Origin of the sequence: Microbacterium terrae, from assembly GCF_017831975.1 — a bacterium.
In the GTDB taxonomy this organism is placed as follows: Bacteria; Actinomycetota; Actinomycetes; order Actinomycetales; family Microbacteriaceae; genus Microbacterium; species Microbacterium terrae.
Window position 1 is genome coordinate 964,230 of record NZ_JAFDSS010000001.1, and the last position, 56,257, is coordinate 1,020,486.

The following is a 56,257-nucleotide window of genomic DNA, read 5'->3' on the forward strand; positions in this document are numbered from 1 at the left end:
CGGCAACGGCCTGCACCAGATGGCGTGCTCGGTCGCCAAGGCGGTGCCCGCGACGATCCCGCCGATCAACCGGCTGTCGGTGAAGCTGTGGGGCGATCGCGAGTTCACCGACGCGTCCGACCGCGTGTTCGCGACCGCACGCGGGGTGCGCTTCCGCGAGATGGAGTACGCAGTGCCGGCCGAATCCGTGCGTCCTGCCTTCGACGCGATGCGCGCGCTCATCGCCGACCGCGGCTGGCGGATCTCGTTCCCGGTGGAGGTGCGCTTCGCCGCCGCCGACGACCGGTGGCTGTCGACCGCGTACGGCCGCGAGACCGCGTACATCGCCGTGCACCGCTACTGGCGCGACGACCCGGCGGAGTACTTCGAGGCGGTCGAAGACATCATGAGCTCGTACGGCGGACGCCCGCACTGGGGCAAGATGCACACGCAGGATGCTGCGACCCTGCGCACGCGGTACCCCCGGTTCGACGACTTCACGGCGCTCCGCGACCGTCTCGACCCCGACCGGGTGTTCTCGAACGCGTACCTCGAGCGCGTGCTCGGTGAGTAGCGGCTGAGAGTACCGAGCGGGTGTGGCTGCGCTCGCTAGGATGAGGAAACACCTCGAACGAAAGTCACGCAATGGAATGGCTCATCCCGGTTCTGATCGTGCTCGCGCTCGTGATCATCGCGGGCGTGTATCTCTGGGCGACGTACAACTCCCTGGTGCAGCTGAACGTGCGGGTCGATGAGGCCTGGAGCGACATCACGGTGCAGCTGAAGCGCCGGGCAGACCTCCTTCCGAACCTCATCGAATCGGTGAAGGGCTATGCCGCCCACGAGAAGGCCGTCTTCGAGAACGTGACCCGCGCCCGCGCGGAGACGCTGCAGGCGACGACGCCCGGCGACGCAGGAGTCGCCGAGGGCCACATGCAGCAGGCGCTGCGGTCGCTGTTCGCGGTGGCGGAGGCGTATCCCCAACTGCAGGCGAGCCAGAACTTCCTCCAGCTCCAGCAGTCGATCGTCGACACGGAAGACAAGATCCAGGCTTCGCGCCGCTTCTACAACGGCGGTGTGCGCGAGCTCAACACGAAGATCAAGGTCTTCCCGAACAACATGTTCGCCCGCAACCTCGGCTTCCACGAGCGCGAGTTCTTCGAGGTCGTCGACGGCGCCGCGATCTCGGAGCCCCCGCGCGTCCAGTTCTGAGCTCGGCGGCCATCGCCGCGGGCGGTGCGGCGCTGCGGCGAGTGTCGGACGCGCCCGTTAGCCTCACGGCATGGTGATCACCCTTTCGCCGGAGCTCGCCCGCCGCGTCGCGCTGACCGCGCAGCTGCTGTCGGCCGAACGTCCGGCGGGGATCGTCGAGGCTGTCGATGCGCTCACCGTGGTGAACATCGAGCCGACGGCCGCCATCGCGCCGAGCGCCGATCTCATCCTGTGGACGCGGCTCGGGTGGCCCTATCAACCGGCCGACCTCACGCGGCTGGTCGAAGACGACCGCGCGCTGTTCGAGTGGGGCGGCTTCTATCGCACGATGGCCGACCTTCCGCTGCTGCGTCACGAGATGGCGGTCCGCCCGCAGTCGCGCGAGGCGCGGGAGTGGCTCGCGGCGAACGATCGGTTCCGAGGCGAGGTGATGGCGCGCCTGCGCGCCGACGGACCGCTCCGGCCCACCGACATCGACGACACCGCGGCGGTGTCGTGGCGGTCGTCGGGGTGGACGAACAATCGCAACGTGCTCCAGATGCTCGAGATGCTCGTGCTCCGAGGCGACGTGGCGATCTCGGCGAGGGACGCCGCCGGCCGCAGCTTCGACCTCGCCGAGCGGGTGTACCCGGCGGGTCTGGCCGAGATCGCTCCCGAGGATGCTGCGAGGGAGCGTGCCGTTCGTCGATTGGGGTCGCTCGGCATCGCCCGCCCGCGCAGTGTCGCCCAGCCGATCGAGCCGATCGACGTCGGGTCGGTGGGGGAGGAGGCCCGGGTCGAGGGTGTGCCCGGAGTGTGGCGTGTCGACCCCGAGACCGTCGAGCGCGCCGCGTCGTTCGCACCGCGGACGGCGCTCCTCTCGCCGTTCGACCGGATCGTGTTCGATCGCAAGCGCCTGGAGGAGCTGTTCGGGTACGAGTACCTGCTCGAGATGTACAAGCCGGCGGCGAAGCGACGGTGGGGCTACTTCGCGCTGCCGATCCTGCACGGCGACCGCTTCGTCGGCAAGCTCGATGCGAAGGCCGACCGCAAGAGCGGCGTGCTGAAGGTGTTCGCCGTGCACCAGGACCAGCCGTTCGCCGACGCGGTGGTCGAAGCCGTCGACGACGAGATCAGCGAGCTCGCGCGATGGCTGGGACTCGAGGTGCAGCTGCAGCCCGGCGGGTGACACCCGGCGCGTGACATCCGGCCGATGGCGGATGAGCGGACCGACAGCACCATCGACTGCCCGGTGAAGTCGACGTCGCCGCGCAGCGTCCAGTCGTCGGTCCGGTAGTGGAACGTGCCGCGTGCACCGTCTCGGGTCGTCCCCGTCGCCGTGGCGACGACGACGCCGCCGCTCGCGACGAAGCCGGCACCGTCGTCGTCGATGGTCACGACGGGCAGCGTGTCGACGGCGAACGCGACGGTGTCGAGCTCGGCGAGGTCGGCGGCCCACGGGATGCGGATGCCGCAGTTCTCCGGCACCGCGGTCGCGTCCGCGGTGCACTCCTCCGCGTAGGCGTCGAGCTGCTCCTGTGCGGCGGGGACCGCGTCGCCCGAGACGGATGCGTCGAGCTCCACCTCGACGGGCTCCGCTGCTGCCGCCACCCGTGCGCTTCCGTCGAGGAACGCCGCGGGTTCGGTTGTAACCGCGTAGACAGCCGGAAGGAGGGGGATGTCGGTGCCGACAGCCACGAGCTCGCCGCCGATGCCGACGCTGTCACCGAGCGGCGTGACGACGGAGACCATGACGGCGAAGTCCTCGGTGACCTGCCAGCCGGTGGGCGTCCGCGTGAGCGTGAAGGTGAGCTCCACCAGGGCGCCGTCGAGCTCTGCACGGGCCGACGCGTGCGCGGTGTCGTCGTCGATCGCCACGTCGACCGGGTCGGCGGCGCTCAGGTATGAGTCCGCCCCGCCGAAGGCTGCGAGCAGCTGCTCTTCGTCGTCACCCGCCGCGAGGAGGCCTCCCACGGCTGCGGCGTCGCCGGCCGCGAGTGCGCTCACGTACTGTGACGCCACAGCCTCGGGGCCGGGCCTCTGCTGCAGCGACACCGCGACGCCGACGCCGACACCGACACCGACCAGCGCGACCGCCGCGACGGCGATCCCGATGACGGCTGCGCGGTTCACCCCTCCACGGTAGCGGGCGCCCCGGCAGCGGTGACGGCGACCGGTGCCTGGGCCGCCGCGCGCGCGTCGTGGCGCGCGGCCCCGGGGAGGGCAGCCGCGAGGTCGTCGACGGCGTCTCCCCAGCGAGACACCGAGATGCTCTCGAGCCCTTGCCACCGCGCGGCTGCCCGCAGCTCGTCGGCGACGCGCCCCGCGGCATCCCCGGTCTTCCCCTGCTCCCACCACGCCGACTGCACGAGCAGTGTGCCGGCGGCACGGTCGGCCTTGAGGTCGACACGGCCGACCAGCTCGTCGTCGACGAGCACCGGGAGCGAGTAGTACCCGAACCGGCGCTTCGGCGGCGGCGTGTAGATCTCGATGCGGTACGAGAAGTCGAACAGGCGCTCTGCGCGATCGCGGAACCACACCACGGGGTCGAACGGCGTGAGCAGCGCAGCCGCGTCGATGCGCCGGGGGAGCGCCGCATCGCGATGCACCCAGGCGGCTGCCGGTCGCCCCGCCTGCATCCATCCCTCGACCCGGACCGGCTGGAGCTCGCCCGCGTCGGTCAGCTCGGCCACAGCGGTCATCACCGCCGGTCGGTCGCGCAGCCGCCAGTAGTCGGCGAGATCCGAGGCGGTGGCGACCCCGTAGGCGACGGATGCCCGTCGGACGAGCTCGCGCACGGCATCGCCACGGTCGATCCGGGTCTGCAGCACCTCGGGGGCGATCACGTGCTCGGCGAGTCCGTACCGCCGCTCGAAGCCGCGCCGGCCGGCGATCGCGACGTCGCCGAACATCCAGAGGTGCTCGAGCGCCTGCTTCACGACGTCCCAGTCCCACCACGGACCGCGCGCCGCCTTCTTGGCGTCGTGCTCGATCTGCGCGGGACGCAGCGGCCCGCGGTCGGCGAGCTCGGAGCGCACCCAGTCGACGATCGACCGGTTGCGCGCGTACCACCCGTCACCGGCGGCACCGTACTTCGCCCGCATGTCATCCATGCGGAAGGCGAACAGCGACCAGTCGGCCGCGGGGATGAACGCGGCGACGTGCGCGAGGTACTCGACGTACGCCGGCCGCCGCGCGAACAGGAGTCGGTCGAGCGCTGTCGTGTCGTACGGCCCCAGCCGCGAGAACAGGGGCATGTAGTGCGAGCGCGCGAACACGTTGACCGAGTCGATCTGCAGGGTCGCCATGCGTGCGAGCGCGAGGTTGAGCTGTCGGGTGCCCGGCGCGACCGGGCGCGGTCTGCCGAACCCCTGGGCGGCCAGCGCGATGCGTCGGGCCTCGGCGGCGCTGAGCGATGACTTCACGCGCGTCAGCGTAGCCGCGACCGCCGACAGCGGCCCCGGGAGCGGCCGGTGCGCGCGCGGACGCATGAACCTCGCGGCATGCGACGCGCCTAGACTGACGGGATGAGCGGCTCCGACGACAAGCCTCGCGGCTCGCTGTTCGACGCGATCCGTGACCGTCGGCGGGTCGTGTCCAGCGATGTGTCCGACGTCGTCCCGCGGGGGCTCAGCATCGCCGCCGCGTACTCGTGGCGCATCCTGTTCGTCGCGGCAGCGATCGGACTCGCGGTCTGGCTCGTCATCGAGCTGAAGCTGCTCGTCATCCCCCTCCTCGTCGCGATCCTCGTCACCGCCCTGCTCTGGCCGGCGTTCACCTGGATGCTCCGCAGCCGGGTGCCCCGCTGGCTCGCGATCGTCATCTCGGTGGTCGGCACCCTCGCGATCGTCACGGGGCTGATGTGGCTCGCCGTCTGGCAGATCACCCTGCAGTGGGACTCCGTGCAGGCGAGCACGGTCGCCGCGCTCGACCAGTTCCGCCAGTACCTCATCGACGGGCCGCTGCACCTCACCGAGGAGCAGATCGACGGCATGCTCGACCAGGGCGTCAGCTTCCTGCAACAGCAGGCGGACCTCCTGTGGAACGGCGCCCTCGCCCTCGGCAGCACCGTGGGCCACATCGCCACCGGCATCGTGCTGTCGCTGTTCATCCTGCTGTGCCTCCTGGCCGACGGCGCCGGTGTGTGGCGCTGGGCGCTGCGGCTCTTCCCCCGCCGGGCGCGCCCCGCCGCCGACGGCGCCGGTCACGCGGGCTTCATCACCGTCGTCAACTACGCCCGCACGCAGCTGCTGGTGGCCACGATCGACGCGATCGGCATCGGCATCGGAGCCTTCTTCCTCGGCGTGCCCCTGGCCATCCCGATCGCGGTGCTGGTCTTCCTCGGCGCGTTCGTGCCCATCGTCGGAGCCGTCGTCACCGGCGCGGTCGCCGTGTTCCTCGCCCTCGTGTACAACGGGCCGTGGATCGCGCTGTGGATGCTGGTGGTGGTGCTCGCCGTGCAGCAGATCGAGGGGCACATCCTGCAGCCGCTGCTGATGGGCTCGGCGGTGAAGGTGCACCCGCTCGCCATCGTGCTCGTCGTCGCCGGGGGAACGCTCATCGCCGGCATCCCGGGTGCCCTCTTCGCCGTTCCGCTCGCCGCGTTCGTCAACGTCGTCGCGATCTACGTCGGTCAGCGCGCGTGGGAGACCGGCGAAAGCCCCCGCGGCGACATGATCTGGAGCACCGTACCCCGCCCGAGGAGGCGCACAACGTGACCACCCCTTCCACCGTGCATCAGACGCCGCCGGATCTCGCGGCCATCGAAGACGCACGAGCGGCGCTCGACGGCCTCATCGCCCGGACGCCGGTCGACCTGTCGCTGCATCTGACCGACGTCCTCGGCGCGCCGGTGCACCTGAAGCTCGAGAACCTGCAGCGCACCGGATCCTTCAAGATCCGCGGGGCGGCGTACCGGCTGTCGCGCCTCAGCGCCGAAGAGCGGGCGCGCGGGGTCGTGGCGGCATCGGCGGGCAACCACGCGCAGGGCGTGGCGCTCGCGGCGCAGACGCTCGGCATCCCCGCGACGATCTTCATGCCCCTCGGCGTGCCGGTCCCGAAGCTCCTGGCGACCCGCGGCTACGGCGCGGAGGTGATCCTCGAGGGCGCCACTGTCGAGACTCCGCTGCGCCTCGCGGCGGAGTTCGCCGAGCGCACCGGCGCAGTCTTCATCCACCCGTTCGACCACCCCGACGTGATCGCGGGGCAGGGCACGCTCGGGCTCGAGCTGATGGACGACATCCCCGACCTCGACACCGTGGTGCTCGGCATCGGCGGCGGCGGACTGATCGCCGGCGTCGCGGCGGCGGTCAAGGCCCGGGCGGCCCAGCAGGGTCGCACGGTGCGCATCATCGGCGTGCAGGCCGAGAACTCAGCCGCGTACCCGTCGTCACTCGCCGCGGGCCGTCCGCTCGAGGTGGCAACGACGCCGACGATCGCCGACGGCATCGCCGTGGCGCGACCCGGAGACCTCCCCTTCGAGATGATCAGCGACCTGGTCGACGACGTCGTCACGGTGACCGAGGACGACATCGCCCGGGCGCTGCTGGTGCTCCTCGAGCGGGCGAAGCAGGTCGTCGAGCCGGCCGGCGCCGTGGGCGTCGCCGCGATCCTCGCCGGCAAGGTGCCCGCCTCCGGCACCACGGTCACCGTGCTCTCGGGCGGCAACATCGACCCACTGCTGCTGCAGCGCGTGGTGGCCCACGGGCTCGCGGCATCCGGTCGCTACATGACGCTGCGGATCCCGCTGCCCGATCGTCCCGGCCAGCTCGCGCGTGTCTCGGAGCTGCTCGCCGTCGCCGGTGCCAACGTGATCGAGGTCATGCACACCCGTCACGGACAGGGGCTGCAGATCAGCGAGGTGATCCTGCAGCTGAGCGTGGAGACGCGCGGCGAGGACCATCGCGCGCACGTGATCTCCGTGCTCGAGCAGGCGGGCTTCACCCCGACCGTCGTCCTCGACTAGAGGTGGGTGCGCAGGCCCGCGCCGCGGGCCCGCACGGGGTCACTGACCGTTGTAGGTCTCGACCTTGACGACCTCGACCGCGATCTCGCGCCCGTTGGGGGCGGTGTAGGTCGCGCTGTCGCCTTCGCTCAGGCCGAGGATGGCGGCGCCGAGCGGCGACGCCTCGCTGTAGACGTCGAGCTCGGAGCCGACCGCGATCTCGCGGTTGCCGAGGAGGAACACCTCTTCGCCGCCGGCGACGATCGCCGTGACGACGGTGCCCGGCTCGACGACGCCCGTGCTCTCGGGAGCTTCGCTGACGGTCGCGGTCTTGAGCAGGTGCTGGAGGGTGCGGATGCGGGCCTCCTGCTTGCCCTGCTCGTCCTTGGCGGCGTGGTAGCCGCCGTTCTCCTTGAGGTCGCCCTCTTCGCGTGCGGCCTCGATGCGCTTGGCGATCTCTTCGCGACCCGTCGTCGACAGGGCCTCGAGCTCTGCGGCGAGGCGGTCGTAGGCATCCTGGGTGAGGAAGGTCACCGGGGCATCGCTGGACACGTCAGACTCCTTCGGTCGGCGGGGCGGTCATATGTCAAACGCCCCGGCGACGGCCGGGGCGCGGATGACTGCGTGCGGCCAGACTACGTCACCCAGCAGGCGTTGACAAAACCTGTGGTGGCCTCGGCGGTGGTCGGGATCGTCTCGCGGAATGCGCGGGCGTGGTCCTCGGATGCCGCGAACTCGACGACCTTCCAGCCGACCACACCGTGCTCGACGTCCTGCGCCTCGATGGCACAGGCGACGCTGCGGCCGGTCGGTGCGGTGAACTGGAAGTTGACTGTGACGGAGTGCTGGTCGACCACGGCGAAGCCCGTGGTGTCGGCATCCACAGCCTCGACGGAGTCGGCCACGACGCCCCACGCCACGAACCCCAGGAGAGCGACTCCCACGACGGCTCCGCCGATGATCGCCCACGTCCTGCCGGGGGAGCGACGGCGTCCGTAGCGGTCGTCGAGCATGTCCTGGGTCGTCATGGTGGTTCCGTCGGAAGATTAGGCTGGAACCACCAGGTTACGCGCTCGGCGACCCGCGCCCGCACGTGCCGACATCGCCGAGACGGCAGAAGAGGTCCGCATGCTCGCCCTGCTCGCAGCAGTCACGCCCACGCCCACCCCGACGCCCGTCGACCCGACCACCGTGACGCCGGGACCGTGGGGGTTCGCGGTGATCGCGCTGCTGGCGATCGTGGTGATCCTGCTCGTGGGCGACATGGTGCGCCGCATCCGCCGCGTGAGCGTGCGCGACGACATCCGCGCCGAGCTCGACGCCGAGGAGGCGGCTCTGGCCGCAGGCGGGTCGGCCGACGTCGATCGCCCCGACGACGCAGCCCCCCGCGACGACGACGCGGCCGACGGGCGCCGCTGAGCACGATCGACCCGGCTCAGGCCCCGTGGAACGCGGGGTTCATCGCGATGATGAGGCACGCGGTCCAGTGGCACAGGAACGCGAGGACCGTGCACACGTGGAAGATCTCGTGGAATCCGAAGTGCCCGGGCCACGGGTTCGGTCGCTTCAGTGCATAGACGACCGCGCCCACGGTGTAAAGGATGCCGCCGATCGCGACGAGCAGCATCATCACCGCACTCGCCTGGGTGAGTGGGACGACGTACATCACAGCGGCCCAGCCGAGCGCGAGATACAGCGCGACGTACAGCCAGCGTGGTGCGTTGATCCAGAACACGCGGAACAGGATCCCGAGGATCGCGCCGCCCCAGACGATCGACAGCAGGATGATCGACTGCTGCGTGGGAAGGGCGAGGACTGCCAGCGGCGTGTAGGTGCCGGCGATCAGCAGCACGATGTTCGCGTGGTCGATGCGCTTGAGCACCGCCTTCGTGCGGGGCTTCCAGTTGAACCGGTGATACAGCGCGGAGTTGCCGAAGAGGAGCAGCGACGTCGCCATGAAGACCGCGCACGACCACTTCGCTGCGGGGCCCTGTGCGAGGACGATGAGCACGATGCCCGCGGCGATGGCGACCGGGAAGGTCGCGGCGTGGATCCAGCCGCGCCAGCTGGGCTTGATCTCGGGGGTCGCGGCGTCGACGTCTGCAGCGTCCATGAGCGGCAGCACGGGGACCTCGGGAACGCGGGGGGTGGGAGTGCGGCGGCTCATCGTCCCAGGGTAGGGGGTGGTGCACACCGGGGGGAGCACATACTCGGTCCCGCACATGGTGGAACTCGGTATCGCCTTGGTGCTGTCGGTGCGGGGGCGGGATGCCGCTCGGCACTCGCCCAGCGTGGGCGGCGTCGGCGCGATAGCGTAGGCGTGTGGTGCGAGAAGCGACGAACGAGGGGCGTGGGCCGCTCTACCGCCTCTACATCAACCGCATCCGGCGCAGTCTCGTCGCCGAGCGCGTGCCGCACCACGTCGCGATGATGATCGACGGCAACAGGCGCTGGGCGCGGCAGCTCGGATTCGACTCGGCCGCCCATGGCCACCGGGCCGGCGCCGCGAAGATGCAGGAGTTCCTCGGCTGGTGCGACGACGTCGGCGTCCGCGTCGTATCGCTCTACCTGCTGTCGAACGACAATCTGCGCAAGCGCGACTCGCAGGAGCTCGCCGACCTGCTCGAGATCATCGCCGAGCTCGCCGACGGCCTCTCGCGCGAACGCGATTGGCGCGTCAAGCACGTAGGCCGCGCCGACCAGCTGCCGGCGGAGCTCGCGCGCGTGCTCGCCGACGCGCAGGAGCGCACCCGCGATCACACCGGGCTCCATGTGAATCTGGCGGTCGGGTACGGCGGCCGGGGCGAGATCGTCGACGCGGTGCGGAGCATCATCGCGCAGCACGAGCGCGAGGGCGGCTCGCTCGAGGAGCTGGCTGCCAGCCTGACCCCCGAGCAGATCGGCGAGCACCTCTACACCGGAGGACAGCCTGACCCGGATCTCGTCATCCGCACCTCGGGCGAGCAGCGGCTGAGCGACTTCCTGCTCTGGCAGTCGGCCCACTCCGAGTTCTATTTCGTCGAAGCGCTCGGCCCCGACCTCCGCGAGGTCGACTTCCTTCGCGCGATCCGCGATTACACGCGCCGCGACCGTCGATTCGGCGGCTGAGAACGGTCACACACGCGCCGCGGCCGCGTGCCAGAATGTGACCGTGATGGATCTGGATGCGTACCTGGAGACCTTCGACGGGGAACCCGGATACCTCGACTGGGCCGCGTTCGGCCCGCTGTCGCCGTCGGTGCGGGCCGAGGCCCAGGCAGACACCGAGCTGCTCGGCACCGGGCGGCGCTCGAGCGTGAATCTCGTCGCCGACCACGTGCGCGACGCGAAAGAGCTCATCGCGGGTCTGATCGGCGGCGACGAGTCGCAGGTCGTGCTCCAGCCGTCGACCACGTACGGGCTGATGCAGGCGATCTACGGTCTCGCCGGCGGCATGATGCTCGCGCGGGGCGAGTTCCCGAGCCTCACCGTCGCGGCCACCCGGGCTGCCGATGCGCTCGGATCGATCGATCTGCAGTGGATCGAACCAGCCGGCGGGTTCGTCACCCCTGACGCGGTGCGCGACGCGCTGACCGACGACACCCGCGCGGTGGCGGTCAGCCTCGTCGACTTCCGCACCGGCTTCCGCGCGGACCTCTCCGCCATCCGCGACGTGATCGGCGATCGCCTCCTCATCGTCGATGCGATCCAGGGCTTCGGCACAGTTCAGGCCGACTACACCGCCGCCGATGTGGTGTGCGGCAACGGCTACAAGTGGCTGCGCGCCGGCCGCGGGACGGGATTCGCCTGGTTCAGCGAGCACGCGCTCGAGCGCATCGCCCCGGTGCTGTCCGGATTCGCGGGGGTCGGTGGCGATCTGCCGCTCGACGCCGTTCCCGCACCCGCCCCCGGCGCCGACGCGTTCACCGTCTCCGGTCCCGACATCCTCGCCGTCGCGCGTCTGGCGATCGCCCTCCGCGAGGTCAGCGACGTGGGCGTCGACGTCATCGAACGCGAACTCTCCGACCGCGCGCGCGACGTGATGTTCTTCGCCGATCGATACGAGGTGCCGGTGATCACGCCCCGCGAGCCCGAGCAGCGGGCCGGCATCGTCACCCTCGCACCGGCGCCGCAGGACGCCGGTCCTCTGGCGGCCGCGCTCGACAACAACGGCCTCGCCGTCACGGTGCGCGCCGGCCAGGTGCGCATCTCGCCGCATGTCGGAACCGGCGCCGACACCCTGCGCCTGTTCGGCGACGCGCTCGCGGCGTTCTCGTCGTCGCGGGTGTGGTGACGGTCGACGCGTTCATTCCGTGAGGCGCCGTCGACCGGCGTGTCGGTGGAGTTAACCCGACCGTAACCGCACATCCGCGTGTCGGCGTCGCGTTCGACCGGGCGGCAGTCGTACGGTCATGTCAACGGGCAAGGCGCCCGTTCGAGTCGGCCTCACGGATCGCGACTCGTGACCCCCTGGTCGACTCGAGACTGCCGGGAATTGCACCCGGGGCGGGAGTGGGTTGTGACCACACGAGCACCACAGAAGCAGCGCAGTCAGCAGGGGGAGCAGGGGGAGGCACTCGCGCAGGATCTGCGCACCTACGTGCTCGACACCTCCGTGCTGCTGAGTGATCCGCGGGCGTTCTTCCGCTTCGCCGAGCACAATGTCGTGATCCCCGTCGTGGTGATCACGGAGCTCGAGGGAAAGCGCCACGACCCCGAGATCGGCTATTTCGCGAGGCAGGCACTGCGCCACCTCGACGAACTGCGCGTCGAACACGGGCGACTCGACTTCCCGGTTCCGGTCGGCGACGACGGCACCCTTCGGGTCGAGTTGAACAACACCGACCCGTCCGCGCTCCCGTCGGGCATGCGCCTGGGTGACAACGACAGCCGCATCCTGGCCGTGGCGATGAACCTCGCGAACGACGGCCAGGAGGTCACGGTCGTCTCGAAGGATCTGCCGATGCGTGTGAAGGCGGCATCCCTCGGCATCGTCGCCGAGGAGTACCTGGCCGAGCAGGCGGTGGATTCCGGCTGGACGGGGATCGCCGCCATCAGCGTCGGCGGCGACGAGATGAGCGACCTCTACGAGAGCGAGGTCGCCTCGAGCGACGACGTGGTGGGGATGCCGGTCAACACCGGACTGATCATCCACTCCGAGCGCGGCTCGGCCCTCGGCCGGGTGACCGGCGACGGCGAGTATCGGCTGGTGCGCGGCGACCGCGAGGTCTTCGGTCTGCACGGCCGGTCGGCCGAGCAGCGCATCGCGATCGACCTGCTCCTCGACCCCGACGTCGGGATCGTCTCGCTCGGCGGTCGGGCGGGCACCGGCAAGTCGGCGCTCGCGCTGTGCGCGGGCCTCGAGGCGGTGCTCGAGCGTCAGCAGCAGAAGAAGATCATCGTGTTCCGCCCGCTGTTCGCGGTGGGCGGCCAGGAACTCGGATACCTGCCGGGCGACCAGCAGGAGAAGATGAACCCCTGGGGTCAGGCGGTGTTCGACACGCTCGGCTCGGTCGTGTCGTCGAACGTGCTCGAGGAGGTCGTGGAACGGGGGATGCTCGAGGTGATGCCCCTCACGCACATCCGCGGCCGCTCCCTTCACGATTCGTTCGTGATCGTCGACGAGGCGCAGAGCCTCGAGCGCAATGTCCTGCTGACGGTGCTGAGCCGCATGGGGCAGAACTCCCGCGTGGTGCTCACCCACGACGTCGGGCAGCGTGACAACCTGCGCGTCGGTCGTCATGACGGCGTGGCCTCGGTCATCGAAACGCTCAAGGGGCACGGGCTCTTCGGCCACGTCACGCTGGTCCGCTCCGAGCGTTCGGCCATCGCCGCGCTCGTGACGGATCTGCTCGAGGCGGGTGAGCTCGCCTGAGCCGGGTCTGATCGCATGATCGGCGAACCGGGTGATGAGAGGAGTCTCATCACCCGGTTCCGCGTGTGCGGCCTGGCCGTGACACGATGGGGAGACGTTTTCCGACGGGGTGTGGAAGAGGTACGGGGTGGATGAACGCGCGGGGCTGATCGTCGGCGGTCTGGCGGCGATCGCGGCGAGCGCCCTCGTCGTGGGCGCCGTGGCGATGACCAACAGCGCCGCGCTCGCGGATTCTCCCGGTACCGCGACCACCGCCGGGATCGTCGTCGCTTCGGCGGCGCCGCATCCCACCTCACCGGACCTCATGGCAGAGCCCGAGCCCGAGTCCGACGCCGCGGAGGCGGACGCCGAGGGGGAATCGACTCCCGACGTCGCCCCCGGGTCCGAGGCCACCACGACGCCCGCTCCCGACGAGACGGCGCCGGCCGCTCCGGTCGATGTCGCCCCCGCCGAAGATCGCGCGTCGCACGCGGGCGAGGTGGGCGAGCTCGAGACCGTGCCCGCACCCCCGGCCGAGACGATCGGCGAGGGGACCGCTCCTGCGGGGAAGAGCATCGAGGAGAAGCTGGGCGAATCCCTGGTCGCCGGAAGATGGGATGCCGTGCGGGACTGGGCCGAGAGGCACGGCTGGTCGAGCGATCGCATCGACGAGTGGATCGCCCGGCACCACGCGAAGCAGGACGACCGAGGCGACGACGCGGGCGCGCAGAAGCCCTCGTCCGAGGCGGACCTGTCGTCGGAGGAGGACCTGTCGTCGGAGGAGGACTCCTCTTCGGAGAAGAAGTCCTCGTCGGAGAAGAAGTCCTCGTCGGAGAAGAAGTCCTCAGACCGATCGCGCGATTCCCCAGACCGTCGCGATTGAAGGGCCGGCGTTCAACGCCGGCCGTGCGGCCCCCGGTGTCCCCCAGCACGCCGGGGGCCGCACACCGCAGGAGGCGGCGTGCGCTGCCGAGGCCCGCAGGCTCACTCCCAGCGGTAGCCCGCGCCGCGCACGGTCACGATGTGCTCGGTGCCGAGCTTGCCGCGCAGGTATCGCACGTACACGTCGACGACGTTCGAGCCCGGATCGAACTCGAGGCCCCAGACGCTGCTGAGCAGCTGCTCGCGGGTGAGCACCCTGCCGGGATTGCGGAGGAACTGCTCGGCGAGGGCGAACTCCCGGGCGGACAGCTCGACCTCGCGCCCGGCGACGCTCGCGCGGCGCGCGAGGATGTCGAGGACGACGTCGTCGTGGGCGACCGAGACTCCCGCCGAGGGGACGCTCTCGCGCAGGCGCGACCGCACCCGGGCGAGCAGCTCCTCGAACGTGAAGGGCTTGGGGACGTAGTCGTTCGCCCCGGCATCGAGCCCGTCGACGGTGTCGCGCGTGCTCGAGCGCGCCGTGAGCATGATGACCGGCATCGCGGATCCCCGTGACCGCAGGGCGCGCAGCACCTCGAAGCCGTCCATGGTGGGGAGACCCACGTCGAGCAGCATGAGGTCGGCGTCGCCGCGCAGCGCGAGCTCGAGCGCGTCGGCGCCGTCCTCGATGAGGAGGGTGGCGTAGCCGGCGGACTCCAGTCCACGGCTGACGAACGACGCGATGCGCGGTTCGTCTTCGACGATCAGAATCGTGGTCATCCGGATGCCTCACGCTGTAGGACCACATCGCCCGCGCGCACCGGAGCCGGAAGCTCCGCCCTGCTCGGGGGCAGATGGATGGTGAAGGTGGCTCCGCCACCGCGGGTGTCGGTGACGGTGCAGGTGCCGCCGTGCGAGGTGGTGATCGCCTCGACGATCGCCAGCCCCAGCCCCGAGCCGCCCACGACGCGCTTGCCGCCGGCGCGGTCGAACCGGCGGAAGATGCGCCGGCGCGCGGCGGGCGGGATGCCGGGGCCGTGGTCGCGCACCCAGAGGCGGGTCCCGGCGGCATCGTGCGAGCTGCCGACCTCGATGGGCGTTCCCTCGGGCGTGTACTTCGCGGCGTTGTCCGCGAGCTGGAGCCATGCCTGCAGCAGCCGGTCCTGATCGCCGTGGACGATGCCGCCGGCGTGCGACTCGATGCTCCAGGTGTGCCCCGGAATCACTGCCACGAGTTCGGCGACCCGGCTGGTGAGGGCGGCGAGGTCGACGTCGCGCATCACGTACGAGTCGCCCTCGGCCGCGGCGAGGAGGTCGATGTCTTCGACGAGCCGGGCGAGGCGATCGAGCTCGGAGATGCCGATCTCACGCGTCGTCGCGACGTCGACGGCATCCTTCGGGTCCATGAGCTCGAGGTGACCGCGCACGATCGTGATGGGCGTCTTGAGCTCGTGGCGCACATCGTCGAGCAGCTGGCGCTGCACGTCGACGGTCCCCTCGATGCGGTCGAGCATCGAGTTGACCGTGCGGGACAAGTCGGCGATGTCGTCGGTGCCCCCGGCGGGCAGTCTCATCGACAGGTCGGTGATCGCGATCGCGTCGGCGGTCTCGCGCATGTGGCGGATGGGGGAGAGGAGCCGACCGGTGACGAACCATCCGACCACGCCGATGGCGACGATGACTGCGATCGCGGCGATGCTGAAGGTGGCCATCGCCGTGGTGACCGAGTCGAGCTCGGCCCCGAGGTCGACGGCGCGGATGTACAGGCCGCTGCGATCGTCGCCCTCCACCGTCACCGGGATGGCGACGTACCGGAGCGCCCCGGTGTCGGTGACGACGGTGCCTCTGACCGTGTCACCGCCGGTCGTCTCGGCGACGGCGCGGTCGATGAGCGTGCGGTTGGCCGAGATGTCGAATCCCGACAGCGTCGAGGGCCGGTACCGGGCGACACCGTCGATCACCGCCACGGCACCCTCGTTGCGGGCAGGCACCAGACGTGCCACCGCTGCGGTGAGGTACTCCTCGAGGTCGTCGTAGTCGCCCACGGCGAGCGGATCCACAGCGATCTCCGGCTCTTCGCCCTCGGTCGTCGGCGCCGGACTGGGCGTCGGCGTCGCAACAGTGACGAGGCGGGCGACCTGGGCGCCGAGCCGCTGATCGATCTCGGTGAGCACCTGCTCGCGCTGCACGATGAACGTCACACTGCCGACGATCGAGAGTCCGACGCACGCCACGGCGAGGATCGCTGCAAGGATCCTGACGCGTGCCGTGACCGGCCGAGAGCGGCTCACGGGTCGATTATCCCGCGACGCGGGCGAAGTGAGCAGTGCCCGGGATCATCCGGGGTGCGTCATCGAGAGCAGATCGAGCTTCTCGTCGAGCTGCTCGAGCGTGAGGTCACCCCGCTCGACGTAGCCGAGGTCGATCACCGCCTCGCGCACGGTGATGCCCTTGGCGACGGAGTGCTTCGCGATCTTCGCTGCTGCCTCGTAGCCGATCAGCTTGTTCAGCGGCGTCACGATCGACGGCGACATGCCGGCGAAGGCTGCAGCACGCTCCACGTTGGCCTCGAGACCGTCGACCGTCTTGTCGGCGAGCACGCGCATGGCGTTCGACAGGAGGCGGATCGACTCGAGCAGTGCGGTGCCCATGACGGGGATGGCCACGTTCAGCTCGAACGAGCCGGAGGCCCCCGCCCAGGCGACGGTCGCGTCGTTGCCGATGACGCGGGCGCACACCATGAGGGTCGCCTCGGGCACGACGGGATTGACCTTGCCGGGCATGATCGAGGAGCCCGGCTGCAGGTCGGGGATGTGGAGCTCGCCGAGACCCGTGTTGGGGCCCGACCCCATCCAGCGCAGGTCGTTGTTGATCTTGGTGAGCGACACCGCGATCGTGCGCAGCGCGCCCGAGGTCTCGACCAGACCATCGCGGTTGGCCTGCGCCTCGAAGTGGTCCTTCGCCTCCGTGATGGGCAGCTCGGTCTCGGCGGCGAGGATCTCGATGACCTTCTGCGGGAATCCCAGCGGTGTGTTGATGCCGGTGCCGACGGCGGTTCCGCCGAGCGGCACCTCGCCGACGCGCGGGATGACGGCCTGCACGCGCTCGATGCCGAGACGCATCTGGCGGGCGTACCCGCCGAACTCCTGGCCGAGCGTGACCGGGGTCGCATCCATGAGGTGCGTGCGCCCCGACTTCACGACGGTCTTCCACAGGTCGGCCTTCGTCTCGAGCGCGACCGCGAGGTGGTCGAGCGCGGGGATGAGGTCGTCGATCAGCGCCTGGGTGACAGCGATGTGCACCGAGGTCGGGAAGACGTCGTTCGAGGACTGCGAGGCGTTGACATGGTCGTTGGGGTGGACCGTCGCACCGAGCGATCGCGTGGCGAGGGTGGCCAGCACCTCGTTCATGTTCATGTTGGACGACGTGCCCGAGCCCGTCTGGTACGTGTCGACGGGGAAGTGATCGTCGTAGCAACCGGTGATGACCTCGTCGGCCGCGCCGGCGATCGCGTCGGCGATCGCCGCGTCGAGGGTGCCGAGCTGGGCGTTGGCGAGCGCCGCCGCCTTCTTGATGCGGGCGAGCGCCGCGATCTGGGTGGACTCCAGCCCCGACCCCGAGATGGGGAAGTTCTCAACGGCGCGCTGGGTCTGCGCGGCGTACAGGGCGTCCTTCGGGACGCGCACCTCGCCCATGGTGTCGTGCTCGATGCGGTACTCGATGTCGGTCACGTCTTCGTTCCTTCGTCTTTCCGGTCTGGGGTGGGTCAGCTGGGGTCGGGCAGGCCGACGATCACATCGGGCACGGCGGTGCCCTCGGCGAGGCGGTAGTTGGCGCCGACGATCGCGAGGCGTCCGTCGGCGACGGCTGCGCTGATCAGCTCGGATTCGTGCAGCAGCTCGGCCACGGTGTCGCGAAGGTGCTCGCGGCCGACTTCCTCGGCGTCCAGCTGCTCGGGCACGACCCCGTCGACAGTCGCTGCACGCTGCACGCGGCGCACGGCCGGCACGATCGGCGAGATGAGGCGCCAGATGTGAGGCGGGAGGGGCGGAGCCTCCGGCTGCGTGATGTCGATGGCAGCGCGCACGGCGCCGCAGGCGTCGTGTCCGAGCACGATGATGAGGGGGACCTCGAGTACGGCCACCGCGTACTCGAGGCTGCCGACGACGGAGTCAGACACGACCTGTCCGGCGTTGCGCACGACGAACAGGTCGCCGAGGCCCTTGTCGAAGATGATCTCGGCGGCCAGGCGCGAGTCCGAGCATCCGAACAGCGCAGCGCGCGGACGCTGACCGCCGGCGAGCTCGTTGCGACGGTCGACGTCCTGCCGCGGGTGCCGCGGGGCGCCGGAGACGAAGCGGGCGTTGCCGCGCACCATCTCGGCCCAGACCTTCGCGGGCAGCGCATTCTGGGCGGTCGGGTCGTCGCTCATTCGTTCTCCTCGATCAGGGTGCGGATGTCGTCGGAGACCGACTGTGCAGCGCCTTCGAGGGTGGCGTCCGACGCCTGCCCGTAGATCAGCACGGTGTCGGTCCCTGCCCGAGTGGCCAGTGCGACGGAGATGTTGTCGGCGCGCGACGGGTCGTCGATGTCGTAGCGGTCCCACGTGATGCCGTCGATCGTGACGCTGCCGTCGATGTCGGCACCGGCGAGGACGCGCGCCGGCCATGCCTCGTCGGCGTCGAGGCCCTGCGCGACGCGAAGGAATTCGACGTCGTCCTCGGATGCGGTCACGATCGTCCAGGCGCGCGGTCCTGCTCCGTCGACGGTCGCCGCGTTCACGACCCAGCCGTCGGGGGTCTCCGGCGCGATGAAGGTGCGGGATTCGGCCGTTGTGTAGCGCTCGGCGATGCCCGCGACGTCGATGGGCTCCCGTTCGGGGGGTGTGCCGCGCGGAACCGCGAAGATGATGACGACGACGATCGCGAGGGTGGCGATGAGTGCCGCGATGAGGTTGCGGGTGGTCTGGCTCGACCGGTAGACGCGCGACGACTCGGCCTTGCGGGCGGCGGTCTCCGCGGGGGTCTCGGCTCGGCCGAGTTCGGCGACGATGCGCTCTCCGCGCGCCATCAGCTCGCGCTCCCGCCGGCGCCCTGCGTGCGGGCGGCGTCGAGGCGGCGCTTGGCGCCGAGCAGCCACTCCTCGCAGCGCTGGGCGAGGGCCTCGCCCCGCTCCCACAGGGCGAGGGACTGCTCGAGCGTCGGCGCACCCTGCTCGAGTTCGCCCACGACGCGCACGAGCTCGTCGCGCGCTTGTTCGAACGAGAGCGAGGAGACGTCGGCGGGGGCGGCGCTCGACTCGGTCATGGGTTCCATCCTAGTTCGCCGTCCCGGGTGCCTCTGCGGCGCCGCCTCCGGTCTCGGCAGGATCGCGTCCGGGCGCGGTGCGCTCGTCGACCTCGCCCTCCGACCTCGCGGCGAAGGTGCCCTGTGCGACGGTCACGACGACGGCCGTGCCCGTCGGCGCCTGGCGGGCGTCGCGCACGATCACGCCGTCGCCGAGGTGCGCGATCGCGTAGCCGCGGGCGAGCGTCGAGGCCGGGGAGAGGGCGCGCAGCGATGCACGGAGCTCGTCGGTGCGGCGGGCGTGCACGTCGATCGCCCTGTCGGCGCGAGCCCGCCCTCGGTCGACGAGCAGGGCGATCTCGTGGGCGCGCGTCTGCACGAGCGCCTCGGGGGTGCGCAGCGCCGGGCGGCTGCGGAGCTGCTCGAGCTGCGAGATGTCGTTCGTCACCCGGTGAGTGAGCCGGGTGGTCAGCCGCGATCGCAGCTGCGCGACGAGGGCGCGCTGCTCGGCGACATCGGGGACCACGCGCTTGGCGGCATCCGTCGGCGTCGACGCGCGAAGGTCGGCGACCTCGTCGAGGAGCGGCCGGTCGTTCTCGTGGCCGATCGCGCTGACGACGGGAGTGGATGCCGCGGCCACGGCTCGGAGCAGTCGCTCGTCGCTGAAGCCGAGCAGCGTCTGCGGGTCGCCGCCGCCGCGCGCGATGATGATGACGTCGACTTCGGGATCGGCGTCGAGTGCCTTCAGCGCGGCGATCGTCTCGGGGACGCAGCGGTCTCCTTGCACAGCGGCGTGGCGGGTGTGGAAGAGCACCTGGGGCCAGCGCAGCTCGGCGTTGCGATGCACGTCCTTCTCGGCGTCGGAGTTCTCGCCCGTGATGAGCCCGATGGTGTGAGGGAGGAAGGGGAGGGACTTCTTGCGGGCCGGGTCGAACAGGCCCTCCGATCGCAGCTGCGCCCGGAGCCGCTCGAGGCGTTCGAGCTGATCGCCGAGACCGACGTGCCGCATCGCCGACACCGTGAAGCTGAAGTCACCCGACTTCGCGAAGAAGTCGGCTTTGAGGCAGACGATCACGTGATCGCCGACCTTCAGATCCTGCGGGAGCCGTTCGCGCGTCGACGACCAGAGCCGGAACGACAGCGTCGCGTCGGCACCGGCATCCTTCAGTCGTCCGAAGACGTTGCCGCCCCGAAGATTCCACGCAGTGATCTCGCCCTCGACCCAGACCGACCCCCAGGTCTGGATGAAGCCCCGGATCGTCTCGTTCAGCCGCGCCACCGACGTGGGCGCTTCGGCGGTCGAGTCGCGCGGGCGCACCGAGTCGGGGGGCGGGGGCTGGCCGGGGACGGCCTCGGGCTGGAACGAGGTCATGTGGTCCTTTCGTCGCCCCGGGGGCTGCGCTCTCGTCGCGCGGAGCTCGCACACAGCTCTGCGCCCGGCGGTCGAACGTAGAATCGTGGGGTGAGTACCAGCACCGTGGGCCCGAAGCTCGTGAGCATGCCCGTCCCGCGTGTACCGCGGCGGCGCGAACGCCTCCAGGATATCCCCGTCACGGGGCGCAAACGGGTGCTCCTCGCCTCGCCGCGCGGCTACTGCGCCGGTGTCGACCGGGCGGTCATCGCCGTCGAGAAGGCGCTCGAGCGATTCGGCGCGCCGGTGTACGTGCGCAAGCAGATCGTGCACAACATCCACGTCGTGACCGAGCTCGAGGCCGCCGGCGCGATCTTCGTCGACGAGGTGGACGAGGTGCCCCCGGGATCGCACGTCGTCTTCAGCGCGCACGGCGTGTCGCCCGCGGTCGTGGACGCGGCATCCGATCGCGATCTGCAGGCCATCGATGCGACCTGCCCCCTCGTCACGAAGGTGCACCGCGAAGCCGTGCGCTTCGCCCGCGACGACTTCGAGATCCTGCTCATCGGCCACGAGGGGCACGAAGAGGTCGAGGGCACGGCGGGCGAGGCCCCCGAGCACGTGACCATCGTGAACTCGCCCGACGACGCCGACCGAATCGAGGTCAAGGATCCTTCGAAGGTCGTGTGGCTCTCGCAGACCACGCTGTCGGTCGACGAGACGATGGAGACCGTCCGCCGGTTGCGGGTGCGGTTCCCGCAGCTCCAGGATCCGCCGTCGGACGACATCTGCTACGCGACGCAGAACCGCCAGGTGGCGATCAAGAAGGTCGCGAAAGACGCCGATCTGGTGATCGTCGTGGGCTCGGCGAACTCCTCGAACAGCGTCCGCCTGGTCGAGGTCGCCCTCGAGTACGGCGCCAAGGCCGCCTACCGCGTCGACTATGCCGACGAGATCGAGCAGTCCTGGCTCGACGGCGTCGAGACGGTCGGCGTCACCAGCGGCGCATCGGTGCCCGAGGTGCTCGTGCAGGAGGTGCTCGCCGACCTCGCCGCAGCAGGTTACGGCTCGGTCGAAGAGGTGCGCACCGCCGAGGAGGACCTCATGTTCTCGCTGCCGAAGGAACTGCGACAGGATGCCGCGGGCAAGCGCGACGGGCGCGCACTGGGCGGGCGGACGCGCGCGTGAGCGCCGACGCCGACGAACCGACGGGCTCGGGACCGGTGGCCGCGGGGCGGACCGGGGGGAGCGCCGCGGAGGCACAGCCTGTGCACGCGGCGCAGGCGGCCCGGCCCGCTGACGCGCTACCCACCGCGCCGCGTCCGCGACCGCAGTACGGCGAGTACGCGACGCCCGAGGAGCAGCGCGCGCGCATCCGTCAGCCCGATCCGGTTCTCCAGCCTGAGCCTGCCCCGGCGCCCGAGCCCGCCGCGCCCGTGGTGGCGCCGGCCGTCGCTCCGTCGGCGCCGGCAGGGTCTGCGAAGGCGGCGCCCCGGGTGCGCCCCGTCGACCGCATCGCCACCGTCGCGCTCCTCGCGTACGGCCTCGTCAACGTGATCTCGACGTTCTCGATCGTGCGGGACTTTCCGACCTACGCCGAGACCGTCTTCGACACGATGGGCGTCGACGCGACGCTGACCGATCCGGGTGCGGCGTCGTCGTGGGCTCTCGTCGCGGTGATCGTGCTCATCGTCGGGTGGGTGGTGACCGCGTCGCTGTCGTGGCTGAGTCTTCGCCGCGGCCGACTCACCTGGTGGATCCCCGTGGTGGGAGGCATCGTCTTCTCGGCGATCGGCGGCGTGCTGCTCGCCGTGCCGATCATGACCGATCCCGGGGTGTGGCAGGCCGTCGTCGCGACCTGAGCCTCCCGCCCGTCGATATCGACAGGCGCTTTCGGGCATCGGTCGCCGCGCCGATCAGGAGATCCGAGCGCCGGATGCCCGCATCCGCTCGATGCCGCGGATGAGTCGGGGTTCTGCGAACAGCGTGCCGACCGCCAGCGCGGCCGCGAGGACGGGCACGACGACGAACGCGAGCGCCGCGGCTCGGAAGTCGCCGGGTGCCACGAGGGATCCGAGCATCCCGCCGACCGCGGACGCGATCGACGCGCCGATCAGCGTGCCCGACCCGAGCGGGAGGAGCGGCAGCAGCCAGACCGGAGCGACGACCGCGACGGCGACGAGCAGTGCCAGGAAAGCCGCCTGTCCGACATGCACGGCGGGGGTGAAGACCAGATCCCACGCCGTCATCGGGGCGTCCGCATCGTGCACCGACGCGCCGCGCATCGCGATGACGGCTTCAGTGGCGGCCGCCGCGGCGTAGACCGCGAGTGATGCTGCGGCGAACCGTCGCCAGCCGACGCGCCCCTGCGCCGTCGTCGAGGTGAGCGCCGCGAGGCCGACGAGCACGACAGCGGCCAGCGTGCACGCGGAGGCGATCAGCGTGTGCACGGCCGGCACCAGGGGATCGGTCTGCGTCTCCCACCATCCGAGGACGAGGAGGCGGGAGACGGCGGCTGCGATGAGCAGTGCCGCGGCGACGCAGACCATCGCGACCCGGAAGAGTCGCGGGCGCGGGGCGAGCGCATCGCCGCCGGTGGGGTCTGGGTCGACGGCGGGCGCCGGCGCGCGGGTGGCCGCCGCGTGCCGGGTCCCGGTGATGTCGGGCAGCAGCGCCACCACGACCAGCACGGCCGCCAGCCCGGCGGCGTAGGCCGGGATCGCCTCGGTCCAGGGCGTCGAGTCGTGAGACCAGTACCCGCCGACGAACAGCGGGGCGATCGCGTAGAGGGGGATCAGCGCGATGGGGGTGAACGCGCCGAGCAGGAGCACCGGCGGCGACCACCGCGGCGTCCGCAGCGCGGTGGCGACGAGCCAGACGATCCACGCGAGCTGCGAGACCCACATCGCGATCCCGGCGGTCGTCAGCCATGACGACGGTGAGCCTGCCGCCCCCGACAGGATCGCGTGGACGCCGGTCACCGTGATGCCTGCGGCGAAGACGGCGGCACCCGCGACCGTCACCGTGCCGCTGCGCACAGCCCGCGATCGCTCCATCGATCCGTGCATCACGGGGGCGACGGCGATCAGCACGATCGCGACGGCGAGGAAGAGCATCGCCCAGCCGTAGAGCTGCGCCGCGGTGCCGATCGCCACCCACGGATCGGCCGGCAGCGAGTAATCGAAGAGGTGGTCCTCGTGCATGAAGCACTCGGTCGATCCGGTGAAGTCGAACCCGGGTGCGACGGCCCCATCCGTGAGGACGGTGTCGGCATCGCAGGCGCCCCAGCGCTGGTACGCGGCACCCCACTGCAGGATCCCCGAGACGGCGAGGGACACGGCCGCGACCCCGCCGAGCACGAGTCGACTCGACGCCAGCGGCCCACGGCGTGGCGGCGCTTCCGCCGCGATGCCGGATGCGATTTCGACGTGCTGCGTCGGGTCGACCGTCATGGCCGCAATCTACCGCCCGGCGTCACGCGGCCGCATCAGGGGCGCGGATGAATGTTCCGTGAACGACGGATGCCCCGCCATCGCCCCCTCGCGAGGGTGATGCCGGGGCATCCGTCGTTCAGATCTGCGACGTCGACGTCAGCTGACGCTCTTGCCGTACGAGCCGAGCTGCTTGGTGGCCTCGACGACGCGGGCGGCCATCGCCGACTCGGCGATCTTGCCCCAGGCGCGCGGGTCGTAGGCCTTCTTGTTGCCCACTTCGCCGTCGACCTTGAGCACGCCGTCGTAGTTGGCGAACATGAAGCCGGCGACGGAGCGCGTGAACGCGTACTGCGTGTCGGTGTCGATGTTCATCTTCACGACGCCGTTGGCGACCGCGAGGGCGATCTCCTCGTCGGTCGAGCCGCTGCCGCCGTGGAAGACGAGGTCGAGCGGCTTCTCACCCGTGCCGAACTGCGCGGCGATGCCCTGCTGGATCTCGCCGAGCAGCTCCGGGCGCAGCTTGACGTTGCCGGGCTTGTACACGCCGTGCACGTTGCCGAAGGTGAGCGCGGCGATCCAGCGACCCTGGTCGCCGAGTCCGAGCGCCTCGACGGCCTTCGCGACATCGGCGGTAGTCGTGTAGAGCGCCTCGTTCGAGCCCTCGTGCTTGACGCCGTCCTCTTCGCCGCCGACGACGCCGATCTCGACCTCGAGGATCGCGTTGATCGCCTTCAGGCGGGGGAGCAGCTCCTTCGCGATCTCGATGTTCTCGTCGAGGGGGACCGCCGACCCGTCCCACATGTGGGACTGGAAGATGGGGGCGCCGCCGTCGGCGACGACCGACTCGGACGCGGCGATGAGGGGGAGCACGAAGTCGTCGAGCGCGGGCTTCGGGCAGTGGTCGGTGTGGAGGGCGACCGTGATCGGGTAGCTCTTCGCCACCTCGTGCACGTAGGCGGCGAAGGCCAGGGCGCCCGTGGCGCGCGCCTTGACGGTGTGGCCGGCGAAGTAGTCGGCACCGCCGGTGGTCACCTGCAGGATGCCGTCGGAGCCGGCTTCGGTGAGGCCCTGGAGGACGGCGTTGACGGACTGCGAGCTGGCGGCGTTGATCGCGGGGTAGGCGAATCCGCCTGCCTTCGCGCGATCCAGCATGTCGGCGTACTGCTCCGGAGAGGCGACGGGCATGAATGCTCCCTGTGTGTTTGGGCGAGCGGAGCTCGCGGTGCGGTCCTCGTGCGAGCGGGGCTCGCGGTTGCGGTGTCGGCGCGAGCGGGCTCGCGGGCTCATGGGTCGCAGTTCGGGCGAGTGGATGCTCGCGGTGGCTGGGATACGTGAAACTCTAGCGAAGCGGGCGCGGGATCGCCGGGGGCGATGGCCGGCAGCGCCGCCACGAACGTCGCCGTCTGCCGTACGAGAAAGATTCACGGATCTTTCGCCTTCTGCTGACGTTAACCCGGGCGATTCCCGTGCCTTGATGGTTAGAGTGACGGCATGGTGAGCCTGACCGGGGACATGAGCCCCCTGCATCCCGACCGCAATCTCGCACTCGAACTGGTGCGCGCGACCGAGGCGGCCGCGATCCGCGCGGTGCCCTTCATCGGGCGCGGTGAGAAGGAGGCGGCCGACGGCGCCGCCGTCGACGCCATGCGGGCGTTCTTCACGACGGTGAACTTCGACGGCACGATCGTCATCGGCGAGGGCGAGAAGGACGAGGCGCCCATGCTCTTCAACGGCGAGCGGGTCGGCAACGGCCGGGGGCCGCGCGCCGACGTCGCCGTCGATCCCATCGACGGCACCTCGCTCACAGCGGCCGGTCGCAACAATGCGCTGTCGGTGATCGCCGTCTCCGAGCACGGCACGATGCTCGACGCCTCCAGCGTCTTCTACATGGACAAGCTCGTCACCGGGCCCGAGGGCGTCGGTGTCGTCGACATCAGACTGCCGATCGGCGAGAACATCCGGCTGCTGGCGAAGGCCCTGGGGAAGCCTGTCGACGAGATCGTCGTCTCGGTGCTCCACCGCCCCCGCCATGAGCAGCTGATCGACGAGATCCGCGCGGCCGGCGCCGGCACCCGCCTCATGAGCGACGGCGACGTCGCCGGCGGCATCAACGCGGCGCGACACAACGCCCGCACCGACATGTGTGTCGGCGTCGGGGGCAGCCCCGAGGGCATCGTCACGGCGTGCGCCATCAAGGCGCTCGGCGGGCACATCCAGGGCCGGCTGTGGCCCCGCGACGACGACGAGAAGCAGCGCGGCATCGACGCGGGTCTGAAGCTCGACGACCACGTGTACGAGGCCGACGAGCTGGTGCGCGGCAACAACACGATCTTCGTCGCGACCGGCGTCACCGACGGCGCACTCGTCGCCGGAGTGCGCCGTGAGGGCGGCTACGTCTTCACCGAGAGCGTCGTGCTGCGGGGGGCGTCGGGAACGCTCCGCCGCATCTCGTCGGAGCACCTCGTCTCGAAGTGGCTCTGACGCAGGCGCGCGGCCGCACGGCGGTCGCCGCGACCGCTGGGGGAACGGTTCCACCGAGGAGGCTCCCGGCGGGTCGGTGATGCGCGGATGCGTCGGCTCTGGCAGAATCGGGATGGTGTCAACGGCGACGCGACCTGACTTTTCCCAGATCAAGGGAGTTTCCGAGATGACCGGACCGACCAGCAGCGCGTCGCCGCAGACCGGTGCTCACGCTGTCATCGCGAATGCCGTGGATCCCGCGCGCCGCCCCGACGTGCTGCTGCGCAAGCGCCGCGACGAGGGGCACGAGGTGAGCGTCTGGTGGATGATCGGCGCGTTCGTCGGCGTGTCGGCGCTGGTCATCGTCGTGCTGAGCTTCGTCCCCGGCGGCGCCTGACCTCGCATCCTCGCTCGGCCACCTCGCCGACGCTCACTGCGACGGCACTCAGTCCGCGCCAGGCTCGATGCCGCTGATCCGGTCGGCTGCGCTGGCCGTGTCGATCCTCGTGCGCAGGTCACCGAGATCGGCCGTGACGGCGGCGACGTCTCGCGGGTGCGGCGTTGTGGCGGGCTCGATGATCGGCGAGCCCACCAGTTCGGGTGCGGTGAGTCGGCGAGGGGCCTTCTCGATCGCCGACGGAGCGGCCACGGCGTCGAGCTTGGTCTCGTCGATGCCCGGGAACTTGCGGGCGCTCACCAGCACCCGCGTCTCGAGGGATCCGGCGAACCGGTTGTAGCTGTCGATCGTGCGCTCGATCGCGCGGCGCAGATCATCGGCGTGACCGGCGAGCCCGCCCAGGCGCTCGTACAGCTGGTTGCCGAGCTCGAACAGCGCCCGCGCCTCGTGCGAGACGTCCTGCTGGGTCCAGGTGTACGCGACGGTCTTCAGCACGGCCCAGAGGTTCACCGGTGAAGCCAGTGCCACGCGCTTGCCGAACGCGTAGTCGAGCAGCGCAGGGTCCTCTTCGAGCGCCGCGGCCAGCAGCGACTCGCTCGGCACGAAGCAGACGACGAACTCCGGGCTCGACTCGAGGCCCGCCCAATACGCCTTCTTCGCCAGCGCATCGACGTGCGCGCGCACCGCCTTGACGTGGCGCTCGAGCAGGGTGCGCCGCCGCGCGGCCTCGGCACCCTGCGCCGTCAGCGAGATGGCACTCGCCTCGAGGTACGCGTCGAGGGGAACCTTCGCATCCACGGCGATGGACTTGCCCCCGGGCAGCCGGATGATCATGTCGGGACGTCCGGCCCCGGCATCCGACGTGATCGACGTCTGCAGGTCGAAGTCGACGTACCGGGTGAGTCCCGCGGCCTCGACCACGCGTCGCAGCTGCGTCTCGCCCCACACGCCTCGCGTGCTGCCCGAGCGCAACGCGCTCGCGAGCGACTCGGTCGTCGCCCGCAGAGCTTCGCCCGACTCGTGCGAGCGCCGCAGCTGTTCGGCGAGCGACCCGAACTGGGTGTGGCGGTCGCGTTCGAGGTCGTCGACCTTGGTCTGCATCGCCTGCAGCGTCTCCTGCACGGGCGCGAGGGCCCGCAGCACCGACTGCTCGCGCCGCTCGCGCTCCTCGCGCTGCGCCTGATCGCTGCGGGCCTGCTGCGAAAGCTCGCGGTAGAGCATCTGCTGGTGGTCGAGCTGCGCCTGCACGCCCTGGCGGGCAGCATCCGCCGCGGCCACGCGCGCGGTCAGCTCCACCTGTTCGCGGGCGGCGCGGGCCGACGCCCGCGCGAGGCCGGCGGCCCAGCCCGCGAGAGCGCCGATCGCGAGGGCGGCGATCACGAGGAGTGAGAGCGGAAGTGCGTCCATGACCTCAGGATGCCCTCGGCCACCGACATCGCCGGGCGGCGATCCGGGTGATCCCGATCAGGATGCCGTCGCGAAGCTCGCCGGCGCATCCGTGAGCTCGACCCGCATCACCCTGGTGCCGGCGCCCGCGACGAGGGCGTCGATGTCGTCGGCGGCCACGCGGCGTGCGGCGTCGATCATGATGTGCGCGCAGGCGAGGGCGTCGGCCGTCGCGTTGTGGTGGGGGAAGTCGGCGAAGCCCGCCTCGGCAGCCACGAACGGCAGCCGGTAGGAGGGGAGGGCGTAGACGCGGCGCGCGATCTGCAGGCTGCACGCGTAGCGGTAGGGCGGGCAGTCGGCGCCGGTCGCCTCGCAGGCCCGCTTGAGCACCGCCATGTCGAACCCGGCGTTGTGGGCGACGAGGACGTCGTCGCCGGCGAAGGCGACCAGATCGGCGAGCTGGTCGGTCCACCCCTTCGCGCCGGCGACATCGGCCGCCTCGATGCCGTGGATGCGCGTGTTGAGCTCGAAGAACACGTCGTGACCGGGCGGCGGCTGGATCAGCCAGCCGGTCTTAGCGACCACCTCGCCGCCGCGCACCCGGACGAGGCCGACGGCGCACGCCGAGGCGTTGGAGGAGTTCGCCGTCTCGAAGTCGATCGCGGTGAAGTCCAGTGGCACGTCTCCACCCTCACCCGCCGGTGCTGCCACGCGCGACAGGCGCGCCGGGGCTCGTCGCGGATGCTCCGGCGACCTCGAACGCGACAGGGGCCGGATGCCGCGCATCCGACCCCCGCCGTCCGGTGTCAGTACTGCATGACGATGCGGCCGTCGATCCTCCCGTGCTCCATGCGCTCGAAGATGTCGTCGATGCTCTCGACCGCGACGGTCGGGTGGATCTCGCCGCGGGCGTAGAAGTCCAGCGCCTCGATCATGTCCTGCCGCGTGCCGACGATCGAGCCGCGGATGGTGATCGCCCGCAGCACGATGTCGAAGATGTCGGCGGGGAAGTCGCCCGGCGGCAGTCCGTTGAACACGATCGTCGCGCCGCGGCGCGTGACCGAGAGCGCCTGGCCGAAGGCCTTCGGGTGCACCGCCGTCACCAGCACGCCGTGGGTTCCGCCCGTGGCGGACTGGATCGCCTCGCCGGGATCCTGCTCGGCGGCGTTCACGGTGACCTCGGCGCCGTGGGCCCGGGCGAGGGCGAGTTTCGCGTCGTCGACGTCGACGGCGGCGACGCGCATGCCCATCGCACGGGCGTACTGCACGGCGATGTGGCCGAGGCCGCCGATGCCCGAGATCGTCACCCACTCACCCGGCTTGACCTCGGTCATCTTGAGGCCCTTGTACACGGTGACCCCGGCGCACAGGATCGGGGCGACCTCGACGGGGTCAGCGCCGGCGGGGATGCGTGCGGCGAACCGCTCGTCGACGAGCATGTACTCCCCGAAGCTGCCGTCGACCGAGTACCCGCCGTTCTGCTGCTCGGGGCAGAGGGTCTCCCACCCGGTGCGGCAGTACTCGCAGGTGCCGCATGCGCTCCACAGCCAGGCGTTCCCGACGAGGTCGCCGACCGCGAGGGTGGTCACGCCGTCGCCTAGGGCGACGACCTCGCCGTAGCCCTCGTGCCCGGGGATGAGGTCGCTCTTGGGAGCCACCGGCCAGTCGCCGCGCGCGGCGTGGAGGTCGGTGTGGCATACGCCGCTCGTGATCACGCGGACGAGCGCCTGACCCGGGCCCGGAGCGGGGATCGGCACATCGGCGACCACGAGCGGCCGGTCTGGTGCGACCACGACGGCGGCTCGCATCGTGCCGTCGGGCACGACACCGCGGCTGGGGGTGGTCTGGGTCTGCGTCATCGTCATCGACATCACTTCCTCGTGTGTGGTGAGGCTGCTCCGCCTCGGGCTCGACGGTAGGCATCGCGAGGTTGCGCCCGGTTGCATCGCCACGATCGGCCTGCGGGCGTCGGGCGAGGTGGGTAGGTTCGTGGCATGGCAGGTCGCGAGGAGTTGTCCACATCGTTCGGGGCGGCGGCAGCCGCCTACCAGGCGGGTCGCCCGGACTACCCGCGTGAAGCCGTGGACTGGATGCTGGCCCCCGTGCACCACCCCGGGCGCGCGCTGCGGGCGGCCGACGTGGGCGCCGGCACCGGCAAGCTCACGCGGACGATGGTGGAGGCCGGCGCCGAGGTGGTGGCGATCGATCCCGATCCGACGATGCTGCAGACCCTGCGCGCGAGCGTGCTCGGCGTGCCGACGTTCGTCGGGACGGCTGAGCGGATGCCGCTTCCCGACGCGGCACTCGATGCCGTGCTGCTCGGGCAGGCGTGGCACTGGGTCGACCCCGAGCACGGTTCGGCCGAGACGGCGCGCGTGCTGCGCTCCGGCGGCGTGCTGGGGCTCGTGTGGAACATCCGCGACGAGTCCGTGCCGTGGGTCGCCGAGCTCACCACGGCGATGCACGGCAGCCATGCCGAGCAGCTGCTCGCGTCGGGAGGCCCGGTCGTCGCGGATCCCTACGGCGCGGCCGAGTACCGCCGCTGGGAGTGGTCGCGTGAGCTGGATCGGCGCTCGCTCGTCGACATGGCGGCATCCCGCAGCTACGTGATCACCGCCGAGGAGCAGGAACGTGGCCGCATCCTCGCCGCCGTCGACGCGCTGTTCGACCGGCACCACCGTGTGACCGCGGGTGGGGCATCCGTCATCGACCTGCCCTACGTCACCCACGCGTACCGGTTCGTCCGCCCGTGACCGCGGGGTCCGGTGCGGTGTCGGCGCACGGGACTAGCGTGAGCGCATGCGCACTCTGACCGTCTGCAACTTCGTCACCGTCGACGGGCGATACGAGGACGACGAGCACGACATCGGCTCGTTCTTCGAGCATCAGCATCCCGACTACGACGGGGCCGACTCGTTCGACCACTACACCGCCGAGCTGCTGCGCGCCTCGGGCACGCTGGTGCTGTCGGGCAGGCGCTCGGCGCTCGGCAACCTCGCGTACTGGACGGGGGTGCGGGCGGATGCCGCGGCGACGGCGATCCGACGCGAGCTGGCGGAGCTCATCCTCGGCATCGAGAAGATCGTCGTGTCCGACACGATCGGCGAGGACGACGTCGCGCCGTACGAGAAGGTGCGCATCGTGCGGATCGACGACTCCGTCCGCGAGATCGGGGCGCTGCGGCAGGGGGAGGGGGCCGGCATCCTCATCCTGCTCGGGCGCGTGCTGTGGAACCATCTCCTGCGCGCGGGGCTCGTCGACGAGTTGCACCTCGTGACCTTCCCGCTCATCGCCGGCACGGGCGTGCCCCTGTTCGATTCGCGGCCGTCGGTCGCGCTGAAGCTGCTCGACACGCGCGTGTGGCCGGAGTCGGGCAACGTGCTGATGCGCTGGCGCGTCGATCCGCACGAGGCGACCGCATCGTCCTGAGCCCGCAGCGGCCCGTCGCAGACGCGGTGGCGCCGGGGCAGGCATCCGGTGACCCGTAGACTGGGTGCCCGTGGCTCTCACCATCGGAATCGTCGGTCTCCCGAATGTCGGCAAGTCGACCCTCTTCAACGCCCTGACCAAGAACCAGGTTCTCGCGGCGAACTACCCGTTCGCGACGATCGAGCCGAACATCGGCGTGGTCAACCTGCCCGACCCGCGACTCGCGAAGCTCGCCGAGGTGTTCCACTCCGAGCGGATCCTGCCCGCCGCGGTGTCGTTCGTCGACATCGCCGGCATCGTGCGCGGCGCCTCGGAGGGGGAGGGGCTCGGCAACAAGTTCCTCGCGAACATCCGCGAGGCCGACGCGATCGCCCAGGTGGTGCGCGGCTTCGCCGACGACGACGTGGTTCACGTCGACGGTGCGGTGAACCCGCAGAACGACATGGAGACGATCAACGCCGAGCTGCAGCTCGCCGACCTCGAGACCCTCGAGAAGGCGATCACGCGGTACGAGAAGGAGGTCAAGGGCCGCAAGCTCGACCCCTCGGTGCTCGCCGCCGCGATCGAGGCGCGCGACGCGCTGCAGCGCGGAGAGCTGCTGTCGGGCTCGAAAGTCGACCTCGCTCCGATCGCCGAGCTCGGCCTCCTCACCGCCAAGCCGTTCATCTTCGTCTTCAACGTCGACGAGGCGGTGCTGACGGATGCCGCGCGCAAAGAGGCCCTTGCCGCCCTGGTGGCCCCTGCGCAGGCCGTGTTCCTCGACGCGAAGATCGAGTCCGAGCTCATCGACCTCGACCCGGAGGAGGCGGCCGAGCTGCTCGCTTCGACCGGACAGGACGAGTCGGGTCTCGACCAGCTCGCCCGCATCGGGTTCGACACGCTGGGGCTGCAGACCTACCTCACCGCCGGGCCGAAGGAGGCCCGCGCGTGGACGATCGGCAAGGGCTGGAAGGCTCCGCAGGCCGCCGGCGTGATCCACACCGACTTCGAGAAGGGCTTCATCAAGGCCGAGGTCATCTCGTTCGACGACCTCATCGAGACCGGGTCGGTCGTGGAGGCGCGCGCGAAGGGCAAGGCGCGCCTCGAGGGCAAGGACTACGTCATGCAGGACGGCGATGTCGTCGAGTTCCGCTTCAACGTCTGAGAGGACCCAGATGACCGATTTCGCGATTCCGCACGTCATCGACGGCGAGGGCCCGATCGTGCTGGTTCTGATTCCCGAGCACGACCTCGAGAAGGATGCACTCGGAGTCGTCGCGCACTACCTCGCCGAGGAGGCGGGGTTCCACATCGTGCGCATCGGCTCGCGCTCCGACACCGAGAGCCCGCGCGAGCGCGTCGCCGACGTCACCGCCGTGCTCGACCACCTGGGGCACGAGCGCGCCTGGATCGGCGGGCACGGCGTGGGCGGCACCGTGGCGCGCGAGTTCGTGGCGGCGCATCCCGACCGCGTCGACGGACTGCTGCTGCTCGGCGTGGAGGACGAGGACATCGCGCTCGCGCCCGTCGTGCCGGTGCTCATCATCCAGGGCTCCGAAGATGACGTCACCCCGCCGGACCTCGGCGCGGCGCTGCAGGCGACCGCACCCGAGCGTGCGAGCGTCAAGTCGATCGCCGGCGGCGGCCACCTCTTCCCGATGACGCACCCGGTCGAGACCGCCGTGATCATCGAGGAGTACCTCGACTGGGACTGACGGTGCCGCGGGACATCCCCGCCATCGACACGTCGCGCTGCGCGCGGCATCCGGAGAGACGAGAGACATGACCGCCACCCTCGTCGTGCAGGGGCTCGCCGGCGGCTACGGCCATCGCACGCTCTTCGACTCGCTCGACCTCACCGTCGCGCCCGGAGATGTGGTGGGCGTGGTGGGCGCGAACGGCGCCGGAAAGTCGACGCTGCTGCGCCTGCTCGCCGGTGTCGACGAACCGCAGGCGGGAACGATCGCGCTCGCCCCAGCCGATGCCTTCGTCGGCTGGCTGCCCCAGGAGCACGAGCGCGTCGACGGCGAGACCGTCGCCGGGTACATCGCGCGCCGCACCGGATGCGCGCAGGCGACGCGCGAGATGGATGCCGCGGCCGCCGCACTCGGCGACGAATCGCTCGCGGCGCCCGGGACCGATCCCGCCGACGTCTATTCGGACGCCCTCGACCGCTGGCTCGCGAGCGGCGCCGCCGACCTCGACGAGCGCCTGCCGGTCGTGCTCGCCGACCTCGGGCTCGAGGTGGGCGGCGATGCGCGCATGACCGCGCTCTCGGGCGGGCAGGCGGCCCGTGTCGGGCTCGCGGCGCTGCTGCTGTCGCGCTTCGACATCGTGCTGCTCGACGAGCCGACGAACGACCTCGATCTCGACGGCCTCGAGCGGCTCGAGACCTTCGTGCGCGGCATCCGCGGCGGTGTCGTGCTGGTCAGTCACGACCGCGAGTTCCTCGCGCGCTGCGTGACCCGTGTGCTCGAACTCGACCTCGCGCAGAACTCGAACCGGGTGTACGGAGGCGGATACGACGCCTACCTCGAGGAGCGCGCGACGCTGCGCCGCCACGCACGGGAGAAGTACGACGAGTTCGCCGAGAAGAAGGCCGACCTCGTCGCGCGGGCGCGCACGCAGCGCGAGTGGTCGAGCCAGGGCGTGCGCAATGCGATGAAGAAGTCGCCCGACAACGACAAGATCAAGCGCAAGGCGTCGATGGAGTCGAGCGAGAAGCAGGCGCAGAAGGTGCGGCAGATGGAGAGCCGGATCGCGCGGCTCGAGGAGGTCGACGAACCGCGCAAGGAGTGGCAGCTCGAATTCACGATCGGTGCGGCTCCGCGGTCGAGCTCGGTGGTGTCGACGCTGAACTCGGCCACCTTCCGCCAGGGCTCGTTCACCCTCGGTCCGGTGTCGCTGCAGGTGAACGCGGGCGAGCGGATCGGGATCACGGGGCCGAACGGCGCGGGGAAGTCGACCCTCCTCCGCGCGGTGCTGGGAACCCAGGCGCCGGATGAGGGCACCGCGAGTCTCGGGGCCAACGTGCAGATCGGCGAGATCGACCAGGCGCGCTCGCTCCTGGTCGGAGCGCGTCCCCTCGCCGCGGCGTTCGAGGACCTCGCACCCGAGATGGCGTCGTCCGACGTCCGCACCCTGCTCGCGAAGTTCGGCCTGAAGGCCGATCACGTCGGTCGGCCGGTCGATGAGCTGTCGCCGGGGGAGCGAACCCGTGCCGGCCTCGCGCTGCTGCAGGCCCGCGGTGTGAACGTGCTCGTGCTCGATGAGCCGACCAACCACCTCGACCTGCCGGCGATCGAGCAGCTCGAGCAGGCGCTCGAGTCGTACGACGGCACGCTGCTCCTGGTCACCCACGACCGCCGGATGCTCGACACGGTCGAGACGGATCGCCACTGGAGGGTCGAGGCCGGGCGGGTCGTCGAGCTGTGACCGGCGCGGATGCCGCGTGTCGACGCCGCAGTCGGGTGCGCCTCAGCGACCCTGACGCTTCTTGTACGGCTTCGGCTGACCCTTGACTGCCGGGGCACGCCCCTTGCCCTTCGATGCCTTGGCTTTGCCGCCGGCGGGTGCCTTCGGCTTCGCTGCCGGTGCGGGAGCTGCGGCGATCTGCCGCCGGGCCTCGTCGAGGAACAGCTTTCCGGCCGGTGTGAGCCGAGTGGGGTTGTCGCGCGTGATCAGCGTGTGGCCGACCTCGGACTCGAGCTTGTCGATCGCGGAGTGCAGCGCCGGGAGTGGGATGCCGAGGGATGCGGCCGCGCGAGGGAAGTGGAGCTCCTCGGCGACCGCGACGTAGCGTGTGAGCAGCGTGACGTTCACGGCGTCGCCTCCCGCATCGCGCACCCGCGGAGGGCGACGGCCGTGACGGCCCACACGATGTCGTACGCGGCCGGGATGGGGGGATTCGCGGATTCGGGCACGGTTTCAGTGTGCCAGAGGTGTCCGCACGCGCCGCGGGTTCAGACGCGTCTATGCAAGGCGGCTGCGGTGGCCGGCATCCGTCGACGACCGACCCGCTACTCCGGCTTCGCGTCGCTCGGCGTGCGTGTCATCACGATCGCGCGCGGCGGGCCCGGCTCGGAATTCGATCGATCACGCCGGCCTCGCAGCCCGCGCCCGCCGCGCATCACATCGCCGAAGTGGTACGAGATGATCGCCGCCATCCCGATCGCGCCGACCGCGGCGGCGGCGATCTCGCCGCGCGAGCGGGTGCCCCGTCGGAGCAGGAGGGCGCCGAGCACGGCGTTGGCGGCGCTCCAGCCGACGTTCACCGTCGGCGACGAGAGGCCGACGCCCGGAGGATCGGCGAAGGGGGTCGGGAACGGCTCGCCCTGCACGCCCCGCACGCCGTGCGGCACCGCATTGACCAGGAGGGCCGCCCCGACGGCACTGCGGAGGATCGACCGGACCGACATGCGCTCAGCGTACGCGCGCGGGCCGATCGTCGCATCGGCGCCGTGTGCCTGGCGCCTGGCGCCTGGCACACCCGCGGGCGCGGCGGTTTTTCCCCAGGAGACTCGTCCGCCACAATGGCACAGTGGGTGACGACGAACGTCCGGGCGGCGAGCCGGCTGCGTGGCCAGCGCCCGTCGAACCCCTCCCGCATCCCGATCTCCACCCCGCGCTCGTCCTCGCGGTCGGAGTGACCGCCGCGGTCGCCTTCGTCGTGCTCCGCGTCGTCGTGGCGCTCGGCGGACACGCACCGCTCCCGGTCGACCTGTGGTGGCATGACCTGATGCTGCGGACCCTCGACGATGCGGGGGTCGTCGTGGCGTGGGTGCCGGCGATCGTCGGGGGGACCATCGGCATGATCATCGTCGGAATCGTGATCGTGGCGATCTTCGCGCTGCGAAGGCGCGGCTGGGATGCTGCGACCCTCGCGCTCGCCATCGTCGCCGTCGTCGCGATCGGCGCCCCGATGGCGGCGATCATCGCCCGGGTCCGGCCGGCCGACTCCCTCGCCGAGACCGTCGCGACGTCGTTCCCCTCAGGCCACACGGCGGTCGCCACAACGCTCGCGGTCACCCTCGGGCTGCTGCTGCGGCGATGGTATGTCTGGGTGCTCGGCGCCCTGTGGGTGCTGCTCATGATGTGGAGCCGAACGTATCTTCAGGCCCATTGGCTGAGCGATGTCGTCGCGGGACTCCTCGAAGGAATCGCCGTCGCGACGCTGGTGTGGTGCGCGATGTACGCGGTGCGGGTGCGGAGGTCGAACAGGGCTGCATCCGCGGTCGGGTCGGGCTGACTGCTCGCGTCACCACGAGCCCCGACGGCATGGGTACGCTTCGACCATGTCCACCGCGAAGAATGCGGCTCGAGCCGCGCAGGATTCACCCGCATTCCGAGTGATCGCCCGCATCGGGTACGTCGTCCTGGGGGTGGTGCACATCGTGATCGGCGCGATCGCCATCCCCATCGCCACCGGCGGGGGCGGTGGCGAGGCCGATCAGGGCGGTGCGATGGAGCAGATCCGGTCGAGCCCGGCGGGGGTCGTCCTCCTCTGGGTCATCGTGATCGGCCTGACGGCGCTCGCCGTGTGGCAGGTGGCGGAGGCGTTCCTCCAGCGCGACCCTGACGCGAAGCGGAAATGGGGATACCGCATCAAGAACGTCGGCACTGCCGTCGCCTATCTCGCTATCGCGTTCACTGCGCTGGTGTTCGCGCTCGGCGGCAGCTCCGACTCGTCGGACTCGTCGACGACGCTGAGCGCCGGCCTGATGTCGTCGCCGGGCGGGCTCATCGTGCTGATCCTCGTCGGGGTCGTCGTCTTCGCCATCGGGGTCGCCTTCGTCGTGCGGGGCCTCACACGCGGATTCGAGGAGCAGCTTGCGCTCCCGGGCGGTGTCGCGCGTTCCGGCATCGTCACCTTCGGCGTCGTCGGGTACGTCGCCAAGGGCATCGCCGTGGGCGTGGCGGGGGTGCTGTTCGTCGTCGCGGCGTTCACCCACGATCCCGAGAAGGCGGGTGGCTTGGATGCCGCGCTCCACGCTCTCGCCGAGCTTCCGTTCGGCTCGCTGATCCTGTGGGTGGTCGCCGTGGGGCTGATCGTCTACGGCGTGTTCTGCTTCGCCCGGGCCCGCTACGCGCGGATGTGAGCTTCACGCGGGCCGCGTGTCCGCGGGCGGTGGCAGGATGGGCGCATGCCCGAGTCGCCCGAGGTGCAGGCCCTTGTCGACTTCCTCGGGTCGCGCGTCTCCGGTCGCGCGATCGCCGAAGTCGACGTGCTCGAGTTCCGCGTCGTCAAGACGCGCACGCGTCCGCCCGGAGAGCTCGTCGGGTCTTCGGTCACCGCCGCGACGCGGTTCGGGAAGCACGTCGACCTCGCGGTCGGCGATGCGCATCTGGGCATCGCGCTCGGTCGCCACGGGTGGGCGCGCTGGCGCGAGGCGGGCGACGCGGACGCGGCGTCCTCCGGAGCGACCGGCGTCACGGCTGACGCGCCTCCGCCCGCGCTCGCGTCCGTCACCTTCGATGACGGGGCTGTGCTCGAACTGACGGATGCCGGCTCCTGGGTCTCGCTCGGTCTCACGATCACCGACGATCCGCGCGAGGTGCCCGCCGTTGCGAAGCTCGGAGCCGACCCCGCCGATCCCGCCTTCACCGAAGCCGACCTCGGCGCCGTCGTGATCGGCCGCCGCAAGCAGCTGAAAGCGCTGCTGCAGGAGCAGGAGTCGCTCGCGGGCATCGGCAACGCCTACTCCGACGAGGTGCTCCACCTCGCGAAGCTCTCGCCGGTCGTGCAGGCAGCGGCTCTGCGCGACGACGAGCGGGCACGGCTGTTCGCCGCGGTGACGACCACGATCCGCGGAGCCGTCGCAGACCGGCGCGGGGTCCCCATCGATCAGCTCAAGGCGGCGAAGGTCGCGGCGATGCGCGTGCACGGTCGCGGCGGGGAGGCATGCCCGGTCTGCGGCGACATCGTGCGCGACTTCACGTCGGGATCAACGACGGCGCAGTACTGCCCCACCTGCCAGACCGGCGGAGAACGGCTGTGACGCGGCTCAGAGCACGCCGGCGCAGGTAGCATGGCTCGCATGACCAGCACCGAGCAGCCCACCGTCACCCTGCAGCCCATCGCCGACGAGAAGAACCTCCTCGTCCAGGCCGACGCCGAGGGCTCGTGCTGCGGCGGCGGCTGCTGCAGCACCGACTGATCTTCGACGAACGACGATCTCACGTCCGTGACCGATGACGATCTCCACATCACACCGAGGGTCGCCCGCGTCCTGATGTCGGAAGAGGCGATCTACGGCCTCATCCTCGTCTCGGGCATGATCGTCGTCGCGGGAAGCGACGACGGCCGCTCCCTCTCGGTGCTCGTGACCGTGGCAGTGACCGTGCTCGTGTTCTACGCCGCCCACGTGTACGCCGGAGCGCTCGGCCGCCTCGCCGCCACCGACGGGAGCGGCGGGCTGGGCACCAGCCTCCGAGCGGCCGCGCGGCAGTCGAGCGGCATGCTCGCGGCATCCGTCCCCGCGATCATCGTGCTCGCGCTGGGCACGACGCATGTCATCGCCGACGCCACCGCGAACTGGACCGCGCTGGTGCTCAACACCATCGTCCTCGGCGCGCTCGGGTGGATCGCCGTCGCGAGATGGACCACGCATTGGGCGCCGCGCATCATCAGCGCGCTCATCACCGCCGCGTTCGGAGGCGCCCTCATCGCGCTGAAGGCCCTCATCCACCACTGATCGTCGCGCGCGCGTCCGCGCGGCTGCGCTCGTCGGAGATCGAGGCGAGCAGCGTCTCTCGCAGCTCCGGCGACAGGCCGGGCACGTCGTCGACCGGCACGGCGAGTGCGAGCAGCGCCCGGCTGAAGAAGTTCCGAGCCGCAGCGGCGATCGTGATGTCGACGATCTGCCGATCGGTGTAGCCGCGGTCGCGCAGAACCCGTGTGTCGGCGTCCGTCATCGCCGTCGGCTCGCGTGAGAGCCGTTCGGCATACGCCACCGCCGCGGCCTCCGCCGGAGTGAGGCCCGAGGCATCGTCGTCCCGGCGCATCAGCGCCGTCAGCCGCGCCTCGTCGATGGCCTCGGCGCGCAGCGACTTGCGCCCGTGGGCGAGCAGGCAATGCGGCGAGCCGATCGCCCGAGCGGCGGCCAGCGTGACGAGCTCGTACAGCCGCACCCCGATCGAGGGCACCGCGGCGCGGATCAGGGCCTCGAAGGCCTGATGCGCCTCGGGGTTCACCGCCATCGCCTGCGTGTAGCCGAAGACGAAGCCGTCTCCGTCGAGGTCGGTGCGGTACATGTCGGCCGCGTGCCCCGTGAGGCCTTCGGCGGCTGGGGTGTCGATGATCATGATGCCTCCTCGTGCGGGTGCCTGGCATCAGGATGACCGATACCCCGCCCTCCGTCGAGAGGGCGGGGTATCGGACGGATATCGGCGGCGGCGCTCGGCCGCAGCCGAGCGGATCAGTGGCCCGCGGGCATGCCCTCGAACTGCTGGTCGGCGGGCTTGCGGATGAGGAACGCCCCCACCAGCAGCGGGATCGCGACGATCGCGGCGACGAGGAACGCGGCGTGGGTGCCGGCGGCCTCTGCCGCCAGCGCATCCGCGCCGGCCGCGGTGGCACTCGCCGACGCCGAGGCCATCACGCCGAACATCAGGGCGATTCCCGCCGCGCCGGCGACCTGCTGGATGGTGCCGAGAACAGCGGAGCCGTACGAGTAGAACTTGGGCTGCAGCGAACCGAGCGATGCGGTGAACAGCGGCGTGAACGACAGGGCCAGGCCGATCGAGAGCACGGTCTGCGCGACGGCGACGACGGCGATGGGAGTCTCGGCGCCGAAGGTCGTGTAGAACCACAGCAGTCCGGTCGTGATCACGGCACCGGGAACGAGCAGCACGGTCGTGCCCCAGCGGTCGTAGATGCGGCCGATGACCGGACCGAGGAGGCCCATCGCGAGAGCTCCGGGCAGGACGACGAGGCCGGTCTCGAGCGGCGAGACCTCGAGCACGCGCTGCAGGTAGAGCGGCACGACGGTGATCGCGCCGAAGAATGCCATCGACATGATCGCCATCTGCGCGATCGACAGCGTGAAGTTCGCCGAGCGGAACACCCGCAGATCGAGCAGCGCGTCGTCTGCCCGCTGCAGCCTGATCTGGCGCCAGCCGAACAGGGCGAGCGAGACGACGCCGACGGCGAGCGAGACGATGAGCGTCGTGGTCGAGGCCGCGCTCGCGGCTGCAGCCTCGGCGCCCGCACCGTGGCCGCCCGCGCCCAGCTGGCTGAGGCCGAACACGACCCCGCCGAAGCCGAGTGCGGAGAGGACGACCGACAGCACGTCGATCGGTGCGTGGGTGGTCTCGCCGAGGTTGTGGATCCACTTCGCACCGACCACGAGGGCGACGACGGCGATGGGGAGCACGATGCCGAAGATCCAGCGCCACTCGAAGTAGTTGAGCAGCGCGCCCGCCAGCGTCGGACCGATCGCCGGGGCGAGCGACATCACGATGCTGACGCGCCCCATCATGCGACCGCGGATCGCCGCGGGGACGACCGTCATGAGCGTGGTCATGAGCAGCGGCATCATGATCGCCGTTCCCGACGCCTGCACGACGCGGGCGACCAGCAGGAGCGGGAAGCCGGGGGAGACGAACGCGATCAGCGTGCCGAGCGAGAACAGCCCCATGGCGGCGATGTACATCGCGCGGGTAGTGAAGCGGCGCAGCAGGAAGCCGGTGATCGGGATGACCACGGCCATCGTGAGCATGAAGGCGGTTGTGAGCCACTGCGCCGCGAGTGCGGTGATGCCGAGATCGTCGATGAGGTGCGGGATCGCGACGCCCATCGTGGTCTCGTTGAGGATCGCGACGAACGCTGCGCCCAGGAGGAGCCAGATGACGCGGCTCTCCTCGGGGCGCAGCGTCGGCGTCGACGGGGTGACAGCGGGGATGCTGCCTGTTCCGGGACTGGTGTCGATGGCGGCCATGGTCGTCTCCTCGAGGCTCGGATGGTCAGCAGAACGGCCATCCGACGATGGCAAGCTTCGACCATAACCGCATCCGCCGACATCGCATTCCCGATCCGGCCGACGGAATCCTCGCCGCGGTGCGGACTGCGCCGCGCGGATCCCGATGGGTGAGGCCCGAACTAGGCTGACTCGCATGAGCATGGCGGGGCGCGGCGGTCGCGGCGGCGGGGGCGGGCAGCATCCCGGATTCCGTCCGATCGACGAGTCCGCGCAGCGCCGGCAGAACGCCGACGCGCCGAAGATCCCGCACCTCGGGCGGCGGGTCGTGGAGCTCTTCCGCCCGTACCTGTGGTCGATCGTCGTCACCGGCGTCCTCGTCGTCGTCGGAGCCGCCGTCGCCGTCATCCCGCCGCTGCTCGTGCAGCGGATCTTCGACGATGCCCTTTTCCCTGTCGACGGTTCGGCGCCCGACATCCCGCTCCTGTGGCGTCTGGTGGCGCTCATGATCGCCCTGTTCCTGCTCTCGGCGGCGCTCGGCGTCGTGCAGACGTGGCTGACGTCGACGGTCGGCAACCGGGTGACCGGTGACCTGCGCGTGAAGCTGTTCGATCACCTGCAGGCGATGGAGCTGGGCTTCTTCACCCGCACGAAGACGGGCGTCATCCAGTCGCGACTGCAGAACGACGTCGGCGGTGTCTCCGGCGTGCTCACGAACACCGTCACGAGCATCCTCGGCAACACCGTCACCGTGGTCGCGTCGCTGGTCGCGATGATCATCATCGACTGGCGCCTCACCATCATCGCCGTCATCCTCATGCCGATCCTCGTGGTCGTGCAGCGCCGCGTCGGGCAGGTGCGCGCCCGCATCGCCGGCGAGACGCAGGAGTCGCTCTCCGAGCTCACCGCGATCACGCAGGAGACGCTGAGCGTCTCGGGCATCCTGCTCTCCAAGTCGTTCAACCGGCAGCGCACCGAGTCGGCCCGGTACGCCGACGAGAACGTCAACCAGGTGCGACTGCAGGTGCGGCGGGCGATGAGCGGCCAGGGGTTCTTCGCGGTCGTGCAGGTGATCATGGCCAGCATCCCGGCGGTGATCTACCTCGTATCGGGCTACCTCATCACCGGGAGCATCGACGACACGATCACGGCCGGCACGATCGTGGCGTTCACGACGGTGCAGGCGCGCCTGCTCATGCCCCTCATGGGCCTCATGCGGGTCGCGCTCGATCTGCAGACCTCAGGAGCGCTGTTCGCCCGCATCTTCGAGTACCTCGACCTCGTGCCCGCCATCGGCGACGCCCCCGACGCGATCGACGTCGATCGCGCTCCCGGCCCCGCCGGGCGCATCGAGTTCCGCGACGTCGAATTCCGGTATCCGGATGCCGCGCCCGACGCGCGACCCACCCTCGATGGAGTCTCGTTCGTCGCCGAGCCGGGTCGCCATGTCGCCTTCGTCGGGCCGAGCGGTGCGGGCAAGACGACGGTGCTGTATCTGACCCCGCGCCTGTACGAGGTGTCGGGCGGAGCGGTGCTGTTCGCCGGCGCCGATGTGCGGAGACTGCGCCAGGAGTCGATCATCGACCACGTCGGCATCGTGTCGCAGGAGACATACCTGTTCCACGCGACGATCCTCGAGAATCTGCGGTACGCCAAGCCCGACGCGACCGACGCCGAGATCGAGGCCGCGTGCCGTGCGGCGAACATCCACCACGTCATCTCCGGGTTCGAGCGCGGCTACGACACCGTGGTCGGCGAGCGGGGCTATCGCCTCTCCGGCGGCGAGAAGCAGCGCATCGCCATCGCGCGGGTGCTCCTCAAGGACCCGCCCGTGCTCCTCCTCGACGAGGCGACGTCGGCGCTCGACACGGTCTCGGAGCGGGTAGTGCAGGAGGCGCTGGATGCCGCGGCACGCGGCCGCACCACCCTCACCATCGCGCACCGGCTGTCGACGGTGATCGGCGCCGACGTGATCCACGTCGTCGATGCAGGGCGCATCGTCGAGTCGGGCACCCACGCCGAACTGGTCGCCGCCGGCGGGCTGTACGCCGAGCTCGCCGCGCAGCAGCTGGCGACCTCTCGCGTGCTCGAGGCCGAGGAGGCCGAGGAGCCCGACCTCCCCGCCGATCATCCCGAGCGTCGGGCCGATCAGCCGCCCGTAGACGGCGCCGAGGTGCCGGGCGCGGTCGAGGCGGCGATCCCCGAAGCCTGAGACGCGGCTGCGGGAGTCGCTGCGGGAGTCGGGGGGTGGTCCGGTGCTGTGCCGGGGTGCGTCACCACAGCCGGGCCGCGGAGAGCGCGGTGGCCGCGGGCGCCGTCAGCTCCAGGTCCGACGCGCGCGACGCGAGGTCGCGGGCGAATGCGCCCAGTTCGCGCCGGTACTCGTCGTCGGGGTGCGTGCGGGCGATCTCGACGAGGGGCGGAACGTCCATCGCGAGGATCAGGTGCACGCGCGCGGCGATCGCGCGCTGGTGCCCGGCGTCCTCGAGCACGGCGATGCCGCCGGAGAGGGCCTCGAGGTAGTCGCGCAGCACGGGGAGCGCGGCCTTCTGCTGGGTGATCGACGATCCGTCGGCGCGTTCGCGCCATTCGACGACGACATCGGGGATCACATCGAAAGATCGCGCCCGGGTGTACATCTGCTGGGCCACGATCTGATCCTCGTACGCCTTGCCGACGGGGAAGCGCAGATCGGCCCGTCGCCACAGGTCGGTGCGGCTCACCTTGGACCAGGCGACGATGTTGCCGGCGGCATCCGGATGATCGTGAAGGGTCGTCGAGCGGCGCGCCGGGTCGGTCGCGGCAGTCACCCACGGCTGCACGACGCCGGACGTGTAGCCGCCGTCGGCGTCGGGACGCAGCCGCACGTACGCGCCGACCGCGAAGTCGCTGCCGCTGTCGACGACGGCGCCGACCAGGCGCTCCAGCGCGTGCGGCGTGAGTCTGTCGTCGGCATCGAGGAAGCCGACGAACGGCGTGTCGACGAGGGCGAGCGCGGTGTTGCGCGCGGCGCCGAGCCCGAGGCGCACGTCATGGTGCACGACGATGAAGCGGGGGTCGGATGACGCGGCGGCGTCGAAGATCTCACCGGTGCCGTCGGTCGACGCGTCGTCGACGAGCACGGCGACCCACTCGGTGAAGGTCTGCGCCCGGAGCGAGTCGAGGGCCTCTTCCGCGAAGGCGGCGACGTCGAATCCGGGCACGATGACGGTCACGACGGCAGGCACGGATCGATCCTATTCACGCGTGGCCGGTCGAGGGCCGTCGCGGCGCGATGCGTTCAGCGACCCGAGACGGCGGCGACGGATGCCGCGACCGCGTCGGCGACCGCATCGAGGGGATGCCGCCAGGAGTGCGGGAGGGTGAACCGCACCGCGGTCTGCGCCACCTCGGGGGCGATGCCCATCGCGATCAGCACGTGCGAGGGCTCGTCGCTTCCCGCCGCGCACGCGGATCCGCTGGAGGAGACGACGCCGCGCCGCTCGAGTTCGAGCAGCACCGCTTCGCCGCTCGTGCCCGCGAACGTGAAGCTCGCCGTGCCCGGCAGGCGCCGCACCGGGTCGCCCGTGAGCGCGGCCGACGGCACCGCCGCGAGCACCCGCGCGACGAACGCGTCGCGCAGAGTCGCCACCCGCGCGGCAGCCTCGGCGCGCTCGGACTCGGCGAGGTCGAGGGCGGTGGCGAAGCCGACGGCCCCCGCGACGTCTTCGGTGCCCGAGCGGCGCCCGCGCTCCTGACCTCCGCCGTGCAGCAGCGGCTCGAGAGGGATGCGGCCGCGCACGCCGAGAACCCCCGTGCCCTTCGGCGCGCCGAGCTTGTGCCCGGCGAGCGAGATCGCGTCGAAGCCGAGGTCGGCGACCGACAGGGGGAGCCAGCCGGCGGCCTGCACGGCGTCGAGGTGCAGCGCCACGCCGCGCGCACGGACTGCGGCGGCGAGGGCCGCGGCATCCTGGATCGTGCCGACCTCGTTGTTCGCGTAGCCGATGCTCACGAGCGCGGTGTCGTCACGGACGACGGCGGCGAGGTCATCGGCACTCACCCGGCCGACCGCGTCCACGGGCACGTGGGTGACTTCGAAGCCGTGCACGCGGCGCAGGTGGTCGACGGACTCGAGCACCGACTCGTGCTCGATGGGGGTGGTGACGACGTGCCGCTTGCCCGCGTTCAGGGCGGCCGCGACGGCGATGCCCTTCACGGCGGTGTTGTTGGCCTCGGTGCCGCCCGACGTGAAGACGATGTCGCCGGCCCGCATGCCGAGCACCCGCGCCACCCGCGCTCGGGCGTCGGCGAGCGCCTCGGCCGCCGCTTCTCCGACCGTGTGGTGGCTCGACGGGTTGCCGAACCACCGCGTGAGGTACGGCGTCATCGCCTCGAGCACCTCGGCGCGCACGGGCGTGGTCGCCGCGTTGTCGAGGTAGAGCGTCGTCATGGCTGCCGTCCCGTGGTCAGGACGCGTCGATGCGCACGTCGAGTCCCAGGTCGAGGGCCCGGGCGGAGTGGGTGAGGGCGCCCACCGAGATGACGTCGACGCCGGTCTCGGCGATCGCGCGCACGGTGTCGAGGTTCACCCCGCCGGATGCCTCCACCGTCGCCCGACCGGCGACCTGGGCGACGCCGGTGCGCAGGTCGGCGAGCGAGAAGTTGTCGAGCATGATCGTGCCGATGCCCGCGGCGAGCACCGGCTCGATCTGCTCGAGTCGGTCGATCTCGACCTCGATGTGGGTGGTGTGGGGGAGGCGGTCCTTCGCCGCGCGGAGCGCGTCGGTGATGGAGGCGCCGCCCCGCGTGAGCACCGCGAGGTGGTTGTCCTTCGCCATGACTGCGTCCGACAGCGTTGCGCGATGGTTGCGCCCGCCCCCGTCGCGCACGGCCTGCCGCTCGAACGCACGCAGCCCGGGCGTGGTCTTGCGCGTGTCGGCGATGCGTGCCGATGTGTGCCCGACCTCGGCGACGAAGCGCGCGGTGAGCGTCGCGATGCCCGACATGCGCTGCGCGAAGTTCAGGCCGATGCGCTCGGCAGTGAGCACGGCTCGCGCGGGGCCCGACACCACCGCGAGCACGGCGCCGGGCTCGAACCGGTCGCCGTCTGCGACGACGAGGCGCACGTCGATGGCCGGATCGGTCAGGCGGAACGCGGCGGCGAACACCGCCCCGCCGCTGAAGACGCCGGACTCGCGTGCCACGAGGTCGGCGCTCGCGAGCGCATCTTCTGGGATGAGGTACTCGCTCGTGATGTCGCCCCACGGGGCGTCCTCTTCGAGGGCTGCGCCGACGACGCGCTCGATGACGGTGGGGGTCAGCATGCGATGGCCTCTCGGGTGTCGGCTGCCGGGACGGGTGCAGCGGACGGATCGTCGGAGCGGAAGTGCGCACCCACCGACCCTCGCCGGGCGCGGGCTGCGGCGACGAGCGCCGCCGCCACGAGCAGCAGGTTCTCGTCCTCGAAGTCGTGTTCGCTGTGCGGCGCGCGGGCTTCGCCCTGCCAGCCGGCGATGACGGACGCCGCGTGCGCGAGTCCCGATTCGTCTCTGACGAGCCCGGCGTGCTCCCACAGCAGATCCTGCAGGGCGCGGCGGGAGAACGCGGGGGCGCGTTTCGTCTCGCTGCGCTCGCTCAACGACCGCGTGGGGGTGCCCTGCTCGCTCAACGACCGTGTGGGGGTGCTCTGCTCGCTCGACGACCGTGTGGGGGTGCTCTGCTCGCTCGACGACCGTGTGGGGGTGCTCTGCTCGCTCGACGACCGTGTGGGGGTGCTCTGCTCGCTCGACGACCGTGTGGGGGTGCTCTGCTCGCTCGACGACCGTGTGGGGGTGCTCTGCTCGCTCAGCGACCGAGTGGGGGTGCCCTGGTCGCTCGACGACCGCGTGGGGGTGCCGGGCGCGTTCGACGAGGGCGGTGCCGCGGGTGCGATCCACGCGCCCGACGCGGCGTCGGCGGCGATCGCGTCGCCCGCCCGCGCCCCGAACACCGCGCCCTCGAGCAGCGAGTTCGAGGCGAGGCGGTTGGCCCCGTGCACGCCGGTGCGCGCCGTCTCGCCGACGGCGTAGAGCCCCGGCAGGGTGGTGCGTCCGTCGAGATCGGTGACGACCCCGCCCATCAGGTAATGCGCCGCGGGCGTCACCGGCACCGGCTCGAGGGCCCAGTCGAGTCCGCGGTCGTGCACCGCGGCGTCGATCGTGGGGAAGCGGCGGGCGAGGAACGCGGCGCGCTCGGCGGCATCGGTCGAGTGCAGGTGTGTCGCGTCGAGGCGCACGGGCCGGCCGCCCTGCTCGATCATGCGGCGGGCGATGGCGCGTGCCACGACGTCGCGGGGGGCGAGTTCTCCGTCGGGGTGGTCGTCGAACGCGAAGCGCCTGCCGTCGTCGTCGATCAGGGTGGCGCCCTCACCGCGCACGGCCTCCGACACGAGGAACGAGTCGCCCACGGCGAGCACCGTGGGGTGGAACTGGAAGAACTCGAGGTCTGCCACCGCGGCGCCCGCGCGCATCGCGGCGGCGATGCCGTCGCCCGTGGCGACCTCGGGATTCGTGGAGTGGGAGTAGAGCTCGCCGGCGCCGCCCGTGGCGAGCACCACCGCGTCGGCGTCGAGGCGCACGCGACGGCCGGGCGCCGCGGCGGTCTCGCCGACGATCAGATCGACGCCGCCCACGCGCCCGGCGTCCGTCACCAGGCCGACGAGGAACGCGTGCTCGACCACGTCGACCCTGCTGGCGCGCAGCGCCGCCACGAGGGCGCGCTCGATCACGGTGCCGGTCGCGTCGCCGCCCGCGTGCAGGATGCGGGGGTAGGAGTGCGCAGCCTCGAGCCCCTTGACGAAGGCGCCCGCGCCGTCGCGGTCGAATGCGACGCCGAGTGCGATGAGCTCGCGGATGCGGTCGGGTCCCTCGTCGACGAGCACCTGCACCGCCGCGGGATCGCTGAGGCCCGCTCCGGCGACGAGGGTGTCGCGCACGTGATCTGCGGCGCGGTCGTCGTCGAACATCACGCCCGCGATGCCGCCCTGGGCGAAGCGGGTGTTCGCGTGCTCGAGCACGTCCTTCGTCACGAGCGTCACGCGGCAGCCGCGCTCGACGGCGTGGAGGGCGACGGTGAGCCCTGCGATGCCCGAGCCGACCACGACGGCGTGCGTCATGCCCGCTTCCCCGTGGTCTCGACGCGGCCCGCCGGCGGCTTGGCGGCGAGCATCCGCTCGAGCGCGAGGCGCCCCGGCTCGGCGACGTCGGCGGGCACCTCGATGCGGTTGACGACCTCGCCGGCGACGAGGCTCTCGAGCACCCACGCGAGGTAGCCGGGGTGGATGCGGTACATCGTGGAGCACGGGCAGACCACGGGGTCGAGGCAGAAGATCTCGTGCTGCGGATGCTGCGCCGCCAGGCGCTGCACGAGGTTGACCTCGGTGCCGATGGCGAACGTCGTCGGCTCGGTGGCGCCCTCGATCGCCTTGCGGATGTAGTCGGTGGACCCCGCCTCGTCGGCGGCGTCGACGACCTCCATGGGGCACTCGGGGTGCACGATGACGCGCACACCGGGGTGCTCGGCGCGGGCCTTGTCGATCTGCTCGACGCTGAAGCGGCGGTGCACCGAGCAGAAGCCGTGCCAGAGGATCACGCGGGCGTCGTCGAGCGTGTCGGCATCCGAGCCGCCGAAGGGCTTCCGGGGGTTCCACATCGGCATCTGCTCGAGCGGCACGCCCATCGCCTTGGCCGTGTTGCGGCCGAGGTGCTGGTCGGGGAAGAACAGCACGCGACGACCGCGCTCGAAGGCCCACTCGAGCACCGTGCGGGCGTTCGACGACGTGCAGACGATGCCGCCGTGCCGGCCGACGAAGCCCTTGATGTCGGCAGACGAGTTCATGTAGGTCACGGGGATGACGGGCACGAGGCCGTCGGCGTCCTTCGCGTCCATATCGCCGTACACGTCGGCGAGCTGCTCCCAGCACTCCTCGACCTGGTCGATGTCGGCCATGTCGGCCATCGAGCAGCCGGCGGCGAGGTTCGGGAGGATCACCGCCTGCTCGGGCCGCGAGAGCAGGTCGGCAGTCTCGGCCATGAAGTGCACGCCGCAGAACACGATCGCCTCCGCGTCGGGGTGCTCGAGCGCCGCATTCGCGAGCTGGAACGAGTCGCCCACGTAGTCGGCGTGACGCACGACCTCCTCGCGCTGGTAGAAGTGGCCGAGCACGACGACGCGCTCGCCTAGCGTCTGCTTCGCGGCCCGGATACGTGCGTCCAGCTCGTCCTCGCCCGCCTCGCGGTACTCGCGCGGAAGCTCGCCCTGCCGGGGCGACCCGGTGGGGATGACGTCGCCCATCGACGACCCGGGGCCGTACCCGGGTCGTGTGTCGAAGTCCCACGGGCCGGCGGCGAGGTCGGTGTTGCAGGTCTCGCCGGTCGTCGACCCGGCGACGATGGCCTGGATCGCGTGGTCGACGGACGCGTCGACCGGACGGGGCTGAAGGGCGATGTTCACAGCGGACATGTCGGGCTCGATTCGTGCGGGGTCAATGGCGTCCGCCGAGCGGGCCGCGGTCGGCGAGCTCGGCTTCCTGGTTGTCGCGGTACAGTCGCGCGGGGCGATGACTGCCCGTGCGGAAGCGGTCGGTGGGGATGAGGGTGCCGGAGTTCTCGACCTGGCGTCGGAAGTTGGCGGGGTCGAGCCGCCTGCCGAGGATCGACTCGTACACCTCGCGCAGCTCGGCGAGGGTGAACTCATCGCCGAGCAAGCCGTGCGCGATGCGGCTGTAGCCGACCTTGTTGCGCAGGCGCCAGAGGGCGTAGTCGACGATCCCGTTGTGGTCGAAGGCCAGGGGAGGAAGGTCTGCCGCGTCGAACCAGGCGACGTTCTCGACGTCGTCGACGATCTCGTCGGGACGGATGAGCGCCCAATACACGATCGACACGACCCGCGTGGGGGAGCGGTCGACGGCTCCGAAGGCGTACAGCTGCTCGAGATAGCTGGGCGCCAGGCCGGTCGTCTCGGCGAGGGTTCGGGATGCCGCGCCGTCGAGGTCTTCGGCGATGTCGAGCCAGCCGCCCGGGAGTGCCCAGAGGCCTTGGTGGGGATCGCGCGTGCGTCTGACGAGGGGGATGGCGACCTGAACCCGATCGGTGCCCGCCACGCGACGCAGCGTGAAGATCACCGTCGAAACCGCGACGCGCGTGACGTCGTCGCCGGCGCCGGACGTGCCGGACGGGGCGAGGGCGGGTGCATCGCTGGTTCTTGTCATCATGACCTTTACTGTCGCCATCATCTTAGTGTCACTGTGACACGAAGGGCAAACCCGGCCGTCACGCGCCGCACGCGGAGACGTTCGGCGCCGTCCCAGGAAGCGGACAATAAAGTTGGGCATCCCGGAAGCGACGCGACCGGCCGAGACCCGCCACCTGACCGAGACCGACCGAGGAGAGCGCCGTGATCGTCGTCGACGTGATCCTGATCGCGCTCCTCATCCTCGCCCTCGCCGCTGGCGGGTCGCGCGGGTTCGTCGGCAGCCTCGGCCTGATCGTCGGCCTCGTGCTCGGCGGAGCCGCCGCCTTCTGGCTCATCCCGATCGTCAACGACGCGCTCCCGCTCCCCGAATGGCGGCCGATCGTCGTCCTCATCGGCATCCTCGTCCTCCTGATCGGCGGCGCTTCCCTGGGTGCGGCAGTCGGCGACGCCCTGCGCCGCGGAGTCGAGCGCACGCCGCTGCGCGTCGTCGACCGGATCCTCGGCGCGGTCGTCGGCGTGGTCGCCGCGGCGCTGTCGATGGCGCTCGTCGGCGCGAGTCTCGCGACGGTCGGCATGCCCGTGATCTCGTCGGCGATCGCATCCTCGCGCGTCCTCGGCGCCATCGACGCGCTGACGCCGGAGCCCGTCGATCGCGCGCTCGCCGAGGTGCGCGGTGTCGTGCTCGACGCGGGCCTTCCGGCCCTCGGCGATCTGCTGGGAACCGCCGAGACGCCGGTGCTCGCCACGGTCGACCTCGATGATCCCGAGCTCGCGGCGGCCGCGGCATCCGTCGCCCGTGTCTCGGGCACCGCGTACGCGTGCGGCACCAGCTCGACCGGCAGCGGCTTCGTGATCGCCGCCGACCGCATCGTCACGAACGCCCACGTCGTCGCCGGTGTCGACGCCCCCGTCGTCGAGCTCCCCGGGCTGGAGGCGCGCGAGGGACGGATCGTGTACTTCGACCCGATCGACGACCTCGCCGTGATCGCCGTGGACCGGCTGGGCGCCGGCGCTCTCGACCTCGCTCCCACCGCCGCAGCGGGCACCCCCGCCGCGGTGCAGGGGTATCCGCTCGGCGGACCGTTCACGATGGTCCCGGCCGGCGTGGTGTCGGTCGGCTCGGCGTCGGTCCCCGACATCTACGACTCCTCCATGGCGTTCCGCGAGATCTACGCCCTCCAGGCGGAGATCCGCCCCGGCAACTCGGGCGGGCCGCTCCTCACCGGCGACGGCGAGGTGATCGGGCTCGTGTTCGCCCGGTCGGAGGACGACCCCGAGCGCGGATACGCGATGACGATGGCCGAGCTCGACCCGGTGATCGATCAGGCAGCCGGCCTCCGCACCGCCGTCTCGACGGGCGACTGCACCGGCTGACGGGCCTCGGCCGGTATGCTGGCGGGGCAACCGAATATCCGGCCAGTGACCCGTGCGGGAGAGCCTCGACCACGTCGAGCACCGAAGGAGCAAGCCTCCCCGCCAATCTCTCAGGTACCGCGTACCGCACGGGAAGGCCGACTCTGGAAAGCGATCCGCCGCGAGCGGCGGGTCCGCCGACGGTGAAAGCACCTCCGCCCTTGACTCAGCGGGCGGGATGCGAAACTCTCAGGCCCATGACAGAGGGGGAGTTCTCCGGCGTCAGCAGACGTCCGACCGATCATCGACGGGAGAACTCTCATGGCTGAACCCACCACGCCTGAGCTTCGCACCACCGCCCTGCACGCCCAGCACACCGCTCTCGGCGCCTCCTTCACCGACTTCGGCGGCTGGCTGATGCCGGTGCGCTACACGTCCGACCTCGCCGAGCATCACGCCGTGCGCACCGCCGCCGGGCTGTTCGACATCTCGCACATGGCGGAGTTCGTCGTCACCGGGCCGGACGCCGCAGGGTTCCTCGACCACGCGCTCGCCGGGGCCATCTCGCCGATGCGAATCGGCAAGGCGAAGTACTCGCTGGTGCTGGCGGACTCGGGCGGCATCGTCGACGACGTGATCGTGTACCGACTGGGGGAGGAGCGCTTCCTGGTGATCGCGAACGCGGGAAACCGGGATGCCGTCGCCCAGGCCTTCGCGGAGCGGTCCGAGGACTTCGCCGCCCCGACCTCGCTCGATGAGCTGCCCGCGGGCGATTTCGCGTTCGTCGCCGGGTCACCGCGTGCCCTCGTCGAAGACATCACCGATCGGATGTCGCTGATCGCCGTGCAGGGGCCGCAGGCGCGCGCGATCATCGAGTCCGTGGCATCCGTCGCCGGTGTCACCCCGGCGCTCGCCGACCTCGGGTACTACGCGTGGGCCACGGGCACGTTCGGCGATGACGGACTGTTCGTCGCCCGCACCGGATACACCGGTGAGGACGGGTTCGAGCTGCTCATCGCGAACCACGCCGCGGAGTCGCTGTGGAACGCGCTGCTCGAAGCCGGCGAGCCGTTCGGTCTCGTGCCTGCCGGTCTCGCCGCGCGCGACACGCTCCGGCTCGAGGCGGGCATGCCGCTCTACGGCCACGAGCTCTCGCTCGACATGGTTCCCGCGCAGGCGGGCCTCGGCCGCGTCGTCGCCGTCGACAAGGCCGACTTCGTCGGCAAGTCGGGGCTCGCCGCCGTCGTCGCCTCGGCCGCCCCCGTGCTCGTCGGTCTCTCCGCCGAGGGGCGTCGCGCGGGTCGCGCCGGGTACGCCGTCTTCGACGGAGAGGGTCCGGATGCCGCACAGGTGGGCGAGATCACCTCGGGCGCGCTCAGCCCGACCCTGGGGCATCCGATCGCCATGGCCTTCGTCTCTCCCGCGGTGTCGGCCGTCGACACCGTGCTCTACCTCGACGTGCGCGGCACCCGCATCCCCGCGACCGTCACCGCACTGCCCTTCTACCGCCGCGCCCAGTGACCGGCACCGCCGCTTCTCCCGCTCATCCCACCCCACCGGAGGAAACCGTGACCGACCTCAACTCCCTCAAGTACACCGCCGAGCACGAATGGGTCTCCTTCGACGGCGACATCGCGACCGTCGGAATCACCGACTACGCCGCCGACAAGCTCGGCGACGTCGTCTTCGTCGAGCTGCCGGCCGCCGGCAGCACCGTCACCGCAGCCACCGTGGTCGGCGAGATCGAGTCGACCAAGTCGGTCGGCGAGCTCTACGCACCGCTCACCGGCGAGGTCGTCGAGGCCAACGACGCCGTGGTCGACGACCCGTCGCTGGTCAACTCGGCGCCGTTCGCCGAGGGCTGGCTCGTGAAGATCCGCGTCGACTCCGCCGAGGTCGACGGTCTCATGGACCGCGCCGCGTACGTGGCGCTCACGGGCGGCGACGCGTGACCGGGGCCTTCGCGAAGCGCCACATCGGCGTCGACGACGCCGCGCGGCGCACCATGCTCGACGCTCTCGGCTACACCGACGTCGACAGCCTGGTGAAGGCCGCGGTGCCGGCATCCATCCACGTCGTCGCGCGCTCGACTAGCGACATCCCGCCGGCGGCGACCGAGGCCGAGGCGCTCGCCGAGCTCCGCGCCCTGGCGTCGCAGAACCGGGCCGCCCGGCCCATGATCGGCCTCGGCTACTACGACACCTTCACGCCGTCGGTGATCGCGCGCAACGTGCTCGAGAACCCGTCGTGGTACACCGCCTACACGCCGTATCAGCCGGAGATCTCGCAGGGCCGCCTCGAGGCGCTGATCAACTTCCAGACGATGGTGACCGACCTCACCGGGCTCGCCACGGCGAACGCGTCGATGCTCGACGAGTCGACGGCGGTCGTCGAGGGGATGCTGGTGGCCCGGCGTGCCTCGAAGTCGACGTCGAACGTGTTCCTGGTCGACCCCGATGCGCTGCCGCAGACGAAGGCTCTGCTCGAGCACCGGGCCGCCGCCGTCGGCATCGAGCTGGTCGAGCTCGCCGACGGCCACGATGCTGTCGAGGCGTTCGGCGCATTCGTGCAGTACCCCGGCGCGTCGGGACGCATCCGCGACTTCTCCGGTGTCGCCGCGGCGCTCCACGAGCAGGGCGGCCTGGTGGTCGCCGCCGCCGACCTCCTCGCGCTGACGCTGCTGCGCTCGCCCGGCTCGCTCGGCGCCGACGTCGCCGTGGGCACCACGCAGCGCTTCGGCGTGCCGCTCGGCTTCGGCGGCCCGCACGCGGGCTACATGGCGGTGCGCGCCGGCCTCGAGCGCCAGCTGCCCGGACGCCTCGTGGGCGTCTCGCAGGACGCCGACGGCCACCCCGCCTACCGGCTGTCGCTGCAGACCCGCGAGCAGCACATCCGCCGCGAGAAGGCCACGTCGAACATCTGCACCGCTCAGGTGCTCCTCGCCGTCATGGCCGCGATGTACGCGGTGTACCACGGCCCCGACGGCCTGCGCGCGATCGCGACCGAGGTCGCGCAGAAGGCCGAGGCGCTCGCCGGGCGGCTGCGCTCGTACGGGCTCACCCTTCAGCACGACGCGTTCTTCGACACGATCCGCGTGAGCGTGCCCGGGTCCGCCCGGCGTGTGGTCGAGCGAGCCCGCGAGCGCGGCTACCAGGTTCTCCAGGTCTCCGACGCCGTTGTGGGCGTCTCGGTCGACGAGACCACCACCGCCGATGACCTCGCCGCCGTCGCCTGGGCCTTCGGGCTTCCCGAGGTCGAGTTCGTCGGTGGCGGCGAACAGGGGGAGCGCGCGGTGCAGTTCGCCGAGGCATCCGCACTCGCCGGCGTCGACGCGTCGCTCCACCGGGTCGAGGAGTTCCTCACCCACCCGGTGTTCAACTCGCACCGCTCCGAGACGGCGATGATGCGCTACCTCAAGCAGCTCGCCGACCGCGACTACGCGCTCGACCGCGGCATGATCCCGCTCGGATCGTGCACGATGAAGCTCAACGCCGCCACCGAGATGGCTGCGGTGTCATGGCCGGAGTTCTCGCGCGTGCACCCGTTCGCCCCCGAGGCCGACGTGCACGGGTACCTCGCCATGATCGAGCAGCTCGAGGTGTGGCTCGCCGAGGTGACGGGGTACGACGCGGTGTCGCTGCAGCCGAACGCCGGCTCGCAGGGCGAGCTCGCCGGTCTCATGGCCATCCGCGGCTACCACCGTGCGAACGGCGACCTGCAGCGCGACGTGTGCCTCATCCCGTCGTCGGCGCACGGCACGAACGCCGCCTCGGCGGTGCTCGCCGGCATGCGGGTCGTGGTCGTCGCGTGCGACGAGGCCGGCAACGTCGACCTCGACGACCTGCGCGCGAAGATCGGCGTCCACGCCGACGCGCTCTCGGCGCTGATGATCACCTACCCGTCGACGCACGGAGTGTACGAGCACGACGTGCTCGAGATCACCCAGGCCGTGCACGATGCCGGCGGGCAGGTCTACGTCGACGGCGCGAACCTCAACGCGCTGCTCGGCTACGCCCGCTTCGGCGACCTCGGCGGCGACGTCTCGCACCTGAACCTGCACAAGACGTTCGCGATCCCGCACGGCGGCGGCGGACCGGGCGTCGGTCCGGTCGCGGCCAAGGCCCACCTCGCGCCATTCCTCCCCGGGCATCCGCTCGCTCAGCGCGCCGACCACGCCGGTGGCGTGTTCGACGCCGCGGGGCCGATCTCGGCCGCGCCGTACGGATCGGCGGGCATCCTCCCCATCTC

At 71.1% G+C, this 56,257-nt stretch carries 54 protein-coding genes and 2 riboswitches (2 of these 56 only partly in view); of the genes, 28 read left to right on the forward strand and 26 right to left on the reverse strand.

Features of this window, described 5'->3' with window-relative positions:
* The 3 genes from JOD63_RS04390 to JOD63_RS04400 form a co-directional block, all read left to right on the forward strand.
* A protein-coding gene (locus tag JOD63_RS04390; protein ID WP_211088043.1) for a D-arabinono-1,4-lactone oxidase crosses the window boundary here: on the forward strand, window positions 1-553 show its final stretch. It extends 761 nt beyond the left edge of the window; the window shows 553 of its 1,314 coding nt (coding positions 762-1,314); the start codon falls outside the window, past its left edge; the stop codon is at window positions 551-553.
* A gap of 71 nt (window positions 554-624) precedes the next feature.
* On the forward strand, window positions 625-1,191 hold the full coding sequence (locus tag JOD63_RS04395) for a LemA family protein (RefSeq protein WP_045275720.1): 567 nt from the start codon (window positions 625-627) through the stop codon (window positions 1,189-1,191).
* 70 nt (window positions 1,192-1,261) lie between these two features.
* Complete coding sequence (locus JOD63_RS04400) at window positions 1,262-2,359, forward strand: DNA glycosylase AlkZ-like family protein (RefSeq protein WP_045275721.1); 1,098 nt, start codon at window positions 1,262-1,264, stop codon at window positions 2,357-2,359.
* 940 nt (window positions 2,360-3,299) lie between these two features.
* Here JOD63_RS04400 and JOD63_RS04405 read toward each other — a convergent pair.
* The gene (locus JOD63_RS04405) at window positions 3,300-4,595 is read right to left on the reverse strand and encodes a winged helix-turn-helix domain-containing protein (protein ID WP_169748404.1); all 1,296 of its coding nucleotides are present in this window, start codon (window positions 4,593-4,595) and stop codon (window positions 3,300-3,302) included.
* Between the two features lie 102 nt (window positions 4,596-4,697).
* Between JOD63_RS04405 and JOD63_RS04410 the strand changes: the two genes are divergently transcribed.
* Window positions 4,698-5,888: an AI-2E family transporter gene (locus JOD63_RS04410; RefSeq protein WP_045275722.1), complete on the forward strand. Its 1,191-nt coding sequence runs from the start codon at window positions 4,698-4,700 to the stop codon at window positions 5,886-5,888.
* A complete protein-coding gene (gene ilvA, locus JOD63_RS04415) occupies window positions 5,885-7,135 on the forward strand; it encodes a threonine ammonia-lyase (protein ID WP_211088044.1) in 1,251 nt (416 codons plus the stop codon). The genes JOD63_RS04410 and ilvA overlap by 4 nt, the downstream gene beginning before the upstream one ends.
* Window positions 7,136-7,174: 39 nt before the next feature.
* On the opposite strand, the gene greA is transcribed toward ilvA, so the two are convergent.
* Together greA and JOD63_RS04425 are read right to left on the reverse strand one after the other, a co-directional pair.
* The gene (gene greA / locus JOD63_RS04420; protein ID WP_045275723.1) at window positions 7,175-7,666 is read right to left on the reverse strand and encodes a transcription elongation factor GreA; all 492 of its coding nucleotides are present in this window, start codon (window positions 7,664-7,666) and stop codon (window positions 7,175-7,177) included.
* An 83-nt stretch (window positions 7,667-7,749) separates the two neighbouring features.
* Entirely contained in the window at window positions 7,750-8,142 is a 393-nt protein-coding gene (locus JOD63_RS04425) for a DUF4307 domain-containing protein (RefSeq protein WP_045275724.1), read from the reverse strand.
* 100 nt (window positions 8,143-8,242) lie between these two features.
* Between JOD63_RS04425 and JOD63_RS04430 the strand changes: the two genes are divergently transcribed.
* The gene (locus tag JOD63_RS04430) at window positions 8,243-8,533 is read left to right on the forward strand and encodes a hypothetical protein (protein WP_045275725.1); all 291 of its coding nucleotides are present in this window, start codon (window positions 8,243-8,245) and stop codon (window positions 8,531-8,533) included.
* Window positions 8,534-8,549: 16 nt separating this feature from the next.
* Here JOD63_RS04430 and trhA read toward each other — a convergent pair whose 3' ends face one another.
* The gene (gene trhA, locus JOD63_RS04435) at window positions 8,550-9,281 is read right to left on the reverse strand and encodes a PAQR family membrane homeostasis protein TrhA (RefSeq protein ID WP_045275787.1); all 732 of its coding nucleotides are present in this window, start codon (window positions 9,279-9,281) and stop codon (window positions 8,550-8,552) included.
* Window positions 9,282-9,436: 155 nt separating this feature from the next.
* Here trhA and JOD63_RS04440 point away from each other — a divergent pair, with 155 nt between their 5' ends.
* From JOD63_RS04440 to JOD63_RS04455, 4 genes are all read left to right on the forward strand, one after another.
* Window positions 9,437-10,222, forward strand: a complete 786-nt coding sequence (locus JOD63_RS04440; RefSeq protein ID WP_045275726.1) for an isoprenyl transferase — start codon at window positions 9,437-9,439, stop codon at window positions 10,220-10,222.
* 46 nt (window positions 10,223-10,268) lie between these two features.
* Window positions 10,269-11,387 carry an aminotransferase class V-fold PLP-dependent enzyme gene (locus tag JOD63_RS04445; RefSeq protein WP_045275727.1) on the forward strand — a complete coding sequence of 373 codons (1,119 nt, stop codon included), beginning with the start codon at window positions 10,269-10,271 and terminating at the stop codon, window positions 11,385-11,387.
* A gap of 225 nt (window positions 11,388-11,612) precedes the next feature.
* On the forward strand, window positions 11,613-12,968 hold the full coding sequence (locus tag JOD63_RS04450; RefSeq protein WP_045275728.1) for a PhoH family protein: 1,356 nt from the start codon (window positions 11,613-11,615) through the stop codon (window positions 12,966-12,968).
* Window positions 12,969-13,095: 127 nt separating this feature from the next.
* Complete coding sequence (locus tag JOD63_RS04455) at window positions 13,096-13,830, forward strand: hypothetical protein (protein ID WP_045275729.1); 735 nt, start codon at window positions 13,096-13,098, stop codon at window positions 13,828-13,830.
* 101 nt (window positions 13,831-13,931) lie between these two features.
* Here the strand turns inward: JOD63_RS04455 and JOD63_RS04460 are convergent, their stop codons facing one another.
* The 7 genes from JOD63_RS04460 to xseA are packed head-to-tail and all read right to left on the reverse strand — an operon-like array spanning window position 13,932 to window position 20,465.
* Window positions 13,932-14,588 (reverse strand): response regulator transcription factor, encoded by a 657-nt coding sequence (locus tag JOD63_RS04460; protein ID WP_045275730.1) that lies wholly within the window; start codon window positions 14,586-14,588, stop codon window positions 13,932-13,934.
* Window positions 14,585-16,099 (reverse strand): sensor histidine kinase, encoded by a 1,515-nt coding sequence (locus JOD63_RS18175; RefSeq protein WP_045275731.1) that lies wholly within the window; start codon window positions 16,097-16,099, stop codon window positions 14,585-14,587. Before JOD63_RS18175 ends, JOD63_RS04460 begins: the two co-directional genes overlap by 4 nt.
* A 45-nt stretch (window positions 16,100-16,144) precedes the next feature.
* A complete protein-coding gene (locus JOD63_RS04470) occupies window positions 16,145-17,539 on the reverse strand; it encodes a class II fumarate hydratase (RefSeq protein WP_045275732.1) in 1,395 nt (464 codons plus the stop codon).
* A 35-nt stretch (window positions 17,540-17,574) separates the two neighbouring features.
* Window positions 17,575-18,240, reverse strand: a complete 666-nt coding sequence (locus JOD63_RS04475; protein WP_045275733.1) for a carbonic anhydrase — start codon at window positions 18,238-18,240, stop codon at window positions 17,575-17,577.
* Window positions 18,237-18,878 (reverse strand): DUF4245 family protein, encoded by a 642-nt coding sequence (locus JOD63_RS04480; RefSeq protein ID WP_045275734.1) that lies wholly within the window; start codon window positions 18,876-18,878, stop codon window positions 18,237-18,239. Before JOD63_RS04480 ends, JOD63_RS04475 begins: the two co-directional genes overlap by 4 nt.
* Window positions 18,878-19,114: an exodeoxyribonuclease VII small subunit gene (locus tag JOD63_RS04485; RefSeq protein ID WP_211088045.1), complete on the reverse strand. Its 237-nt coding sequence runs from the start codon at window positions 19,112-19,114 to the stop codon at window positions 18,878-18,880. The genes JOD63_RS04480 and JOD63_RS04485 overlap by 1 nt, the downstream gene beginning before the upstream one ends.
* A gap of 10 nt (window positions 19,115-19,124) precedes the next feature.
* Window positions 19,125-20,465, reverse strand: coding sequence for an exodeoxyribonuclease VII large subunit (gene xseA, locus JOD63_RS04490; RefSeq protein ID WP_045275736.1), 1,341 nt, complete (start codon window positions 20,463-20,465; stop codon window positions 19,125-19,127).
* Window positions 20,466-20,591: 126 nt separating this feature from the next.
* Between xseA and JOD63_RS04495 the strand changes: the two genes are divergently transcribed.
* Both JOD63_RS04495 and JOD63_RS04500 read left to right on the forward strand, forming a co-directional pair.
* A complete protein-coding gene (locus JOD63_RS04495) occupies window positions 20,592-21,632 on the forward strand; it encodes a 4-hydroxy-3-methylbut-2-enyl diphosphate reductase (protein ID WP_045275788.1) in 1,041 nt (346 codons plus the stop codon).
* Window positions 21,633-21,712: 80 nt separating this feature from the next.
* On the forward strand, window positions 21,713-22,306 hold the full coding sequence (locus JOD63_RS04500) for a DUF6264 family protein (RefSeq protein ID WP_045275737.1): 594 nt from the start codon (window positions 21,713-21,715) through the stop codon (window positions 22,304-22,306).
* Between the two features lie 54 nt (window positions 22,307-22,360).
* Here JOD63_RS04500 and JOD63_RS04505 read toward each other — a convergent pair whose 3' ends face one another.
* Together JOD63_RS04505 and fbaA are read right to left on the reverse strand one after the other, a co-directional pair.
* Window positions 22,361-23,896, reverse strand: a complete 1,536-nt coding sequence (locus JOD63_RS04505) for a hypothetical protein (protein ID WP_045275738.1) — start codon at window positions 23,894-23,896, stop codon at window positions 22,361-22,363.
* Window positions 23,897-24,034: 138 nt separating this feature from the next.
* Window positions 24,035-25,063, reverse strand: coding sequence for a class II fructose-bisphosphate aldolase (gene fbaA / locus JOD63_RS04510; protein ID WP_045275739.1), 1,029 nt, complete (start codon window positions 25,061-25,063; stop codon window positions 24,035-24,037).
* Between the two features lie 306 nt (window positions 25,064-25,369).
* On the opposite strand from fbaA, the gene glpX reads away from it, so the two are divergent.
* Both glpX and JOD63_RS04520 read left to right on the forward strand, forming a co-directional pair.
* Complete coding sequence (glpX, locus tag JOD63_RS04515) at window positions 25,370-26,359, forward strand: class II fructose-bisphosphatase (RefSeq protein ID WP_045275740.1); 990 nt, start codon at window positions 25,370-25,372, stop codon at window positions 26,357-26,359.
* Between the two features lie 166 nt (window positions 26,360-26,525).
* The gene (locus tag JOD63_RS04520) at window positions 26,526-26,735 is read left to right on the forward strand and encodes a UDP-N-acetylmuramyl pentapeptide phosphotransferase (protein ID WP_084613524.1); all 210 of its coding nucleotides are present in this window, start codon (window positions 26,526-26,528) and stop codon (window positions 26,733-26,735) included.
* A gap of 48 nt (window positions 26,736-26,783) precedes the next feature.
* Here JOD63_RS04520 and JOD63_RS04525 read toward each other — a convergent pair whose 3' ends face one another.
* The 3 genes from JOD63_RS04525 to adhP all read right to left on the reverse strand — a co-directional run bounded on the left by JOD63_RS04525 (window position 26,784) and on the right by adhP (window position 29,929).
* On the reverse strand, window positions 26,784-28,142 hold the full coding sequence (locus JOD63_RS04525) for a DNA recombination protein RmuC (RefSeq protein WP_045275742.1): 1,359 nt from the start codon (window positions 28,140-28,142) through the stop codon (window positions 26,784-26,786).
* 57 nt (window positions 28,143-28,199) lie between these two features.
* Window positions 28,200-28,802, reverse strand: coding sequence for a 3'-5' exonuclease (locus tag JOD63_RS04530; RefSeq protein ID WP_045275743.1), 603 nt, complete (start codon window positions 28,800-28,802; stop codon window positions 28,200-28,202).
* Window positions 28,803-28,927: 125 nt separating this feature from the next.
* The gene (adhP, locus tag JOD63_RS04535; protein ID WP_045275789.1) at window positions 28,928-29,929 is read right to left on the reverse strand and encodes an alcohol dehydrogenase AdhP; all 1,002 of its coding nucleotides are present in this window, start codon (window positions 29,927-29,929) and stop codon (window positions 28,928-28,930) included.
* Between the two features lie 186 nt (window positions 29,930-30,115).
* On the opposite strand from adhP, the gene JOD63_RS04540 reads away from it, so the two are divergent.
* From JOD63_RS04540 to JOD63_RS04560, 5 genes are all read left to right on the forward strand, one after another.
* Window positions 30,116-30,874 (forward strand): class I SAM-dependent methyltransferase, encoded by a 759-nt coding sequence (locus tag JOD63_RS04540; protein WP_045275744.1) that lies wholly within the window; start codon window positions 30,116-30,118, stop codon window positions 30,872-30,874.
* Between the two features lie 46 nt (window positions 30,875-30,920).
* A complete protein-coding gene (locus JOD63_RS04545) occupies window positions 30,921-31,550 on the forward strand; it encodes a dihydrofolate reductase family protein (RefSeq protein WP_045275745.1) in 630 nt (209 codons plus the stop codon).
* 70 nt (window positions 31,551-31,620) lie between these two features.
* Complete coding sequence (gene ychF, locus JOD63_RS04550; protein WP_045275746.1) at window positions 31,621-32,694, forward strand: redox-regulated ATPase YchF; 1,074 nt, start codon at window positions 31,621-31,623, stop codon at window positions 32,692-32,694.
* Window positions 32,695-32,704: 10 nt separating this feature from the next.
* The gene (locus JOD63_RS04555; RefSeq protein WP_052682513.1) at window positions 32,705-33,244 is read left to right on the forward strand and encodes an alpha/beta fold hydrolase; all 540 of its coding nucleotides are present in this window, start codon (window positions 32,705-32,707) and stop codon (window positions 33,242-33,244) included.
* 67 nt (window positions 33,245-33,311) lie between these two features.
* Window positions 33,312-34,964, forward strand: coding sequence for an ABC-F family ATP-binding cassette domain-containing protein (locus JOD63_RS04560; RefSeq protein ID WP_045275748.1), 1,653 nt, complete (start codon window positions 33,312-33,314; stop codon window positions 34,962-34,964).
* A 42-nt stretch (window positions 34,965-35,006) separates the two neighbouring features.
* Here the strand turns inward: JOD63_RS04560 and JOD63_RS04565 are convergent, their stop codons facing one another.
* Window positions 35,007-35,351 (reverse strand): LysR family transcriptional regulator, encoded by a 345-nt coding sequence (locus JOD63_RS04565; protein ID WP_045275749.1) that lies wholly within the window; start codon window positions 35,349-35,351, stop codon window positions 35,007-35,009.
* A gap of 197 nt (window positions 35,352-35,548) precedes the next feature.
* Window positions 35,549-35,947 (reverse strand): hypothetical protein, encoded by a 399-nt coding sequence (locus JOD63_RS04570; RefSeq protein WP_211088046.1) that lies wholly within the window; start codon window positions 35,945-35,947, stop codon window positions 35,549-35,551.
* Between the two features lie 122 nt (window positions 35,948-36,069).
* Between JOD63_RS04570 and JOD63_RS18180 the strand changes: the two genes are divergently transcribed.
* The 4 genes from JOD63_RS18180 to JOD63_RS04590 all read left to right on the forward strand — a co-directional run bounded on the left by JOD63_RS18180 (window position 36,070) and on the right by JOD63_RS04590 (window position 39,223).
* Entirely contained in the window at window positions 36,070-36,777 is a 708-nt protein-coding gene (locus tag JOD63_RS18180) for a phosphatase PAP2 family protein (protein ID WP_084613525.1), read from the forward strand.
* Window positions 36,778-36,823: 46 nt separating this feature from the next.
* Complete coding sequence (locus JOD63_RS04580; RefSeq protein ID WP_045275750.1) at window positions 36,824-37,627, forward strand: DUF1206 domain-containing protein; 804 nt, start codon at window positions 36,824-36,826, stop codon at window positions 37,625-37,627.
* A gap of 45 nt (window positions 37,628-37,672) precedes the next feature.
* Window positions 37,673-38,527, forward strand: a complete 855-nt coding sequence (locus JOD63_RS04585; RefSeq protein ID WP_045275751.1) for a DNA-formamidopyrimidine glycosylase family protein — start codon at window positions 37,673-37,675, stop codon at window positions 38,525-38,527.
* A 186-nt stretch (window positions 38,528-38,713) separates the two neighbouring features.
* A complete protein-coding gene (locus tag JOD63_RS04590; protein ID WP_045275752.1) occupies window positions 38,714-39,223 on the forward strand; it encodes a hypothetical protein in 510 nt (169 codons plus the stop codon).
* Here the strand turns inward: JOD63_RS04590 and JOD63_RS04595 are convergent.
* Both JOD63_RS04595 and JOD63_RS04600 read right to left on the reverse strand, forming a co-directional pair.
* Entirely contained in the window at window positions 39,210-39,833 is a 624-nt protein-coding gene (locus JOD63_RS04595) for a carboxymuconolactone decarboxylase family protein (RefSeq protein ID WP_211088047.1), read from the reverse strand. The two genes, JOD63_RS04590 and JOD63_RS04595, sit on opposite strands and share 14 nt — an antisense overlap.
* A 113-nt stretch (window positions 39,834-39,946) precedes the next feature.
* Entirely contained in the window at window positions 39,947-41,467 is a 1,521-nt protein-coding gene (locus tag JOD63_RS04600; protein ID WP_045275754.1) for a DHA2 family efflux MFS transporter permease subunit, read from the reverse strand.
* Window positions 41,468-41,648: 181 nt separating this feature from the next.
* Between JOD63_RS04600 and JOD63_RS04605 the strand changes: the two genes are divergently transcribed.
* Window positions 41,649-43,658 (forward strand): ABC transporter ATP-binding protein, encoded by a 2,010-nt coding sequence (locus tag JOD63_RS04605; protein WP_045275792.1) that lies wholly within the window; start codon window positions 41,649-41,651, stop codon window positions 43,656-43,658.
* Between the two features lie 61 nt (window positions 43,659-43,719).
* Here JOD63_RS04605 and JOD63_RS04610 read toward each other — a convergent pair whose 3' ends face one another.
* From JOD63_RS04610 to JOD63_RS04640, 6 genes are read right to left on the reverse strand one after another with little or no spacing between them, the layout of a single operon-like run.
* On the reverse strand, window positions 43,720-44,673 hold the full coding sequence (locus JOD63_RS04610; RefSeq protein ID WP_045275755.1) for a glycosyltransferase family 2 protein: 954 nt from the start codon (window positions 44,671-44,673) through the stop codon (window positions 43,720-43,722).
* A 53-nt stretch (window positions 44,674-44,726) separates the two neighbouring features.
* Window positions 44,727-45,875: a cysteine desulfurase family protein gene (locus tag JOD63_RS04615; RefSeq protein WP_045275756.1), complete on the reverse strand. Its 1,149-nt coding sequence runs from the start codon at window positions 45,873-45,875 to the stop codon at window positions 44,727-44,729.
* A gap of 16 nt (window positions 45,876-45,891) precedes the next feature.
* The gene (nadC, locus tag JOD63_RS04620; protein ID WP_045275757.1) at window positions 45,892-46,749 is read right to left on the reverse strand and encodes a carboxylating nicotinate-nucleotide diphosphorylase; all 858 of its coding nucleotides are present in this window, start codon (window positions 46,747-46,749) and stop codon (window positions 45,892-45,894) included.
* On the reverse strand, window positions 46,743-48,578 hold the full coding sequence (locus tag JOD63_RS04630) for an L-aspartate oxidase (protein ID WP_084613527.1): 1,836 nt from the start codon (window positions 48,576-48,578) through the stop codon (window positions 46,743-46,745). The genes nadC and JOD63_RS04630 overlap by 7 nt, the downstream gene beginning before the upstream one ends.
* Complete coding sequence (gene nadA, locus JOD63_RS04635; protein ID WP_045275758.1) at window positions 48,575-49,924, reverse strand: quinolinate synthase NadA; 1,350 nt, start codon at window positions 49,922-49,924, stop codon at window positions 48,575-48,577. Before nadA ends, JOD63_RS04630 begins: the two co-directional genes overlap by 4 nt.
* A gap of 22 nt (window positions 49,925-49,946) precedes the next feature.
* Entirely contained in the window at window positions 49,947-50,672 is a 726-nt protein-coding gene (locus JOD63_RS04640; protein WP_084613532.1) for an NUDIX hydrolase, read from the reverse strand.
* Between the two features lie 185 nt (window positions 50,673-50,857).
* Here JOD63_RS04640 and JOD63_RS04645 point away from each other — a divergent pair, with 185 nt between their 5' ends.
* From JOD63_RS04645 to gcvP, 4 genes are all read left to right on the forward strand, one after another.
* Complete coding sequence (locus JOD63_RS04645) at window positions 50,858-52,030, forward strand: MarP family serine protease (RefSeq protein ID WP_045275759.1); 1,173 nt, start codon at window positions 50,858-50,860, stop codon at window positions 52,028-52,030.
* A 45-nt stretch (window positions 52,031-52,075) separates the two neighbouring features.
* Window positions 52,076-52,167: riboswitch (glycine riboswitch) on the forward strand.
* Window position 52,168: 1 nt separating this feature from the next.
* Window positions 52,169-52,280, forward strand: a riboswitch (glycine riboswitch).
* Window positions 52,281-52,330: 50 nt separating this feature from the next.
* Window positions 52,331-53,530: a glycine cleavage system aminomethyltransferase GcvT gene (locus tag JOD63_RS04650; protein WP_045275760.1), complete on the forward strand. Its 1,200-nt coding sequence runs from the start codon at window positions 52,331-52,333 to the stop codon at window positions 53,528-53,530.
* Window positions 53,531-53,577: 47 nt separating this feature from the next.
* Complete coding sequence (gene gcvH / locus JOD63_RS04655; RefSeq protein ID WP_045275761.1) at window positions 53,578-53,961, forward strand: glycine cleavage system protein GcvH; 384 nt, start codon at window positions 53,578-53,580, stop codon at window positions 53,959-53,961.
* Window positions 53,962-54,014: 53 nt separating this feature from the next.
* On the forward strand, window positions 54,015-56,257 hold the 5' portion of the coding sequence (gene gcvP / locus JOD63_RS04660; RefSeq protein WP_245244256.1) for an aminomethyl-transferring glycine dehydrogenase. 586 nt of this gene lie beyond the right edge of the window; 2,243 of the gene's 2,829 nt are visible here — the first part of the coding sequence; its start codon is at window positions 54,015-54,017; the stop codon falls past the right edge of the window.

Excerpts from the sequence above, each read along its gene's own strand:
- JOD63_RS04485 (WP_211088045.1), bottom strand. The coding sequence starts at position 19,114 with ATGACCGAGTCGAGCGCCGCCCCCGCCGACGTCTCCTCGCTCTCGTTC.
- JOD63_RS04555 (WP_052682513.1), top strand. The coding sequence starts at position 32,705 with ATGACCGATTTCGCGATTCCGCACGTCATCGACGGCGAGGGCCCGATC.
- JOD63_RS04460 (WP_045275730.1), bottom strand. The coding sequence starts at position 14,588 with ATGACCACGATTCTGATCGTCGAAGACGAACCGCGCATCGCGTCGTTC.
- JOD63_RS04650 (WP_045275760.1), top strand. The coding sequence starts at position 52,331 with ATGGCTGAACCCACCACGCCTGAGCTTCGCACCACCGCCCTGCACGCC.
- JOD63_RS04605 (WP_045275792.1), top strand. The coding sequence starts at position 41,649 with ATGGCGGGGCGCGGCGGTCGCGGCGGCGGGGGCGGGCAGCATCCCGGA.
- nadC (WP_045275757.1), bottom strand. The coding sequence starts at position 46,749 with ATGCTGACCCCCACCGTCATCGAGCGCGTCGTCGGCGCAGCCCTCGAA.
- JOD63_RS04410 (WP_045275722.1), top strand. The coding sequence starts at position 4,698 with ATGAGCGGCTCCGACGACAAGCCTCGCGGCTCGCTGTTCGACGCGATC.
- JOD63_RS04480 (WP_045275734.1), bottom strand. The coding sequence starts at position 18,878 with ATGGCGCGCGGAGAGCGCATCGTCGCCGAACTCGGCCGAGCCGAGACC.
- JOD63_RS04560 (WP_045275748.1), top strand. The coding sequence starts at position 33,312 with ATGACCGCCACCCTCGTCGTGCAGGGGCTCGCCGGCGGCTACGGCCAT.
- nadA (WP_045275758.1), bottom strand. The coding sequence starts at position 49,924 with ATGTCCGCTGTGAACATCGCCCTTCAGCCCCGTCCGGTCGACGCGTCC.
- JOD63_RS04445 (WP_045275727.1), top strand. The coding sequence starts at position 10,269 with ATGGATCTGGATGCGTACCTGGAGACCTTCGACGGGGAACCCGGATAC.
- JOD63_RS04505 (WP_045275738.1), bottom strand. The coding sequence starts at position 23,896 with ATGACGGTCGACCCGACGCAGCACGTCGAAATCGCATCCGGCATCGCG.
- JOD63_RS04520 (WP_084613524.1), top strand. The coding sequence starts at position 26,526 with ATGACCGGACCGACCAGCAGCGCGTCGCCGCAGACCGGTGCTCACGCT.
- JOD63_RS04640 (WP_084613532.1), bottom strand. The coding sequence starts at position 50,672 with ATGACAAGAACCAGCGATGCACCCGCCCTCGCCCCGTCCGGCACGTCC.
- JOD63_RS04495 (WP_045275788.1), top strand. The coding sequence starts at position 20,592 with ATGCCCGTCCCGCGTGTACCGCGGCGGCGCGAACGCCTCCAGGATATC.
- fbaA (WP_045275739.1), bottom strand. The coding sequence starts at position 25,063 with ATGCCCGTCGCCTCTCCGGAGCAGTACGCCGACATGCTGGATCGCGCG.
- JOD63_RS04580 (WP_045275750.1), top strand. The coding sequence starts at position 36,824 with ATGTCCACCGCGAAGAATGCGGCTCGAGCCGCGCAGGATTCACCCGCA.
- trhA (WP_045275787.1), bottom strand. The coding sequence starts at position 9,281 with ATGAGCCGCCGCACTCCCACCCCCCGCGTTCCCGAGGTCCCCGTGCTG.
- JOD63_RS04425 (WP_045275724.1), bottom strand. The coding sequence starts at position 8,142 with ATGACGACCCAGGACATGCTCGACGACCGCTACGGACGCCGTCGCTCC.
- JOD63_RS04400 (WP_045275721.1), top strand. The coding sequence starts at position 1,262 with ATGGTGATCACCCTTTCGCCGGAGCTCGCCCGCCGCGTCGCGCTGACC.
- JOD63_RS04430 (WP_045275725.1), top strand. The coding sequence starts at position 8,243 with ATGCTCGCCCTGCTCGCAGCAGTCACGCCCACGCCCACCCCGACGCCC.
- JOD63_RS04585 (WP_045275751.1), top strand. The coding sequence starts at position 37,673 with ATGCCCGAGTCGCCCGAGGTGCAGGCCCTTGTCGACTTCCTCGGGTCG.
- glpX (WP_045275740.1), top strand. The coding sequence starts at position 25,370 with ATGGTGAGCCTGACCGGGGACATGAGCCCCCTGCATCCCGACCGCAAT.
- JOD63_RS04630 (WP_084613527.1), bottom strand. The coding sequence starts at position 48,578 with ATGACGCACGCCGTCGTGGTCGGCTCGGGCATCGCAGGGCTCACCGTC.
- JOD63_RS04475 (WP_045275733.1), bottom strand. The coding sequence starts at position 18,240 with ATGAGCGACGACCCGACCGCCCAGAATGCGCTGCCCGCGAAGGTCTGG.
- xseA (WP_045275736.1), bottom strand. The coding sequence starts at position 20,465 with ATGACCTCGTTCCAGCCCGAGGCCGTCCCCGGCCAGCCCCCGCCCCCC.
- JOD63_RS04615 (WP_045275756.1), bottom strand. The coding sequence starts at position 45,875 with ATGACGACGCTCTACCTCGACAACGCGGCGACCACGCCCGTGCGCGCC.
- JOD63_RS04525 (WP_045275742.1), bottom strand. The coding sequence starts at position 28,142 with ATGGACGCACTTCCGCTCTCACTCCTCGTGATCGCCGCCCTCGCGATC.
- JOD63_RS04570 (WP_211088046.1), bottom strand. The coding sequence starts at position 35,947 with ATGTCGGTCCGGTCGATCCTCCGCAGTGCCGTCGGGGCGGCCCTCCTG.
- JOD63_RS04395 (WP_045275720.1), top strand. The coding sequence starts at position 625 with ATGGAATGGCTCATCCCGGTTCTGATCGTGCTCGCGCTCGTGATCATC.
- JOD63_RS04600 (WP_045275754.1), bottom strand. The coding sequence starts at position 41,467 with ATGGCCGCCATCGACACCAGTCCCGGAACAGGCAGCATCCCCGCTGTC.
- adhP (WP_045275789.1), bottom strand. The coding sequence starts at position 29,929 with ATGCGAGCCGCCGTCGTGGTCGCACCAGACCGGCCGCTCGTGGTCGCC.
- JOD63_RS04545 (WP_045275745.1), top strand. The coding sequence starts at position 30,921 with ATGCGCACTCTGACCGTCTGCAACTTCGTCACCGTCGACGGGCGATAC.
- JOD63_RS04595 (WP_211088047.1), bottom strand. The coding sequence starts at position 39,833 with ATGATCATCGACACCCCAGCCGCCGAAGGCCTCACGGGGCACGCGGCC.
- JOD63_RS04540 (WP_045275744.1), top strand. The coding sequence starts at position 30,116 with ATGGCAGGTCGCGAGGAGTTGTCCACATCGTTCGGGGCGGCGGCAGCC.